This is a genomic window from Pseudomonas sp. F01002, assembly GCF_004402115.1.
Lineage (GTDB): Bacteria > Pseudomonadota > Gammaproteobacteria > Pseudomonadales > Pseudomonadaceae > Aquipseudomonas > Aquipseudomonas frigoris.
In genome coordinates, this window is the sequence record NZ_SOPU01000015.1 from 73,121 (window position 1) to 130,058 (window position 56,938).

Below are 56,938 nucleotides of genomic sequence, written 5' to 3' on the forward strand. Positions count from 1 at the left end.
GTTCATCCAGTATCCGCTGCCCGACAATCCCGGTCTGACCCAGGTTCTTCTCCAGCACAATGCAATTGCACTCCGGGTCCTCCTGCAACGCCGAGATCAACCGCCGCGCATGAGAAACCACCCACACCTGACACTGCTCCGACGCCCGGATAATCAACCGCGCCAACGCCGGCAACAGGTCCGGGTGCAGACTGGTTTCCGGCTCGTTCAACACCATCAGCGTCGGCGGCCGAGGTGTCAGCAGTGCTGCGACCAGCAGCAAATAGCGCAACGTCCCGTCCGACAACTCGGCCGCCGACAAGGGCCGCAACAATCCTTCCTGGTAAAACTCGATCGCAAACCGACCACCCTGAAGCGGCGCGATGTTCAATCGCGCGCCAGGGAAGGCGTCGCTGATGGCGGCCTGCAAGGCCTCGGGGTCGCCGATTTCGCGGATTGTCTGCAACGCGGCCGCCAGATCCCGACCGTCGTGATGCAGCACCGGCGTGCGGGTGCCCAATTCCGGTTGGCGCACCGGCGCGTCGGCGTCGCTGCGAAAGTGATCATAGAACCGCCAGCGGCGGATGAATTCACGCAGCTGCAAGACTTCCGGCGAGGTGCGAAAGCTGCCGACCTGATCGAACAGGCTGTCGAAATTCGGCGTGTGTTGGGCCAGCACGTCCCAAGCGCGACCGACCCGGGTGCGGATCATCGGGCCGTCGCGGTCCACCAGCAGGCTGGCCGGGCGGTAAAACGGACCGGACCAGATGCATTCCTTCTTGATTTCCGGGTCCAGAGAAAACTCGGAAAGGCTCGGCTACGGCAGACCCAGCGCGATCGAGTAGCTGAAATCTTCCCCGGCAAACCCCAGGCGCAGGCGTTTGGCACCGTGCCGAACGGTCGCCTCGATCGGGACTTCGCCATTACGCATCCGCCGGCTGATGTTTTCCGGCCCGGCCCAGAAGGTCGAATCCAGTCCACCTTCGCGGGCCAATGCATTGACCACGCCGCCCTGTGCGGTCTCCGCCAGCAGGCGCAACGCGCGGTAGAGGTTGGATTTGCCGCTGCCATTGGGGCCGGTGATCAGGTTCAACCGACCCAACGGAATCACCAATTTATTGATCGAGCGGTAATTGGCCACCGCGAGGGTTTTGAGCATTAGGACTTTCTCTGTGGCCCCGAAACGGCATCAGGATAACCGCGTGGGCGAATTTACGTTGTAGGAGCTGCCGAAGGCTGCGATCTTTTGACTTTAGCGGTCGCGATGTCGCCGGAAGATCAAAAGATCGCAGCCTTCGGCAGCTCCTACAGGGAAATGGTTATCTGCGCGGGCGAAGGTGGAACCCTGTTCTAAGCTCACAGTCGTATCGCCATTGGCACGTTCGTACAACGCAAAGGAGTCTGCATGGTGGGTCCCGGATTGAAAACAGTGGTTGGCCTGAGCCTCCTTGTCCTGCTGAGCGCCTGTGGCGATAAAAAACCGGTCGAAAAGGACCGTCCGCGGGTATTCGTGCAAGAGGTAAAACCTGCGGATTACGCGGCGACGGTGACCTTGACCGGTGATGTTCAGGCACGGGTCCAGACCGACCTGTCGTTCCGCGTTGCCGGCAAGATCATCCAGCGTACAGTCGATGTCGGTGATCGGGTTTCGGCCAAACAGGTTCTGGCAAAACTCGATCCCAAGGACCTGCAAACCAGCGTCGACTCGGCTCAGGCGCAGGTTGTTGCCGAACAGGCCCGAGTCAAACAGACCGCCGCCGCTTTCGTCCGTCAGCAAAAACTCCTGCCCAAGGGCTACACCAGCCAGAGCGAGTTCGATTCCGCCCAAGCCGCCTTGCGCAGCAGCCAAAGCGCCCTGACGGCGGCCCAGGCGCAACTGGCCAACGCCCGTGAACAACTGAGCTACACCGCGTTGGTCGCTGACGCGCCGGGGGTGATTACCGCGCGCCAGGCCGAGGTCGGCCAGGTGGTGCAGGCCACCGTGCCGATTTTCAGCCTGGCCCGGGACGGTGAGCGCGACGCAGTGTTCAACGTCTACGAATCGCTGCTGAAAGAGCCACCAGAGGATAAAACGGTGGTCGTCAGCCTGCTCGACAACCCCGCGATCAAAACCACTGGCACCGTTCGGGAAATCACCCCGGCCGTCTCCGCGCAGACCGGCACGGTGCAGGTCAAAGTCACTCTCAACGGACTACCGGAAGGCATGCAGCTCGGTTCGGTGGTGAGTGCCACGGCCAAGACGCCAGGCAAGTCGGCGGTCGAACTGCCTTGGTCGGCTCTGACGAAAAATCTCAGCGACCCGGCCGTGTGGCTGGTGGACGATGAGGGCAAGGCACAGCTGCACACCGTCACTGTCGGCCGCTACTTGACGGGCAAAGTGATCATCAGCGCCGGCCTGAAGGGTGGCGAAAAAGTCGTCATCGCCGGCGGCCAGCTGCTGCACCCCGGCGTGAAGGTGGAGATCGCCGAAAACACCTATAAGGATTTAGCCGCGGGAGTCCAGCCATGAAGCGTCTGTTGCTGGTTTTCGCCGGTGTGATCCTGGTGGCCTGCTCGAAAAAAGAACCGCCACCGGAACCGATACGCCCGGTGCTGTCCATCAAGGTCCAGTCCCTGGACGAAGAAAACCTGGGCCGTTTCGCCGGCAGCATCCAGGCCCGTTATGAAAGCAATGTCGGCTTCCGGGTGCCAGGACGCATTGCCAGCCGCAACGTCGATGTCGGTGCCGAAGTCGATAAGGGCGCGCTGCTCGCCACGCTCGACCCCACCGATCAGCAGAACCAGTTGCGTTCCGCTCAGGGCGATCTAGCCAGCGTCCAGGCGCAACTCATCAACGCCCAGGCCAACGCCCGGCGTCAGCAAGAGTTGTTCGATCGTGGCGTGGGTGCCCAGGCGCAACTCGACGTCGCACAGACCGACCTCAAAACCACCCAGGCCTCCCTCGATCAAGCGAAGGCTGCGGTCGATCAGGCCAAGGACCAGCTCAACTACGTCGAACTGCGTGCCGACCACAAAGCCATCGTCACAGCGTGGAACGCCGAAGCCGGGCAAGTCGTCAGCGCCGGCCAGCAAGTGGTGACCCTGGCGCAGCCGGACATCAAGGAGGCGGTGATCGACCTGCCGGACACCCTGGTCGACCAGTTGCCGGCGGACGTGGTGTTCCAGGTTGCCGTCCAGCTGGAGCCGAGCATCACCACCACTGCCATCGTTCGCGAAATCGAACCCCAGGCGCAAAGCGCGACCCGCACCCGTCGCGCCCGCCTGACACTGACCGACACGCCACCGGGGTTTCGCCTGGGTACGGCGATCAGCGTGACCCTCAGCTCCGCGATCAAACCGCGTATCGAACTGCCCCTGACTGCGCTCCAGGAGGTCGATGGCAAACCGCGGATCTGGGTCATCGACCCGCAGACTCAAACCGTTTCCCCACGAGACGTCAGCCTGGTCAGCCGCACTGACTCAACGATGGTCCTGGCCAGCGGCGTGAAGTCCGGCGAGCGGGTGGTCAGTGCCGGCGTGAATAGCCTGAAACCGGGGCAGAAAGTAAAAATCGATGAGGACAGCCCGCAATGAAAGGGAGTTTCAACTTATCCGAATGGGCCCTCAAGCATCAGTCGTTTGTCTGGTATTTGATGTTCGTCGCACTGCTGATGGGCGTGTTCTCGTACCTGAACCTGGGCCGCGAGGAAGACCCGTCGTTCACCATCAAAACCATGGTGATTCAGACTCGCTGGCCGGGCGCGACCCAGGAAGAAACCCTCAAGCAGGTCACTGACCGGATCGAGAAAAAACTCGAAGAGCTCGACTCGCTCGACTACGTGAAAAGCTACACCCGCCCCGGCGAGTCGACGGTTTTCGTTAACTTGCGTGATACCACCAGCGCCAAGGACATTCCGGAAATCTGGTATCAGGTGCGCAAGAAGATCAACGACATTCGTGGCGACTTCCCCAAAGGCCTTCAAGGGCCGGGGTTCAACGACGAATTCGGCGATGTGTTTGGCTCGGTGTACGCCTTTACCGCCGACGGTTTGTCGATGCGCCAATTGCGCGATTACGTCGAGCAGGTCCGCGCCGAGATCCGCGAAGTGCCGGGGCTGGGCAAGGTCGAGATGGTCGGCGAGCAGGATGAAGTCCTCTACCTGAACTTCTCCACCCGCAAACTGGCGGCGCTGGGCATCGATCAGCGCCAGGTGGTGCAGAGCCTGCAATCGCAGAACGCGGTGACGCCGGCCGGTGTGATCGAGGCCGGTCCCGAGCGGATTTCCGTGCGCACGTCCGGGCAGTTTGCCTCCGAGAAAGACCTGGAAAACGTCAACCTGCGACTCAACGATCGTTTCTACCGCCTGGCCGATATCGCCGAGATCAGCCGTGGCTATGTCGATCCGGCGACGCCGGAATTCCGTTTCAACGGCCACCCCGCCATCGGCCTCGCCATTGCGATGAAGAAGGGCGGCAACATTCAGGTGTTCGGCAAGGCGTTGCACCAGCGCATGACCGACCTGACTGCCGACCTGCCGGTGGGCGTCGGCGTGCACAACGTTTCCGACCAGGCCGAAGTGGTGGAAAAAGCCGTCGGCGGCTTTACCAGCGCACTGTTCGAAGCGGTGGTGATCGTGCTGATCGTCAGCTTCATCAGCCTCGGCGTGCGCGCCGGGCTGGTGGTGGCGTGCTCGATTCCGCTGGTGCTGGCGATGGTCTTCGTCTTCATGGAATACAGCGGCATCACCATGCAGCGGATTTCCCTCGGTGCGCTGATCATTGCCCTCGGGCTGCTGGTGGATGACGCGATGATCACCGTCGAAATGATGGTCACGCGCCTGGAAATGGGCGAGACCAAGGAGCAAGCGGCCACGTTCGCCTACACCTCGACCGCGTTCCCGATGCTCACCGGTACGTTGGTGACGGTGGCCGGTTTCGTGCCCATCGGCCTGAACGCCAGCTCGGCCGGCGAGTACACCTTCACGCTGTTCGCGGTGATCGCGGTGGCCATGATCGTGTCGTGGATTGTCGCGGTGCTGTTCGCCCCGGTGATCGGCGTGCACATCCTCAGCGCCAACGTGAAACCTCACGACGCAGAACCGGGACGCATCGGTCGGGCGTTCAATTACGGCATGTTCTGGTCCATGCGCAATCGCTGGTGGGCGATCGGCATCACCATCGCACTGTTTGTGGCGTCGGTGTTTTCCATGCAGTTCGTGCAGAACCAGTTCTTTCCGTCCTCGGACCGTCCGGAAATCCTCGTCGATCTGAACCTGCCGCAAAACGCTTCGATCGCCGAAACCCGCAAGGCTGTGGACAAGCTCGAAGCGACCCTCAAGGGCGACCCGGACATCGTGCGCTGGAGCACCTACATCGGCGAAGGGGCGATCCGTTTCTACCTGCCCCTCGACCAGCAATTGCAGAACCCGTACTACGCGCAACTGGTGATCGTCAGCAAAGGGCTGGAATCGCGTAACGCGCTTAGCCAACGCTTGCGCGAGCGACTGCGTAAGGATTTTGTCGGTATCGGCAGCTACGTCCAGGCGCTGGAAATGGGCCCGCCGGTAGGGCGGCCGATTCAGTACCGGGTCAGCGGCAAGGACATCGATCAGGTGCGCAAACACGCCATCGCCCTGGCCACCGAACTGGATAAGAACTCGCACATCGGCGAGTTCATTTACGACTGGAACGAACCGGGCAAAGTCCTGCGCATCGACATCGCACAGGACAAGGCGCGGCAATTGGGGCTGTCGTCGGAAGACGTGGCCAACCTGATGAACAGCATTGTGGTCGGTGCGCCGGTGACACAGGTCGATGACGATATCTACCTGATCAACGTGGTGGGTCGTGCGGAAGACGCCGAACGCGGCACCCCGGAAACCCTGCAGAACTTGCAGATCGTCACGCCGGGCGGCACGTCGATTCCGCTGCTGGCGTTCGCCTCCGTGCGCTATGAACTTGAGCAACCGCTGGTCTGGCGCCGCGACCGCAAACCGACCATCACCATCAAGGCTGCAGTGCGCGACGAAATTCAACCGACCGACCTGGTGAAACAACTCCAACCCGACATCGATAAATTCGCCGCCAGTTTGCCGGTGGGCTACAAGGTCGCCACAGGCGGCACCGTCGAGGAAAGCGGCAAGGCCCAGGGGCCAATTGCCAAGGTTGTGCCGTTGATGCTGTTTTTGATGGCGACCTTTCTGATGATCCAGTTGCACAGCGTGCAGAAGCTGTTCCTGGTGGCCAGCGTCGCGCCGCTCGGGCTGATTGGCGTGGTGATAGCGCTGATCCCGACGGGCACGCCGATGGGCTTTGTTGCGATTCTGGGGATTCTGGCGCTGATCGGCATCATCATCCGCAACTCGGTGATTCTGGTGACGCAGATCGATGCCCTGGAGAAGGACGGTCATGCACCGTGGGATGCCGTGGTGCAAGCCACGGAGCATCGTCGCCGGCCGATTCTGCTGACGGCAGCGGCGGCGAGCCTGGGGATGATCCCGATCGCCCGAGAGGTGTTCTGGGGGCCGATGGCTTACGCGATGATTGGCGGGATTATTATTGCGACGTTGCTGACGTTGCTGTTTTTGCCGGCGCTTTATGTGGCCTGGTACAAGATTCGCGAACCGAAGAAAGAAGTGCAGTAACGGCGAGCGCTTCGCGCTCTATTCGCGAGCAAGCCCGCTCCCACATTCGGTCGCGTCAGTCTGGACAACTCGGTCAACTGTGGGAGCGGGCTTGCTCGCGAAGGCACCAGTACAGATACCGCAAGTCTTAAGGCTTTACACCTTGCGCCAAACACTCGCCAACCAAGCCTGCTGCTCGCGCGGCAACCCCGCCGGCCGGTAGTAATGCTCCAACTCTACAAACCCCGCCGCCGTCAGCAATTGCTGCCACGTCTCAAGATCGTGATACGCCCCATAACGCGGCCCATTCCACCCTTCCTGATTCTCGCCACGCGGATTGGAACTGAATAACACCCCGCCCGGCTTCAAAGCCCCGCGCAACTCCTTCAACACCCGAGGCAATTCCTGACGCGGAATATGAAACAGCACCGCATTGGCGAAGATCCCGTCAAAGCGCTCAGCCGGCAAATCCAGCTTCAGAAAATCCTGCTGCCAGACCTCACAACCACTGTCTTCGCGCGCCATCTGCGCAAACTTCTCCGAGCCATCAAGCCCGACAGCGGTGTGGCCCATGCGCGTGAAGGTTTGCAAATCACGACCCGGCCCACAGCCAAAGTCGAGAATGTCGAACGGTGCCTCCCCCTGAATATGCCGCAGCAGCGCATCAATGTTCTGGCTGACATCATGATCGCGAGTCCCTTCGCGAAAACTTTCAGCCACCGAGTTGTAATGGCCCAGGGTGGTGGAGGTGATCTGCTCGAGGTCGGTGGGGGTCTGTTTCATGGTCGGCTGCGCAGGCAATGTGAGTTCGCCGAATATACGCCATGAGGCAGAAGGCTGCTGCGCAGCCATTCGCGAGCAAGCCCGCTCCCACATTTGATCGCGTCCACCCGGGCAACGCGGTCGAATGTGGGAGCGGGCTTGCTCGCGAAAGCGGTATCACTGACAACCAATGACTTCAGCCAGGCTCAACGCTTATTGAGACCCCGCGCCAACCGATCCCCGCCCAATTGAATCGCCGCCACCAACACCACCAGCAATACAATCACCGTCAACATGATCTGGCTATCAAATCGCTGATACCCGTACCGATAAGCGATGTCGCCCAACCCGCCGGCACCAATCGCCCCCGCCATGGCGGACGAGTTGATCATCGTCACCAACGTAATCGTGAAACCGCCGACAATCCCCGGCAGCGACTCGGGCAACAACACATGCCAAACGATATGCCAGCGCCGGCAACCCATCGCCTGCGCCGCTTCGATCAACCCGTGATCAACCTCACGCAAACTGACTTCGGCAATGCGCGCAAAGAACGGCGTGGCGGCAATGGTCAGCGGTACCACAGCGGCCCAAACGCCGTACGTGGTGCCGACGATCAACCGCGTAAACGGAATCAGCGCCACCATCAAAATCAGAAACGGAATCGAGCGGAACAGGTTCACGAACGCGCCCAACGCACGGTTCAGCGCCGGCGCTTCATAGATCCCGCCCTTGGAGCTGGTGACCAGAATCACCGCCAGCGGAATGCCCGCCAGCAGCGCGATCAATGACGACACGCCGACCATCAGGAAGGTGTCGATGAAGCCTTGCAGCAAGCGATCAAACCACATAACCCAGCACCTCCACCTGTTGCGCCCAGTTGCCGGCGCGTTGACGCAATTCCTCTGCGCCGAGGGCCGAACCGGTCACCGCCAGCAGCAATTGCCCGAGGGCATGGCCCTGAATCCGTTCCACGCCACCTTGCAGCAAGCGCACACGGCCGCCGAGGGCGGCGAACAGTGCGGCCAGATCCGGTTCATCACTCGCGCTGCCGGTGAACTGCAAGCGCAGCACAACAGCGGCGTCCGAGGACTGTGGGTGTGCCTGCAAGCGGCTTTGCAACTCTTCCGGCAAACCATGTTGCAATGGCGCCAGCAAGGTTTTGCTGACCTCGTGCTGCGGGTTGCCAAAGACTTCCCAGACCGGCCCTTGTTCGACGATTCGCCCGTGTTCCAACACGACGACCCGATCACAGATATCGCGAATCACCGCCATCTCGTGAGTGATCAGCACGATGGTCAGGCCCAGGCGCTGATTGATCTCGCGCAGCAGGCCGAGGATCGATTGCGTGGTCTCCGGGTCCAGCGCCGAAGTGGCTTCGTCGCACAGCAGAATCGCCGGGTCATGCACCAAGGCGCGGGCGATGCCTACGCGCTGTTTCTGCCCGCCGGAAAGCTGCGCGGGGTAGGCCTTGTGTTTCTCTTGCAGGCCTACCAGTTCCAGCAATTCGCGGACTTTCTGCTCGCGTTTTTCCTTCGGCACACCGGCGACTTTCAACGGCAATTCGACGTTCTGCCAAACCGTCTTGGCCGACATCAGGTTGAAGTGCTGGAAGATCATGCCGATGCGCCGGCGCAGCGCCACCAGGCGGTCTTCATCGAACTCGCCGATGTCGACCTGATCGATCAGCACGCGCCCCGTGCTCGGTTGTTCCAGACGGTTGATGGTGCGGATCAGCGACGACTTGCCGGCGCCGCTACGGCCGATGATGCCGAACACCTCGCCGCGCTGGATCGCCAGGTCGATGCCGTGCAGGGCCGCCACTGGACCTTGTTGGCCGTTGTAGGTTTTGCCCAGGCCGATGAAGCGCACGTGAGCACGGTTGAGCGCTGGATGCAGTTCGGTTTTTTCGGCTTTTTGGGGCTCTGGAATTTCCAGTCGCAGTTGGTTGGCTGCCGTCATATTCAGCTTTCCCAGCCAGCTTGATAGAGCTTGCCATGGGCTTTATCCAGCGCTGCACGAACGGCCGGTGAATGCTGGTAGATGTCGACGAATTTGATCAGGCGCGGGTCGGTTTTGCTTTTCGGCTGGATCACGAACTGGATCACGTATTCCTTGTGATCGAGACCGTCGAACAGCAGGGCGGAGCCGGCATCGAAGGTCTTCGACAGGCGAATGTAGGCTGGGTAACCCTGGACCAGATCGGCGTCGTCATAGGCGCGCACCAGTTGCACGGCTTCGACCTGAAGGATTTTGATCTTCTTCGGGTTGGCGATGATGTCTTCTTCGGTGGCTTTGTAGCCGACACCCGGTTTGAGCGTGATCAGCCCGGCCTTGGCCAACAATTGCAAACCACGACCGCTGTTGATCGGGTCATTGGCGATCGCCACGCTGGCGCCTTCTGGGAACTCGTCGAAGCTTTTGTATTTCTTCGAGTAGAGGCCGACGTTGTTGATGATCCCCGGCGCGAACGGCACTAGGTCAAAACCGGCGGCGGCCTTGGCGTTTTCCAGGAACGGGACGTGCTGGAAGTAGTTCACGTCAATGTCACCGGCAGCGAGGCTGACGTTGGGGGCGATCCAGTCGCTGAACTCCACCAGGTCGACTTGCAGGCCCTGTTTCTTGGCTTCTTCGACGGCAGCTTCCAGGGGAATGGCGAAAGCGGCGGTGGTGCCGACCTTCAGTGGCGCGTCGGCGGCGAAGGTGATGGAGCTGAAAAGGCCGAGGGCCAGGGCCAGTGCTTTGACTGGGTGAGAGAGGTAGGTCTTTTTCATGATGGGTTTTCCAGTCAGTGCATAGTTGTGTGGCGCTTGGTCGGGCCTCATCGCGAGCAAGCTCGCTCCCACATTGGATCTCGGGTGTTCACACAATCCCTGTGGGAGCGAGCTTGCTCGCGATGCTTTTAGCGGCGGAACGCGGACCCGGTATGTTGCTCAGGCAAATGCGCCTCCCCGTGAAACAGTTTTTCCCGCAGGCTGCCAGGGTCGTAAGCGGTCTTGTACGACCCTCGGCGTTGCAACTCCGGAATTACCAAATCGATGAAATCCAAATAGCTTTCCGGCGTGACAATCCGAGTCAGGTTGAAGCCATCCAGACCGGTTTCCGTGATCCACGATTCCAGCTCATCAGCCACTTGCTCAGGCGAACCCACCACGGTGATGTAGCGACCACCAAGCGCGTGTTGCTCGAGTAATTTGCGGCGGGTCCAGTCGTTGTTTTGCAGGTTTTTGGTGGCGGACTGGATCGCGTTGCTCTTCACGTACTGGATCGGTTCGTCGATTTCGTACTCGGAAAAATCGATCCCGGTGGAGGCCGAGAAATGCGCCACGCCGGCCTCGGCACTGGCGTAGCTCAAGTACTCGGCGTGCTTGGCCCAGGCCAGCTCTTCGGTGGCGCCGACAATCACATTCAGCCCCATGAACACCTTGATGTCCTCGGGGTTGCGCCCGGCTTCGACGGCACTGGCGCGCACCTTGTCTACTTGAACTTTGGTCGACGGTTTGTTCTGGCCGCTGATGAACACGCACTCGGCATGTCGCCCGGCGAACAGCAAACCGCGATCCGAACTGCCGGCCTGGAACAGCACCGGTGTGCGCTGCGGCGACGGTTCGCAGAGGTGATAACCCTCGACCTGATAGAACTCGCCCTTGTGCTCGACCTTGTGCACTTTCTCGGGCTGCGCGTAGATCCGCTGCTGCGGATCGTTAAGCACCGCGCCGTTTTCCCAGCTGCCTTCCCAGAGTTTGTAGAGCACTTGCAGGTATTCATCGGCCTGGTCGTAACGACGGTCGTGTTCCACCTGTTCACTCAAACCCATGGCCTTGGCGGCGCTGTCGAGGTAGCCGGTGACGATATTCCAGCCGACCCGGCCACGGCTCAGGTGATCGAGCGTGGACATGCGTCGGGCGAACAGATACGGCGGTTCGTAAGTCAGGTTGGCGGTGAGGCCGAAGCCAAGGTTTTTTGTCACTGCGGCCATGGCCGAGACCAGCAGCAGCGGGTCGTTGACCGGAAGTTGGATCGACTCTTTGAGCGGCACGTCCACCGAGTTTTGGTAGACGTCGTACACGCCGACGATGTCGGCGATGAACAAACCGTCGAACAGTCCGCGCTCCAGCAATTGTGCCAGTTCGGTCCAGTATTCGATCGTTTTGTATTGGGTTGAAGTGTCCCGTGGATGCGTCCACAGGCCATGGTTGATGTGCCCGATGCAGTTCATGTTGAACGCGTTGAGCAGGATCTTCTTTTTGGCATCGGCCATCAGATGGTCCCCCGCAGTGGCGGGTTTTCATCGTTGAGGTAGTAATTGCCGACCGCGTGATACTTCCAGCGCACAGGGTCGTGCAGCGTGTGTACCCGAGCGTTGCGCCAGTGGCGATCCAGACCATGTTCGATCAGGGTTGCCTGGCTGCCGGCCAGTTCAAACAGCGTGCTGCCAGCGGCGAGAGAAATCTCGGTGCTGATGGCGCGGGCTTCGGCGACAGCAATCGACGCGGCGGCGACAGTCTCTGCGTTGGTGTCGGCCTGCGCCTTGTCGAGGAATTCGCCCGAGCGTTCCAGCAAGGCTTCGGTGGCGTGCAGACGAATGCTCAAGTGGCCGAAGCTCTTGATGGTCAGTGGGTCTTCGGTGGCTTTGTCGTTGCCGGAATCGATCCACGGCCGGGTCTTGGTGCGCACGAAATGCAGGGCATCTTCATAGGCGGCGCGGGCGATACCGGTGTCGATGGCGGCGTGAAGAATCTGCGCCAGCGGGCCGACGGTGGTCGGGCGCTCGAACGCGCTCTGAAACGGGATCACGTCTTCGGCGGCGACGTAGACATCTTCAAACACCACCGATCCGCTGCCGGTGGTGCGCTGGCCGAAGCCGCTCCAGTCGTCGATCACTGTCAGACCCTTGGCGTTACGAGGGACGAAAGCGAGTTGCTGAACGCCGTTTTCGTCCACGACCGACGTCGGAATGCGTTGGGCATAAATCGCGCCCGTGGCGTAAAACTTGCGGCCGTTGATGCGGTAACCGTCACCGTTGCGGGTCAGGCTGGTGACGCGGTCATGGGCAGTTTTGGTGCCGAGTTCCGCGAGGGCATTGCCGAAGCGTTGGCCGGCCAGCACTTCCGCGTACAGGCGTTTTTTCTGCTCTTCGCTGCCGTTCACACGCAGCACTTCGAGCGCGTAGAAATGGTTCTGCGGGATCTGGCCGAGGGAACCGTCAGCCTGGGCGATCAGCGCGATCACCTTGGCCAGGGTGACGTTGGAAACCCCGGCGCCGCCGTATTCTTTTGGCACGCTGATGCCCCAAAGACCCGAGCGGGAAAACACTTCCAGTTCCGGGTGTGGCAAACGGCGTTCGCGGTCGCGCAGGGCGCTGTCGCGTTTGAAATCTTCGGCCAAGTCACTGGCGACGATCAGGGCTTGCTCATCGCTGGTTATGACCGCGACGTGGTGAGAAAGAGTCATGTGTTTCTCCAGAGATCTGGTCGTTAAATCCAGGAGTGGCGAGCGGGCAGCGTGCCGTTCAGGTGATAAGTCCCGACGGCGTGGTATTTCCAGCGCACCGGATCGTGCAGCGTGTGCACGCGGGCGTTGCGCCAGTGGCGGTCGAGGTTGAATTCGGCGAGGGTGGCGCGGCTGCCGGCCAGTTCGAAAAGCTTTTCGCTGGCCAGCAGCGAGATCTCGGTGGTCAGCACTTTGGCTTCGGCCACGGCAATCGACGCACGGGCGGCGGACTCGGCGGTAAGCGGCGCGGCGTTGACCTGATCGAGCACTTGCCCGGCCTTGCGCAACAGCGCCTCGGCGGCGTGCAGTTCGATCTTCAGCTTGCCGATGTCGGCGATCACATACAGGTCGTCGCTGGCCCGTTCGACTTTGGCGTCGATCCACGGCCGTGCACGGGTTTTCACGAAATCGATGGCGTCGTCGATGGCGCCCCGGGCGATGCCGGCGTCAATGGCTGCTTGAATCAGCTGCGACACGGCACCCTGAATGTTCGGGCTGTCATTGATCTTCCAGTTATCCACCACCAGCTCGGCGTCGACTTGCACGTTGTTGAGCAAAAGGGTGCCGCTGGCGGTGGTGCGTTGGCCGAACCCCGACCAGTCATCAACGATGCGCAGGCCCGGTGTACCGCGGCGGACGAAGGCCAGCACTTGTTTGCCGTCGTCGTTCAGCGCCTTGACGGCGACCCAGTGGGCGAACAGGGCGCCGGTGGAATAGAACTTCTGCCCGTTGAGGACGAAGCCGTCGCCGCTGGCGGTGATTCGCGCCTTGAGTTCAAGGGTGTTTTTGGTGCCGCGCTCAGGGCCCGCGTTACCGATCCGCCAGCCGTCGAGCACGCTTTTGAACAGCTGCTTTTTTTGCGATTCAGTGGCGCTGCCGAGCACCAGGTTGAGAATGCCGAACTGGTTCTGCGGGATCTGTCCCAATGCCGGGTCGGCCGCGGAAATGATCGCGAAGACTTCGGCCAAAGTGACGAACGAAACCTGCGGGCCACCGTACTCACGTGGGATAGCAATGCTGCCCAAACCGCTGCGGGTGAATTGTTCGATTTCCGACCACGGTAGCTTGCGCTGCTGATCGCGTTTGGCTGCTTGCAGGCGGGCGACTTGCGCCAGCTCATGGGCGGCCTTGATGGCTTGTGCGTCGTTGCGCAAGACCTGCGCGGGCAACAACAGGGGGGCGATGTCCAGATCACTCTGAACGATTGCATCTGCCAGACTGGACATCAGTGCCGCTCCTTGGCTGCACGCAATGCCCTGGCGATCTGCACTGGGGTGATTGTGTTCCGGACCATACCTACCTCACATCTCATGGAAACGTCGCGAGGGTTGCGACGAACGAAAACAAGAATGTCCGGTGGTCCGGTGCATATACCCTAAGCGTGTATAAAAAATTAATAAACTAACTTTTAGGAATATGCATAGAAGGCGGTGCCACAGATTCATGTAGCAGCTGGCGAAGCCTGCGTTCGGCTGCGTAGCAGTCGTCAAAACCTGAGTTCGCGGTTTAACTGAATGACCGCAGTGTCTGATTTCACGACTGCTGCGCAGCCGAACGCAGGCTTCGCCAGCTGCTACAAGGGATCTCAGCGTTTGCGGGGTTCGGCGGCCATGAGTATCTCCTTCGGCCGGGCCTTCAAATACGGATTGGCGCAACCGATTTTCAGCCTGCGCGGTGGTGCCCAGCGGGAGTTGTTACCCACCCGGTCGAGGATGCAGTAAGTCACTTCCAGCCGCAGGTCTTCGCCGGCTTCGAGAATGATCGCCGGCGGCACCCAGACCTGGATCGGCTGGCCGACATCGCCGGCCTTGAGTCGTGGCAGATCCATGCGCACATCGCCCCAACGCAGGGTGATTTCGTCGTCGGCGGCCATGTTCAGGTAAGGCTCGATGGTCAGCGGAACGCCGCGCTTGATCTGGTTCGGATTGACCCCCTGACGGCGAATGGTCTCGGGGATATTCACGGGCTCCAGACTCTGGTTTTCATCGCCGCACAGCGCAGACGGTTGGCCGCCGGGGCAGTCGAGTTTGATTTGCACTCGTCTGGTGGCTGAAAGGGTTGGTCCTTGCCCGATCTGCATGATCCGGTAGCGGATGCGTGAGGTGCCATTGGCGATGAAGCTCTCGGGTACACGCAGTTGGACCGGTTGACCGACATCGTCGGCCGTCAGCACTCTGGAGGCCACGTAGCAGTTGTCCCAGAACAATTCGATCAGGTCGCCTTCGTCCATGCCGGAGTAGGGCGCCACATCGATCAGCAAGTGCGCCGCCGAGGTGATGTTGATGCAGGTCTTGTGAGATTGCGCCAGGGTCGGGGCGGCAAGTTCGGGTTTGTTCGAAGTGCTTGTCATGGGGTTTCTCCTTGAAGCCTTGCAGCGAAAGTCCGTTTCTGAAAGTTCGAAAGGCGTGAATTACCGAGCAACAAAACTGTTCACTGTGTGTGAAATTAAACAGTGAATGAGTGCGAGGTTAAACGCCTGTTGGAGACTAGATAAGAGTGCGCTTGAATAGGTGTCAATAGAGCTGGCTAGTTAAGTATTGGATCTAGTGTTATTCAGAAAAATCCTACGCGTTGAAGTTAATAAGCTGCACCGCTCTGTCGAACTTGACGTTATTTTACGGGCTTCTAGTGCGTTGCTGACGGCGAAGACCGGCTCGGTGAGGGCGCTGGGTTTGGCGAATTTTAGGCGAGGTTATTCTGTTGCAGGACATATATATGTACCGCACGCAGCAATAAAAAATTATCTATTGTTCGGATGGATGAATAAGAGAAGAGAATATATCGAGAGGTTTTGTTAGTAGGGGTGGTTGTCACTTCCGTCCATGGAAGTTGACAAGTAGTGAAGCGATGTTTCAGTGGTGAGCGTTATTCAGGAACTTGCTGAGAAACTGCTTCGTCCGCTCTTCTTTCGGATTGGCAAACAGCGCCTTGGCTTCGCCTTGTTCGACGATCACACCTTTGTCGAAAAACACCACGCGGTTCGCCACGTCCCGGGCAAAGCCCATTTCGTGGGTGACGATGACCATGGTGCGTCGCTCTTCGGCGAGGCTGCGGATGGTCGCCAGCACTTCACCCACCAGCTCCGGGTCGAGGGCTGAGGTGGGTTCGTCGAACAGAATCACTTCCGGCTCCATCGCCAGTGCGCGGGCAATCGCCACACGCTGTTGCTGACCACCGGACAGGCGTCGCGGGTAAGCGTCTTCCTTGCCCGCCAGGCCGACCCTGGCCATCAGCTTTTTACCCAGGGCAACGGCTTCGGCGTGCGGGATCTTCTTTACGATGATCGGGCCTTCGATAACGTTTTCCAGGGCGGTGCGATGAGGGAACAGGTTGAAGTTCTGGAACACGAAACCCACGTGCTGTCGCAAACGTCGCACCAGGCCTTGCTGCTGGTTCAGCGGACGGCTGCCATCGATCTCGATGTCACCGACCTTGATCCGGCCGCTGGTGGGTTCTTCCAGGAAATTCAGGCAACGCAGGAACGTGGTTTTACCCGAGCCGCTAGGCCCGATGATTGCCACCACCTCGCCTTCCTTCACTTGCAGATCGATGCCGTTGAGCACCACTTGACCCTTGAACTGCTTTGTCAGTTTTTCCACGACAATCATTGGGTCAGGACTCCAGGTCGTGCCGATTGACCCGTGCTTCCAACTGGTTCTGCAGGTGCGAAAGCACCGTGGCCAGAACCCAGTAGATCAGCGCGGCGGCAAGGTACATGGTGAAAATTTCAAAGGTTCGGGCGGTAATCAGCTGCGCCTGACGGAACAGTTCCGGCACCTGAATAGTGGCTGCCAGCGCGGTGTCCTTCACAAGCGAAATGAAGCTGTTGCCCAGCGGTGGCAGAGCCGTGCGCATCGCTTGCGGCAGGATGGCCCGGCGCAGGGTCTGCGCACGGGTCATGCCGATACTCGCGGCGGCTTCCCACTGACCGCGCTCGATGGAACTGATCGCGGCACGCAGGATTTCGCAGGCATAGGCCGCCATGTTCAGCGAGAAGCCGATCAGGGCCGCCGGCAGCGGATCAAGTTCGATGCCCAATTGCGGCAAGCCGTAATAGATCACGAACAGTTGCACCAACAACGGCGTGCCGCGAAAGAACGACACGTAGATGCGGGCGACCCAGCTCACCAGTTTGAAGCGCGACAGGCGCATCAACGCCAAACCAAACCCCATCACCAGGCCGAAGAACATCCCGCCCAGGCTCAGAATGACCGTGTAGTACGCGCCCTTCAGCAGGAAGGGCGCGGAATCCAGCGCGAGTTGGAAAGCTTCTTCCATTATTTAGTGACGTCAGCGCTGAAGTATTTTTCCGAAAGCTTTTTCAGCGTACCGTCGGCACGCAGCTTGTCGATGGCTTTGTTCACCGCGGCCAGCAGCTCAGGCTCGCCTTTGCGCAGGGCGATGCCGGCTTCCTGGCGGGAGAACGCTTCGCCGGCGGCGGTGGTGTCCTTGGCCTTCTTGGCGTATTCCAGCGCGGCGAGGCGGTCGATCAGAATGGCGTCGATGCGGCCGACGCGCAGATCCTGGAACTTGGTCGGATCATCGTCATAGGTCTTGATGATGGCTTTTGGCTGATTGTCCTTGAGCCACTGCTCGTAATTGGTGCCCAGGCCTACACCGACTTTTTTGCCGGCTAGATCGGCGGCAGACTTGATGTTCAGCTCCGCAGCCTTCTTGGTCAGCACCAGCGCCTGAATCCCGGAAACGGTGTACGGTTCGGAGAAGTCATACTTCTTCTTGCGCTCTTCGGAGATGGTCACCTGGTTGATCACGGCGTCCAGACGTTTGGATTCCAGCGCCGCGAGGATGCCGTCCCATTTGGTCGGTTGCAGTTTGACCTTCACGCCCAGCTCTTTGGCCACGGCTTCGGAAAACTCGACTTCGAAGCCGGCCAGCTTGCCGTCGGCGTCGACGAAACTGAACGGTGGGTAAGTGCCTTCCAGGCCAACGTTGATCACGCCAGCGTCTTTGATTTTTTGCAGCTGCTCACCGGCAACCGCTTGCCCCAGCAGACCGGCGCTCAGCGCCAGGCCCAGCGAACCTACCAGCAGATTTCGTCGTAGTGCGGAAAAATTCATGACAAGCCCCTGTGTTTTCTTATGAAGACGCTTTTAGGAATGTTGGCAAAATCGGGATTTGGACGACTGCGATATCCTGCCCTAAAGCAGCGTATGCGTCTCGCTGCAAATTCGCCTGCGGCGCGACTATATGACGGTGCTTTTAGATTGGAAAATAATAAATATAAAGTTTGTTATTCTTTTTTAGAATATAAGTTGCCTTCGAAAAGATCGCAGCCTGCGGCAGCTCCTACATGGATCATGCCCGGCGCAAATTCCGGATTAACGCCGATCAATGTAGGAGCTGCCGCAGGCTGCGATCTTTTAATCTTCGATCCTTACAAAAAACTTGTATAGGCAAACAACGCCGGCGCCCCGCCGGTGTGCAGGAAGATGATCGGGCCGTCATTGAAGCGCTGGCGGCCGATGCCATCGAGCAAACCCGCCATGGCCTTGCCGGTATAAACCGGGTCCAGCAACAGCCCTTCCTGACTCGCCACCAGCTTCACGGCTGCCAACGTCCCGGCATTCGGTTCGCCGTAGCGCGGGCCGAAATACTCGTCCCACAACTCGACCTTGAAATTCTTTGGCAGGCTCACACCCAACAGCTCGGCAGTGCGCTCGGCGAGCCCCTGGACTTTCGGTCGCTGATCTTCATCGCTGCGAGAAACCGTGACACCAATCACTGGCAAATCCGGCAGTGCTTCACTCAACGCCAACGCCAGACCGCTATGGGTCCCGGCGCTGCCCGAAGCCAGAACCAAGGCCGCGAATGTCAGCCCGGTGTCCTTGATCTGCTCGGCCAATTCCAGCCCGGCGCGCACATAACCCAAAGCGCCCAATGCGTTGGAGCCACCAATCGGCACCAGATACGGCTTCTTGCCGTTGTTGCGTAGACGGTCGGCCAGAGCCTGCAATTGCTCGTCGGCGTTGTCGAGGTTTTCCACCAGCTCGACCTTGGCATCGAACAGGTCCAGCAACAGTCGATTGCCGTTACCGACATAGTTGGCGTCGTCGGTACCCAGGGGATTTTCCAGCAGGGCTACGCAGCCCAGGCCAAGCTTGGCCGCAATGGCGGCAGTCTGGCGCACGTGGTTGGACTGAAGCGCACCAGCGGTAATCAAGGTGTCGGCGCCTTGTGCCAGTGCATCGGCCGCCAGGTATTCGAGCTTGCGCAGCTTGTTGCCGCCCATCGCCAGCGGCGTCAGGTCATCACGCTTGACGTATACATCGCGGCCCAACCAGGCCGACAGGCGTTCGAGTTTTTCCAGGGCGGTAGGATGACCGAGCAGGTCGAGGCGGTTAAAGCGGGCAAGCTGTTGTTTGATCATGGGGTCCGTACTGGCGGAGGGAGATGACAGGACTATAGGCACGCCTATTTTGCGGGGCAACTGCCAATCGCCTTATGCCAAAAAGTGCTGAGCACAGCACAATCGGTTCTTAATTCGGCTTCCAGACCATGCCGTAAAGTAATCGCGGTTAACGCGGCCAGACAGTCCGGCCGCCCGTGAGGAGTTTTTACCGTGAGCGAGCGTTCCAGTCATTGGCAACTGCAGACCATCGTCAGCCAACTGCGCACGGCGCGTGATCAGTGGCGGGTACAAAATGGCCGCGCCAGCACCGAACAGGGCGGTCGCGAGTTGCCTTCCCGAGCGGCCATGGCAGAGATTCTCGAAGCCCTCTGTGGCGCGTTGTTCCCGATGCGCCTGGGGCCGGTGGATTTGCGCGAGGAGAGTGAAGACTTCTACGTCGGCCACACGCTGGACGTTGCGTTGAACGCGTTGCTGGCTCAGGCGCGACTCGAATTGCGCTACGCCGCTCGCCACAGTGCTCAGGCCGACACTGAAGTCGAGGCCAAGACCATTCAGATCATTCAGGACTTCGCCCTCGCATTGCCGGGGCTGCGCAGTCTGCTCGACACCGACGTGCTGGCGGCCTATCACGGCGATCCGGCGGCTCGCAGCGTCGATGAGGTGTTGTTGTGCTATCCGGGGATTCTGGCGGTGATTCACCATCGCCTGGCCCATCACTTATACCGCGCCGGATTGCCGCTGCTGGCACGGATCAGTGCGGAAATCGCACACTCGGCGACCGGCATCGACATCCACCCTGGCGCGCAGATTGGTCGCAGCTTCTTCATCGATCACGGGACGGGTGTGGTGATCGGCGAGACCGCCATCATCGGCGAGCGTGTGCGGATTTATCAGGCCGTGACGTTGGGCGCCAAGCGCTTCCCGGCGGATGAAGACGGTCAGTTGCAGAAGGGGCAACCGCGACATCCGATTGTCGAGGATGACGTGGTGATCTATGCCGGTGCGACGATTCTGGGGCGGATCACCATCGGCAAGGGCTCGACCATTGGCGGCAATGTCTGGCTGACCCGCAGCGTACCGGCGGGGAGCAACCTGACTCAGGCGAATCTGCAGCATGATGACGGGACGCAGAAGTAAGCCCCCGGCTTTTTGGTGACTGATAAACAGTCTTCGTTGGCTGTAGGAGCTGTGTAGGAGCTGTCGAGTGAAACGAGGCTGCGATCTTTTGACTTTGCTTTTTTAAGATCAAGATCAAAAGATCGCAGCCTCGTTTCACTCGACAGCTCCTACAAAATCCCCCGAATCCCACGTCATACCCTTCCTTGAGCTAGCGTACGAACAGTACCGCCGAGCCTTGCGATTAGTCCTTAGCACCCTATTCATGTTTAACTTGAACGCTCATTCAAGTTAAACCGCCGGTTTGCTGCCCGCTCACAACAGGAGGCTTGCCTATGCCGAGTCCGTTACTGATTGCCCTGTTTCACCCCCTTGAGGTGCATCTTTCATGAGTGCATCGCCCACCCCCGCTAGCGGTCAGGTCCGCATGAATCCGCCGGTGTTTTACTTTTCGGCGACGTTCATTTTGCTGTTCGGCATCATCGTCATCGCCATGCCTGAACAAGCCGGCGCCTGGCTTCTGGAAGCGCAGAACTGGGCGGCCAACACGGTCGGCTGGTACTACATGCTCGCGATGACCCTGTATCTGGTCTTCGTGGTGGTCACCGCCTTGTCCGGCTACGGCAAGATCAAGCTCGGTGCCGACCACGACGAGCCCGAATTCAGTTACCTGTCCTGGGCCGGCATGCTGTTCGCCGCCGGGATCAGCATCACGCTGTTCTTTTTTTGCGTGTCCGAACCGCTGACACACCTGGCGCAACCCCCGCAAGGCGAAGCGGGCACGGCGGATGCGGCGCGTCAGGCGATGCAGATTCTGTTTTTGCACTGGGGCCTGCACGGCTGGGGCGTGTTCGCCTTCGTCGGCATGGCGCTGGCTTATTTTGCCTACCGTCACAACCTGCCGCTGGCCCTGCGTTCGGCGCTCTATCCGCTGATCGGCAAGCGCATCAACGGCCCGATCGGTTACGCGGTGGACGGCTTCGGCATCATCGCCACGGTGTTCGGCCTCGGTGCCGACATGGGCTTTGGCGTATTGCACCTCAACTCGGGTCTGGACTACCTGTTCGGCATCGCTCACACCCAGTGGATTCAGGTCGGCCTGATCACGCTGATGATGGGCGCGGCGATCATCGTCGCGGTGTCCGGTGTCGATAAAGGCGTGCGCGTGATGTCTGACATCAACATGCTGCTGGCCTGCGCGCTGTTGCTGTTCGTATTGTTCGCCGGCCCGACCCAGCACCTGCTCAACACTCTGATCCAGAACATCGGCGACTACCTCGGCGCCTTGCCGATGAAGAGTTTCGACCTGTACGCCTACGACAAACCGAGCGACTGGCTGGGCGGTTGGACGGTGTTCTACTGGGCTTGGTGGATCGCATGGTCGCCGTTCGTGGGCCTGTTCATCGCACGGATTTCCCGTGGCCGGACCATCCGCGAATTCGTCTTCGGCGTGCTGTTGATTCCGCTCGGCTTCACCCTCGCGTGGATGTCGATCTTCGGCAACAGCGCCATCGATCAAGTCCTCAATCACGGCATGAGCGCCCTCGGCATGTCGGCCATCGATAACCCGTCGATGACCCTCTACTTGCTGCTGGAAACCTACCCGTGGAGCAAAACCGTCATCGCGGTCACGGTGTTCATCAGTTTCGTGTTCTTCGTGACGTCTGCCGACTCCGGCACCGTGGTGCTGTCGACGCTGTCTGCCAAGGGCGGCAATCCCGATGAAGACGGGCCGAAATGGCTGCGAGTGTTCTGGGGCGCAATGACCGCGTTGGTGACCAGCGCGCTGCTGTTTTCCGGCAGCATCGATGCGCTGAAGTCAGCGGTGGTGCTGACCTCGTTGCCGTTCTCGATGATCTTGCTGCTGATGATGTGGGGGCTGCACAAGGCGTTCTACCTGGAGTCGCAGAAGCAGATCGCGCAACTGCATTCGCTGGCACCGGTCTCCGGTTCACGCCGTGGTGGCTGGCGTCAGCGCTTGAGTCAGGCGGTGCATTTCCCGTCGCGGGATGAGGTCTATCGCTTCCTCGATACGACGGTGCGTCCGGCGATTGAAGAAGTCTCGGCGGTGTTCGTCGAGAAGGGCTTGAACGTGGTCACCCAGCCGGACCCGGCCAACGACAACGTCAGCCTGGAAATCGGTCATGGCGAGGAGCATCCGTTTATCTATCAAGTGCAGATGCGTGGCTATTTCACGCCGTCGTTTGCCCGTGGCGGCATGGGTTCCAAGGAACTCAATAACCGTCGTTATTACCGGGCTGAAGTGCATTTGAGCGAGGGCAGTCAGGATTACGATCTGGTGGGTTACACCAAGGAGCAGATCATCAACGACATCCTTGATCAGTACGAACGGCACCTGCAGTTTTTGCATTTGGTGCGTTGATCGAGAACCGGTGGCGCCGGGCCTTTTTCAGGTCTCGGCGCTCAACACCATGAACAGCACCAGCGCCGCCACCGGCACACTGAACACCACCGTGCCGATCATCAGTTCCGAACTCAGTGACTGGCCGGCCGTGACCATGCCAACGGCGCCGTTGATCATCGTCAGCGCCAGCCACAAGACCACGAAGCTGTAGGTCAGTGTCTGTTGGCTGAAGCCGATTTTCTCGCCAATGAACAGCATCAGCGCCAGGAGGATCAGGCCGAAGGTGATGATGATCGTGGTGTGCATGCTGTGTTCCGCCCTTCAAATGTGTGTTGCCCTTGAGTCGGCACTGCGGTGTCAGTGTGAGCTTAGTTAAACCAGCCCGCCATTAACCCGCAAAATCTGCCCGTTGGCCCAACCCGAATCCGGGCCGACCAGGAAAGACACAACACGGGAGATATCTTCCGGCTGAGCCAAACGTTCCAGCGGAGGCATCTTGGCGAAGGTCTGGATCTGCTCTTCGCTCTTGCCGTGCAGGAACAGGTCGGTAGCCACCGGACCGGGGGCCACGGCATTGACGGTGATACTGCGACCGCGCATTTCCTTGGCGAACACCTGGGTCAGGGATTCCACCGCCGCTTTGCTGGCGATGTACACCGCGTAGCCCGGCAGGTTCATGCCGACGGTGCTGCTGGAGAAGTTGATGATCCGCCCGCCAGCGTTCAGGCGAGTGGCGGCTTCACGCAGGGCCGCGGGCGACGCTGACCCACACGCTGAATCAATTCGAAGCCTGGCTCGGTACGCGTTTACTGGAGCGAAGCACTCGTAAGGTGCGTCCTACGCTGGATGGCGAGGCGTATTACCTGCGTTGTGTGCAATTGCTGGCAGAGTTGGAAGAAGCTGAACTGGCGTTTCGCGGGGTGGCGCCGAAAGGGCGGTTACGCGTCGATCTGCACGGCACGCTGGCCAAGCACTTCGTCATCCCGGCATTGCCACAGTTCATGGCGCGCTACCCGGACATCGAACTGTCCATCAGCGAGGCCGACCGCTTTGTCGACCTGATCGCTGAAGGCGTCGACTGCGTGCTGCGCGCCGGCACCTTGGGCGACTCCGCGCTGATCGGCCGCCGCGTCGCCAACCTGCGTCAAATCACCTGCGCCAGTCCCGCGTACCTGCGCAAATACGGCGAACCGAAAAGCCTCGACGACCTGAAACATCATCGTGCCGTTAACTACGTTTCGCGCACGACTGCCAAGTTATTTCCTTTCGAATTCATGGTTGATGGCGAGCTGAAGGAAGTCGCCATCGATGGGGCGCTTTCAGTATTCGGCGCGGAAATTTATGCGGCGTCGGCGATTGCCGGGTTGGGGCTGATCCAGTGCCCGCATTACCGAATGGAAACGCAGATTTCCCAGGGCTTGGTGCAGGAAGTCCTGATCGAAACGCCGCCACCGCCGATGCCGGTTTCGGTGTTGTATCCGCACAACCGACACATGTCGCCACGGGTTCGGGTGTTTGTGGATTGGTTGGGGGACGTGTTTGCGGATGCGCAGTAGCCGCTGGTCCACGGGCAAGCTGGGTCTTCTCACCTTGGACTAATATTTATCAGAGTGTGTATGGTGTGTATTGACATGAAGCTTCGTCGCGTAGTGTGCGCAGCAGATGCTGCCCACAAGGACGAAGGTGATGCGAAGTCGGGAAATGATCAGGATGATCGAGGAGGATGGTTGGTATCTGGTGGCCGTGAAAGGCAGCCATCATCAGTACAAGCATCCGTGCAAGCCAGGCAGGGTGACGATAAAGCACCCGGACTCGGATCTTCCGAAAGGAACGATCAACAGCATATTGAAACAGGCGGGTCTGAAATGAGACCCGACACCGAATACGAAAGCCCCGAGGGGGCCACATCACAGGAAGGACTTACCGAAATGAAATTCCCGGTCGTTCTGCACAAGGATGCCGACTCAGAATACGGAGTAATTATCCCGGACGTGCCGGGTTGCTTCTCCGCAGGCGTTACTGTGGCGCAGGCATTTGAAAACGTGAAAGAAGCGTTGTCGTTGCACTACGAAGGCTTGGTGGCCGATGGCGATCCACTGCCGCAGGTGCATGAGATCGACGCTCATCTTGATAACCCTGATTTCGCGGGCGGCGTATGGGGGGTGGTCGAATTTGATATCACGCCTTACTTCGGAAAGTCGGTGCGCTTCAATGCCACACTGCCTGAGCAGTTGCTTGAGCGTATTGATCAAACGGTCAGGCGGGATCAGCGGTACAGCTCAAGGTCTGGCTTTTTGGCTGCCGCCGCCTTGCGTGAGTTGTCGGCGTAAATGTTGATCGTTCCCACGCAGAGCGTGAGAACGATCAACTGACGGCAAAGATGAAATATGTGAAACGTTTCAGCATTTTATCGAGTCCGAGGTTTATCGGCGTTTGTCTGGGCGTATGCTGGGCAACTTGCGAAGCAGTCGATACCAACTTCAAGACAGACAAGAGAGGATTCGATGACCTACACCGCTGCCGAAAACCGCTACGACTCCATCCCTTATCGCCGCGTGGGGCGCAGTGGGCTGGTGCTGCCAGCACTGTCTCTGGGCCTGTGGCACAACTTTGGCGACAGCACGCCGATCGACACTCAGCGTTCGTTGCTGCGTACCGCATTTGATCTTGGCATCAATCATTTCGACCTGGCCAACAACTACGGCCCGCCGTATGGCAGCGCCGAGATCAATTTCGGTCGTTTGCTGCGTGAAGACTTCAAGCAGTATCGCGACGAGCTGATCATCTCCAGCAAGGCCGGTTGGGACATGTGGGCCGGTCCTTATGGTCAGGGCGGCGGTTCGCGCAAATACGTGTTGGCCAGCCTCGACCAGAGCCTGCAGCGCCTGGGCCTGGACTACGTGGACATCTTCTATTCCCACCGCTTCGACCCGGACACGCCGCTAGAAGAAACTGCCAGCGCACTGGCCACCGCAGTACAACAGGGCAAGGCGTTGTACATCGGTATCTCCTCGTACTCGGGGGTTAAAACCCGTGAAATGGCCGCGCTGCTGAAAGAGTGGAAAGTCCCTTTGCTGATTCACCAACCGGCTTACAACCTGCTCAATCGTTGGGTGGAAAAAGACCTGCTGGATACGACGGACGAACTCGGTACGGGCGTAATTGCGTTCACGCCACTGGCTCAGGGTTTGTTGACCGACAAGTACCTCAATGGTGTGCCGGCGGACGCGCGGGTCAATCGTCCGGGAGGTGGTTCGTTGCAGGCGGCGCACCTGTCCGAAGCCAACATCGCTCATGTACGTGCGCTGAATGAGATTGCCAAGCGTCGCGGTCAGAGTCTGGCGCAGTTGGCTTTGGCGTGGACGTTACGCGATTCGCGCGTGACGTCGGCGCTGATCGGTGCGAGCCGGCCGGAGCAGATTATCGAGAACGTCGGGGCGTTGAAAAATCTGAGCTTTAGCGCTGAAGAGCTGGCGGAGATCGACCGGTTTGCCCAGGAGGGCGGGGTTAATCTTTGGGAGAAGCCTTCGACGGCGGAGTAAGTGTTCGGCGCTGGATCCTTTGGCGCCTGACAGACCGCTTTCGCGAGCAAGCCCGCTCCCACATTAGACCGAGTTGTTCAGTAAGAACGCGGTCTAATGTGGGAGCGGGCTTGCTCGCGAAGGGGCCATCAAAGTTAGTAAAAAAACTCCCTGGATTACCGAAAAAACGGCACATCCCCCAACACCGTCGCCCGCTGCATCACCCGCCGAGCCGGCCGGTAATCATCCACGGCGTAATGCTGTGTCACGCGGTTATCCCAAAACGCCACGTCGTCCTTCTGCCAACGCCAGCGAATGGTAAATTCCGGCCGTGTCGCGTGGGCAAACAGAAACTTCAGAATCACCTCGCTTTCGGTTTCCGACAGTTCATTGATCTTCGACGTGAAGCCTTCATTGACGAACAACGACCGGCGTCCGCTCACCGGATGAGTGCGAATCACCGGGTGTGACAGCGGCGGATTTTTTCTGCGCGCTTCCTCCCACTGGGCCAAGGCTTGCGGCGTGTTGCCATAGCGCTCCAGCGGGAACGAGCGGGTGAAATCGTGGGTAGCCGTCAGCCCTTCGAGCAAGGTTTTCATCGGCGCGGACAACGCTTCATACGCCGCAATACCGCTGGCCCACAACGTGTCGCCACCAAACTCCGGCAACAACTTGGCGCTGAGCACCGCGCCCAGGGCCGGGGTCGGCAGGAAGGTCACGTCGGTGTGCCAGATCGCGTTGTCACGCACGTCGGTGACGGCGGTGTCGAGGATCAGCACTTCGGGCTGTTCCGGCACATTTGGGTAAATCGGGTGAATGTGCAGGTCGCCGAAATTGGCGGCGAAACGCGCCTGTTGCTGCGGTGTGATCGGCTGATCGCGGAAGAACAACACTTGATGTTTGAGCAGCGCCTGCTCGATGGCGTCGCGCTGTTCCAGGTTCAGCGGCTGGCTGATGTCGACGCCGCTGATGTGTGCGCCGAGGGCGTAGCTTAAGGGGACGATGGTCAGGTTGCTCATGGTGTTCTCTTCAATTCTGGAGGCCGTACATGAATTTTGTGAACGACACCGCACCTGTAGGAGTTGCCGAATGCTGCGATCTTTTGATGTTGTTTTTAGAGAGCAAGATCAAAAGATCGCAACCTCGTTTCACTCGACAGCTCCTACAGGGTTGATCCAAAAAAAGGGGGTATCAAGGCAGTTGCTCCTACATTCAAATGCTTCAGTGTGCCTGTCCATGCCACGGCACCAGTTTGCGTTGCAGGGCGCGCAAGCCCATCTCCATGGCGAAGGCGATCAGAGCGATCACCAGAATCCCCAGCACCACCACATCGGTGACCAGGAACTGTGCGGCCGACTGCACCATGAAGCCCAAACCACTGGTAGCAGCGATCAGTTCGGCGGCAACCAGCGTCGACCAACCCACACCCAATCCAATCCGCACACCGGTCAAAATGTCCGGCAGCGCACTAGGCAGAATCACATGGCGAATCAACTGCGCCCGGGTCGCGCCTAACGACTGCGCCGCGCGCAATTTGGCCGGGTCGACGGTACGCACGCCGGTCGCGGTAGCGATGGCGATCGGGGCGAAGATCGCGAGGTAGATCAGCAAGACTTTCGACAGCTCACCGATGCCGCACCAGATCACGATCAGCGGTAGATAAGCCAGCGGTGGGATAGGGCGGTAGAACTCGATCAGCGGATCGAGAATGCCGCGGGCAATGCGGTTGTGGCCGATGGCGATTCCAACGGGCACGGCGGTCAGCACCGCGAAGCCCAGGCCCAGACCGATTCGGCTGAGGCTCGCGCCAAGGTGCTGCCACAACGTTGAATCCATGTAGCCGGTGGTCACCAGCAGCCAGCCTTTTTGCAGTACGGCGGAGGGTGGCGGCAGGAACAGCGGTTCGATCATTCCAGTGGCGGTGACGGCCCACCAAATGACCACGAGCGCGACGAGTGTCAGCAGACTGATCCAGCGAGTACTGAGGCTGCGTCGAACAGGAATCACCGTAGAGTGCGGTTTGACCGTGACGGCCGGAATCTCATAGCTGCTCATACGGTCTCCTGCCGCTGGGCGGCGCTGCGTTGGGAGAACACTTTGGCAAGCACGTGTTCGCGGGTTTCGATAAAGCGCGGATCTGACTTGATCGATCGAGCCGACTCCCCAGCGGCATAACGCTGACCGAAATCCAGGCTCAGGCGCTCAACGATTTGCCCAGGATTCGGCGCCAGCAGAATCAGGTCCGTGGCGAGAAACACCGCTTCTTCGATGTCGTGGGTAATCAGAAATACGGGTTTTGCGGTGCGCTGCCAGACTTGTAGCAGCAACTCCTGCATCTGTTCGCGGGTGAAGGCATCGAGGGCGCCGAAGGGTTCGTCCATCAGCAACACCCGAGGGTCGGCGGCGAGGGCACGGGCCAAGCCGACACGCTGCTTCTGGCCGCCCGAGAGTTGCCAGATCCGGCGGTTTTCGAAACCGTAAAGGTCGACCAGCGCGAGCATTTCCCGGGCGCGGATTTCGCGTTTGTCCCGGGGAATACCAGCCAGTTCCAGACCGAAACCGACGTTGGCCAGCACGTCCTGCCAAGGCAGCAGGGCATTATCCTGGAACACTACGCCGCGTTCGGCGCTCGGTCCTTTGACCGGCACGCCATCGAGGGTGATGCGCCCGGCGCTAGGTTCGACGAAACCGGCAATCAGGTTCAACAGCGAGGTCTTGCCACTGCCGGACGGGCCGAGGGCGACCAGCAACTGCTGGGGCCCAAGACTCAGGGAAATATCCGCCAGTACCGGTTCGGCGGCGCCGGGGTACTGTGCGCTGATGCGCTCCAGCTGAAGCAAAGCCATCGCGGTTAACTCCGATCAGTTGGTGATGTATTTGGCGCTGACGTAGGGGGCGTAGTCCGGTAGCACGGCTTCAACCTTGCCTTGTTCTTTCAGGAACGCGGCGGTGTCGGTGATGGCCTTGGTGGTCGGCGCGCCGAGGGTGATCACCTGATCAGCCGCCAGCGGGAAGACGTTGCCTTGCAGCAGCAACGGAATGTCGCTGGCCTTGGCGCCGGAGAGTTTCACCAGCTTGTCGACATTGGATTGGTTGGCGAGCCAGGCTTTCGGGTCTTTGCGGTAGTCGGCGTAGGCATCGAGGGTCACTTTGGCGAACGCGGTGACGATTTCCGGGTGCTTCTCGGCGAAGTCTTTACGCACGATCCAGGCATCAAAGGTCGGTGCGCCGAACTTGGCCAGTTCACCGGAGGTGATCAGCACTTTGCCATTTTCCTTGGCCACGCCGAGGGCTGGGTCCCAAACGTAAGTGGCGTCGATGTCACCGCGTTTCCACGCAGCAATGATGGCTGGCGGGGCAAGGTTGAGGACGGTGACTTTCGATGGATCGATGTTCCAGTGCTTCAGCGCGGCCAACAGGCTGTAGTGGCCGGTGGAAACGAACGGCACGGCGATTTTCTTGCCGATCAGGTCTTGTGGGGTCTTGATTCCGGAACCGTCGCGGGCAACCAGGGCTTCAGCGGCGCCGATCTGCGTGGCGATGAGGAAGGTTTCTACCGGGACTTTACGGGTGATCGCCGCCGTCAGGGGGCTGGAACCGAGGTAGCCGATCTGCACGTCGCCGGAAGCGATGGCGGCGATGATGTCGGCGCCGTTGTCGAATTTGCGCCAGTCGATCTTGGCGTTGGTGGCTTTTTCGTACGCGCCGTCAGCCTGGGCGACTTTCGCCGGGTCTACGGTGGTCTGGTAGGCGACGGTGACGTCAGCCGCCTGGGCAAAGAAACTCGCCGCAGCCAGAGACGCGGCCGCCAGCAGGCGAAGGGGGAAAGTCAGTTTCATTGAGAAGCTCCTTGTCAGGCGACCGAGAGTCGGCGTGAAAAGGAGACTAAATGATATAAGAATCGGAAAATAAATAACTTTTTCGAATGAGCTTATGAGCGGAAAATTCTAAAGGATCAAAAGATCGCAGCCTGCGGCAGCTCCTACAAAGGTAGCGTGCGAATTCAAAATTGCGTGGTGCGGGCAAAAAAAAATCGCAACCCTGGCACCGTCCCGTAGGAGCTGCCGAAGGCTGCGATCTTTTGACAGGCGCCGCTTAATTGCTGATGGCCAAAATGCTCGCCTGATACGACCCGACAAACACATCGAAATCGCCCACCTCGTTCTGCTCCAGCTCGACCTGTTCAGCCAGCGACGAACCTGCCCGGTCTTCAAATTTCGCCTGGTCTTCGCTTGAAAGCGGCTCGCTGCGGAAAAACTCCGCATGCGCGCGGCTCTGACGCAGGGAGAACTGAGCAAAGCTTTCCTTATGCTCAGCCATCGCCGCCAATACTTGGGCCGACGGTGTGCGGGACGGATCCTTGATCTTCTCCAATTGCACGTCCAGCGCCTTGCTATGCGCATCGCCGCCATGACTCTGATCCAGCATCGCCGCCAGTGGTGCAATCTTCTCCAGCAACTCGCCGGCCCACTCTTTCAGGTCCACCGGATGACCGTCGCGTTGCAGTTGCAGGCCCGGGCGGCGACCTTCCTTGACCACGCTGAGGAAGTTCGAGGTCGCGTTGCCGCACGAGGTGTTGGTCAGCAGCGGGCTGTCGTTCAGCGCGCAATACAGCAGGAACGCATCGAGGAACCGCGACTCCGGCAGGTCGATGCCCATCGGCAGGAACGGGTTGATGTCCAGGCAACGCACTTCAACGTACTGAATGCCGCGAGCCACCAGCGCCTGGATCGGCCGTTCGCCAGTGTAGGTCACGCGTTTCGGGCGGATGTTGGAGTAGTACTCGTTTTCGATCTGCAGGATGTTGGTGTTGAGCTGAACCCACTCTCCGTCCTGATGCGTGCCGATTTCGACGTACGGCGAATACGGTGTGGCGACCGCTTTGCGCAGGCTGTCGGTGTAGCTCGCCAAGTCGTTGTAGCACGGCGTCAAACCGGCCTGGGCGTTGCTCTGGTAACCCAGGTCACTCATGCGCAGGCTGGTGGCGTACGGCAAGTACAAGGTGTCCGGGTCCAGTTGTTCCAACTGATGCGAGCGGCCACGCAGGAAACCGGCGTCCAGCGCAGGCGAAGCACCGAACAGGTACATCAGCAGCCAGCTGTAGCGGCGGAAGTTACGGATCAGCGCGATGTAGGCCGACGACTGATAGTCACGGTTGGTGCCGACAAAGCCTTCAGCCTCTTTAAGCAGCGGCCAGAGCTTTTCCGGTAGGGAAAAGTTGTAGTGAATCCCGGCGATGCACTGCATGGTCTTGCCGTACCGCAGGGCCAGGCCCTTGCGGTAGACGTACTTGAGCTGACCGATGTTGGAGGTGCCGTAATAGGCAATCGGGATGTCTTCCTCGGCCGGCAACGGGCACGGCATCGATGGACTCCACAGGTACTCGTTGCCGAGCTTGCTGTAGGCAAAACGGTGGATCTTGTCCAAGCTCGCCAGAGTGTCCGCCGGGTCAGGCAGGGCGGGCGTGATGAACTCCAGCAGCGACTCGGAATAGTCGGTGGTGATTTGTTCGTTGGTCAGCGCGGAACCCAATTCTTCCGGGTGCGGCGTTTGCGCCAGGCGACCTTCGCCGGTCACGCGCAGGCATTCACGTTCGATGCCGTGAAGGCACTGTTCGAGCAGAGAGAGGTTAGCGCGCTCGCCGAGCAGAGCCAGGCGGCGGTTGAGAAGTTCGCTCAAGTTGGATTCCTTCACGCGTCAGTCGCCCCAATATGGGGGTGGGCAAGACGGTCTACAAGGGTGAAGTTGAAACTGGCGTTTTCGCCTGGTTTTGGATCGCACACGGCGGCTGGCAGCCAGCCAATGATTGATCGCCGCAATCCCCTGTGGGAGCGGGCTTGCTCGCTCCCACAGGGAACTCCGGCGCTGCAGTTACAGCGCCGAAATTAACTCAAATTGATGACTGGTAGCTACAGGACAGCGAACGTGCCTTGTGCTTTTGCGACGAGTTTGTCGCCTTGCATCACGTCGGCTTCGACCACCAGCGTGCGGCGGCCCGGGTGGATCACCCGCGCCGTGCACATCACTTCACCGTCTGCGACGGCGCGAATGTAATTGATCTTGCACTCGATGGTCGCGCTCTGCTGGTCAAAACCATGGGTGCTGGAACAGGCCAGCCCCATGGCAATGTCCACCAGACTGAACAAGGCCCCGCCGTGCAGCTTGCCACCGCGATTGCGCAGTTCTGGTTCCAGCGCCAGGGCGACTTGCGCCACCCCGGTCTCCAGACTGTGCAAGCGACACCCCAGCAACTTGAAAAAAGCGCTTTCGGTCAGCCCGGCCGGGATGTCCATCAGCGTTTCTTCAACTGCTTGGCGTTGGCGAACAGCGACGCCATGGCGTTGTTGGCCGGAGCCGTCGCCGTGGTTTCCTTGCGTGGTGCAGTGTTCTGGGACTGGCGAGGAGCGGACCCCGGACGCGCACCACGGGCACCGTCGATTTTCTCGCCCGGGGTGTCGCTCATGCGCATCGACAGGCCAACGCGTTTGCGTGGGATGTCGATTTCCATGACCTTCACTTTCACCACGTCGCCAGCCTTCACCGCTTCACGCGGATCCTTGATGAACTTCTCCGAAAGCGCAGAGATGTGCACCAAACCGTCCTGATGCACGCCGATGTCGACGAAAGCACCGAAGTTGGTCACGTTGGTCACCACGCCTTCGAGGATCATGCCCAGCTGCAGGTCCTTGAGGTCTTCGACGCCTTCCTGGAACTCGGCGGTCTTGAATTCGGGACGTGGATCGCGGCCAGGTTTTTCCAGTTCTTGCAGGATGTCGGTGACTGTTGGCAGACCGAAGGTTTCGTCGGTGTACTTTTTCGGATCAAGACGCTTGAGGAAGCTGGCGTCGCCGATCAGTGAGCGAATGTCGCGGTCGGTCTCAGCGGCGATGCGCTGGACCAGCGGATAGGCTTCCGGGTGAACCGCAGACGAATCCAGCGGGTTGTCGCCATTCATGACGCGCAGGAAGCCAGCGGCCTGTTCGAAGGTTTTCTCGCCCAGACGAGCGACTTTCTTCAACGCCGCACGGGTTTTGAACGCACCGTGTTCGTCGCGGTGGCTGACGATATTTTGCGCCAGGGTCGCGTTGAGGCCGGAGATGCGGGCCAGCAGCGCCACGGAGGCGGTGTTCACGTCGACGCCCACGGCGTTCACGCAGTCTTCGACCACAGCGTCCAGGCCGCGCGCCAGTTTCAGCTGCGACACGTCGTGCTGGTACTGGCCGACGCCGATGGATTTCGGGTCGATCTTCACCAGCTCAGCCAGTGGATCCTGCAGGCGACGGGCAATCGACACCGCGCCACGGATCGACACGTCGAGGTCCGGGAATTCCTTGGAAGCCAGTTCCGACGCCGAGTAAACCGATGCGCCGGCCTCGGAGACCATGACTTTGGTCATCTTCATGGCTGGGTATTTTTTGATCAGCTCAGCGGCCAGCTTGTCGGTTTCACGGCTGGCGGTGCCGTTGCCGATGGCGATCAGGTCCACTGCATGCTTGGCGCACAGGGCAGCCAGAATCGCGATGGTCTGGTCCCACTTGTTGTGCGGCACGTGCGGGTAAACCGTGGCGTGATCCAGCAGTTTGCCGGTGGAATCGACCACGGCCACCTTGCAACCGGTGCGTAGGCCCGGGTCGAGGCCTAGCGTGGCACGCGGGCCAGCCGGCGCCGACAGCAGCAAATCGTGCAGGTTGTGAGCGAACACGTTGATCGCTTCGGTTTCCGCGCCATCGCGCAGTTCGCCCAGCAAGTCGGTTTCCAGGTGGGTGTAGAGCTTGACCTTCCAGGTCCAGCGCACCACTTCGCCCAGCCATTTGTCGGCGGCGCGGTTCTGGTTCTGAATGCCGAATTGCTGACCGATCATGCCTTCGCACGGGTGCATGGTGCCCGGCAGTTCGTCGCCGACTTTCAGCGCCGAACTCAGAATGCCTTCGTTGCGGCCACGGAAAATGGCGAGCGCGCGGTGCGACGGCATGCTTTTCAGCGGTTCATCGTGTTCGAAGTAGTCGCGGAACTTGGCGCCTTCCTCTTCTTTGCCGGCGATGACGCGGGCGCTGAGGGTGGCTTCCTGCTTGAGGTAGCTGCGCAGCTTGTCCAGCAGGCCGGCGTCTTCGGCGAAACGTTCCATCAGGATGTATTTGGCGCCTTCGAGGGCCGCCTTCACATCGGCGACGCCTTTTTCGGCATCGATGAAGCGTGCGGCTTCAGCGTCTGGCGTCAGGGTTGGGTCGTTGAACAGGCCGTCGGCCAGCTCGCCGAGGCCGGCTTCCAGGGCGATCTGGCCCTTGGTGCGGCGCTTCTGCTTGTACGGCAGGTACAAGTCTTCGAGGCGGGTTTTGGTGTCGGCGAGTTTAATATCGCGTTCAAGTTGCGGGGTCAGCTTGCCTTGTTCCTGGATGCTGGCAAGGATGCTGATACGCCGTTCGTCGAGTTCTCGCAGGTAGCGCAGACGCTCTTCCAGATGACGCAACTGGATGTCATCGAGGCTGCCGGTCACTTCTTTCCGGTAGCGGGCGATGAAGGGCACCGTGGAGCCTTCATCGAGTAGCGCGACGGCCGCTTCGACCTGTTGTGGGCGTACACCGAGTTCCTGGGCGATGCGGCTGTTGATGCTGTCCATAAAACCACCTGACAAATTGTGAAAGCAGGCTCGCAGGCGCAGAGATAAAGGCTCGGCGAGTCTGGTTGAGCGGCCTGGCCTGCGCCGCTACCTGGATCAACAGGTATCCCGTTGACCCGTGAAATCGAACAATTACTGCCCGTGCCATGAAAATAAAAAACGGCCACCTACAGTAATGATCAGACGTTGCCTGACACAAAAGGCCGCGCATTATAACCAGCGTTCTGTCATTCGGGGGCATCGCAGGCTGTAGGCATAAAGACCGGATTTCTGGCGATGAAGGAAAAATCTGCTAACAATGCACACGGTGCGTATAACGGCAGCTACGCCATAATGCGCGCCGAGATCAAAGGAGCATCTAATGAGCAGCACTGCAAACATTGCTGAAGGCGAAAAAATTCTTATTGTTGACGACGATCCAGGGCTGAGCAGCCTGCTGGAACGTTTTTTCGTCAGCAAGGGCTACCGCGCCCGCGCCGTACCGAACACTGAACAAATGGATCGCCTGCTGGCGCGTGAAGTGTTCAACCTGGTGGTCCTCGACCTGATGCTGCCCGGTGAAGACGGCTTGACCGCTTGCCGTCGCCTGCGCACCTCGAACAACCAGATCCCCATCATCATGCTGACCGCCAAGGGCGATGAGCTGAGCCGCATCAAGGGCCTGGAGCTGGGCGCCGACGATTACCTGGCCAAGCCATTCAACCCGGACGAGCTCATGGCTCGTGTCAAAGCGGTCCTGCGTCGTCAATCGACTCCTGTGCCGGGCGCACCGGGCAGCGAAGACGAAAGCGTGACCTTCGGTGACTACGAACTGTCCCTGGCCACCCGCGAGCTCAAACGCGGCGACGAAGTGCACATGCTCACCACCGGTGAGTTTGCGGTACTCAAGGCGTTGGTCATGAACGCCCGTCAGCCATTGACCCGAGACAAGCTGATGAACCTGGCCCGTGGTCGCGAGTGGGACGCGCTGGAGCGTTCCATCGACGTGCAGATCTCGCGTCTGCGCCGGATGATCGAACCCGATCCATCCAAACCGCGTTACATCCAGACTGTCTGGGGCGTGGGTTACGTGTTCGTTCCGGATGGCGCCGCCACCAAGTGATCGGTGATTTGTAGGAGCGGGTCTTGCGGGCAACGGGTCAGATGACCTTGCTCGCAGACTCGCGATCCGCAATATGCGAGCATCGCTCGCTCCTGCAAGTGTGTAGCGGTTATCCATGAAAACCCCCGTTTGGTTCCCCCAGAGTTTCTTCTCCCGCACCCTTTGGCTGGTGCTGATCGTCGTGCTGTTTTCCAAGGCGCTGACCCTGGTTTATCTGTTGATGAACGAAGACGTGCTGGTGGACCGCCAATACAGCCACGGCGTCGCCCTGACGCTACGCGCCTATTGGGCGGCCGATGAAGAAAACCGCACGAAGATTGCCGATGCCGCGACCCTGATCCGGGTAGTGGGCGCTGGCGTGCCGGAAGGTGAGCAACACTGGCCTTACAGCGAGATCTATCAGCGGCAGATGCAGGCGGAGCTGGGTGCCGACACCGAAGTCCGATTGCGAATGCATTCGCCGCCAGCCCTGTGGGTTCGGGCTCCAAGCCTGGGTGACGGCTGGCTGAAAGTGCCGCTTTACCCGCATCCGTTGCGCGGCCAGAAAATCTGGAACGTGCTCGGCTGGTTCCTCGCCATCGGTCTGCTGTCCACCGCCTCGGCGTGGATCTTCGTCAGCCAGCTCAATCAGCCATTGAAACGTCTGGTCTATGCCGCGAGGCAACTCGGCCAGGGCCGCAGTGTGCGCCTGCCGATCAGCGACACGCCGAGTGAAATGACCGAGGTCTATCGCGCCTTCAACCAGATGGCGGAAGACGTCGAACAGGCGGGGCGTGAGCGCGAACTGATGCTCGCCGGGGTGTCCCACGACCTGCGCACACCGTTGACCCGGTTACGGCTATCTCTGGAGTTGATGGGCGACCACAGCGACCTGACGGATGACATGGTGCGCGACATCGAAGACATGGACGCGATTCTCGACCAGTTCCTGGCGTTCATTCGCGATGGTCGCGACGAGTCGGTAGAAGAGGTGGACCTGAGCGATCTGGTGCGCGAAGTCGCAGCGCCCTACAACCAGAACGAAGAGAAAGTGCGCCTGCGCCTGGAGCCGATTCAGCCGTTTCCGTTGCGACGGGTGTCGATGAAGCGGTTGCTCAACAATTTGATCGGCAACGCGTTGCATCACGCCGGCAGTGGCGTCGAAGTCGCGGCGTATGTGTCCGGGGACACTGCTGCGCCGTACGTGGTGCTGAGTGTGATGGATCGTGGGGCGGGGATTGATCCGTCGGAGCTGGAGGCGATCTTTAACCCGTTCACCCGTGGCGACCGTGCCCGAGGTGGTAAAGGCACCGGGTTGGGGTTGGCGATCGTGAAGCGGATTGCTTCGATGCATGGCGGGAATGTAGAGCTGCGCAATCGGTCTGGTGGCGGGCTGGAAGCGCGGGTGCGATTGCCGCTTGGGTTGATGCTGCCGCGGGATGCGGTTTAAGAGATCAGCATTGTCGTTGGGGCTCAAGGCCTCTTCGCGAGCAAGCCCGCTCCCACAGTAGATCGTGTCAGACACTGATATTGTGTTCGCCACAGATCAGATGTGGGAGCGGGCTTGCTCGCGAAGGCGGCCTGCCCGTCACCACAAAAGCCGGCTTTTGTACCCTTAACCCTTGCCTTTGGTGCGCGTCATATTCGGCCCACCATTTTTCTCAAGATGCTCAATGATGATCCCCGCCACGTTCTTGCTGGTGGTGGTTTCAATCCCTTCCAACCCCGGCGATGAATTCACTTCCATCACCAGCGGCCCGTGATTGGAACGAAGGATATCCACACCCGCCACCGCCAACCCCATGACCTTCGCCGCACGCAATGCCGTCATGCGTTCTTCCGGCGTTATCTTGATCAGGCTGGCAGTGCCACCCCGATGCAGGTTGGAGCGAAACTCCCCAGGCTTGGCCTGGCGCTTCATCGCCGCGATCACCTTGTCGCCCACCACGAAGCAGCGAATGTCCGCCCCGCCGGCTTCCTTGATGTATTCCTGAACCATGATGTTTTGCTTCAGGCCCATGAACGCCTCGATCACCGACTCCGCCGCCGTCGCCGTTTCACACATCACCACGCCGATGCCCTGAGTACCTTCCAGCACCTTGATCACCAGCGGCGCGCCGTTGACCATCTCGATCAAGTCGGGAATGTCGTCCGGGGAGTGCGCAAAACCAGTGACCGGCAAACCGATCCCTCTGCGTGACAGCAATTGCAGGGACCGCAGTTTGTCCCGCGAGCGGGCGATGGCCACCGATTCATTGAGCGGGAACACGCCCATCATTTCGAACTGGCGCAACACCGCGCAGCCATAAAACGTCACCGACGCGCCAATCCGCGGGATCACCGCATCGAAACCCTCCAACGGCTTGCCGCGGTAGTGGATCTGCGGCTTGTGGCTGGCGATGTTCATGTAGGCGCGCAGGGTGTCGATCACCACCATTTCATGGCCACGTTCGGTACCGGCTTCGACCAGACGACGAGTGGAATACAGACGCGGGTTCCGCGACAGCACAGCGATCTTCATGCAACACCTGTGGAGGAGGTAGATACCGGGAACACCGGCTTGTCTTGTACGTACTTAATGCCTGGATTGACCACCAACTGGCCGTCGATCAAGGCTTTTGAACCGAGTAACAGGCGATAACGCATGGACTTGCGGCAGGCGAGAGTGAACTCGACCCGCCAGACCCGATCACCGAGGGCCAGGGTGGTGCTGACCACGTAACGCATCTGCGCGTGGCCGTTGGAGCTTTTGATGGTCTTCATCGTCACCAGGGGGGCTTCGCAGCGCCGGTGACGCAGTTGCACCACCGTGCCCAAGTGAGCAGTAAAGCGCACCCACTGTTCCCCGTCGCGCTCGAACGGTTCGATATCGGTGGCATGCAGGCTGGAGGTGCTGGCGCCGGTGTCGATTTTTGCGCGCAGGCCCGCGACTCCCAAATCCGGGAGCGCCACCCACTCGCGCAGACCGACAACGGTCAAATGGTCAAATGTCTTCAATAGGAAAAACCGGCGATTAACGCGTCCAGGTCCCAGGTGTTACCTGGGCCAACGCTTTGAATGCGGGCTTGGCGAACCAGTAACCCTGCATCAGAAAAATTCCACAGTCCGCCAGGAAATCCCGTTCTCCGGCGCTTTCGATCCCTTCGGCAATGACTGTAACGTTCAGCTCCGCACAGATTGTGACAATCCCTCGAACGATAGCCTGACGAGCACGATCACGGTCGACATCGCGGATCAGTGCCATGTCGAGTTTGATCAGGTCCGGTTGGAAATCAGCGAGCAGATTGAGCCCCGAGTAGCCCGCGCCGAAATCGTCGATGGCGGTCTTGAAGCCGAATTCGCGGTATTCACGCAGAATATTGGTCAAATGGCGATAGTTATCTACGTGCTGGCTTTCCAGGGTTTCGAAAATCAACCGGTCGATGGGGAAGTTGTGTTTTTTCGCGGCTTCCAGCGTGCTGCGAATACACAGTTCCGGGCGGTACACGGCGTTGGGCATGAAGTTGATCGACAGGAGTGTCTGCATCCCTAGATTCGCCGCCCCTTCAATGGCTCGCGTCCGGCAGAGCTGGTCGAAACGGTATCGGTTGTCCTCGGTGATCTGATTGAGCACCGACAGCGCACCTTCACCGGCCAGGCCCCGTACCAATGCTTCGTGGGCAAAAATCGACTGGTCTCGCAAATCGACGATCGGTTGGTAGGCGAAGGCAAAATCGAAGCCCAGTGGCTCGCTTTGCTGACAACCCTGGCACCCGCCCTGAGGCGAGGTCAATGAAGACGGAAATGTAGTCACTCGATCACTCCATGCCGGTGATCCGGCCAAGATCGCATTCTAGCTGGAGGGTCGAGTTATTGCGCCCGACAGAAACGGTAGTACAGTTCTGACTATTGGCTGAGAGAGGAATTCAAGTGGCACAAAAACAGGAAGAGGACGACAAAGTCCGTCTCGATAAATGGTTGTGGGCCGCGCGTTTTTATAAAACACGTGCCTTGGCCAAGGCGGCGATTGAAAGCGGCAAGGTGCATTGCCGGGGCGAGCGCTGCAAACCGGGTAAGGAACCGAGGATCGGCGATGAGTTTCAGATTCGCGCAGGGTTCGAGGAACGCACGGTGGTGGTTCAGGCGCTGTCGATCGTACGCCGTGGTGCGCCAGAGGCTCAGGCGCTCTACGCTGAAACCGACGCCAGCATCGCCAAGCGCGAGGCGGCTGCGGCCATGCGTAAGGCCGGTTCGCTGGGCGTGAGCACCGATGGCAAGCCGAGCAAGAAACAGCGACGGGATTTGTTCAAGTTTCGTGGAAGCAGTAACGACGAGTAAGACAATTGTTTCTGTGTTGCCTGTGAGGCAGCCTTCGTCGGATCGCCGCCCGGAGCAAGCCCGCTCCCACAGGTATTGCGCAGTCCTTGTGGGAGCGAGCTTGCTCGCCAGGCGTGCCTGACTATCAGGCGCTACGCACCACCCACCACCGCATCGACGGGACGCAGACTTGCAATTGCTTAAACGTGTAGCCATATCGGGTTAATCGCCAGCAGCGCGTTGGATGGGTGAAAGCGCCACTCGTCGAAAACCACACGCAGCCTCTGACCCGTAGGCCATAACCAGAAGGCCAGCAGCGCCAGAGGTAAGGAATTGCATAAAGCCATCCGGCGAAGGTTCCACCTTGCTTGGAACAAACCCGGATTGTTCATAAAATGCCTCCCATGGCTGAACATTGCGCACCAAAATGGTGCCGAAGAGGCGCAATTTCTCGCTGTTTGAAATCATTTTGTCATTACTTCAGATACCCAGACCTATGACCGATTTACCGGATACCGACTACACCCAACGCTTCATCTTCGATGACAGCGACACCCGCGGCGAGCTGGTTGCGTTGGAGCGTAGCTACGCCGAAGTCCTCGCTAAACACCCGTACCCGGAGCCGGTTGCACAACTGCTCGGCGAGCTGATGGCGGCGGCGTCGTTGTTGGTCGGCACCTTGAAGTTCGATGGCTTGCTGATTCTCCAGGCCCGTTCCGAAGGTCCGATCCCGCTGCTGATGATCGAGTGCTCCAGCGAGCGCGAAATCCGTGGCCTGGCCCGATACGAGGCCGACCAGATCGCGCCGGATGCGACCCTCGCCGACCTGATGCCCAACGGCGTATTGGCGCTGACCGTCGACCCGACCCACGGCCAGCGTTACCAGGGCATCGTCGACCTCGATGGCGAAACCCTGTCGGAGTGCTTCACTAACTACTTCGTGATGTCCCAACAAGTCGGTACGCGTTTCTGGTTGTACGCCGATGGTCGTCGCGCCCGTGGCCTGTTGTTGCAGCAGCTGCCTGCTGATCGATTGAAAGATGAAGAAGAACGCGCCGCCAGCTGGCAGCACATCACCGCGCTGGGCAGCACCCTGACCGCCGATGAATTGCTGAGCCTGGATAACGAAACCATTCTCCATCGCCTCTACCACGAAGAGCAGGTTCGACTGTTCGATGTGCAGAAACTGCGCTTCCGTTGCAGCTGCTCGCGCGAACGTTCTGCCAATGCGCTGGTCAGTTTGGGTCTGGAAGATGCCCAGTCGCTCGTGATCGAACATGGCGGCAACATTGAGATTGATTGCCAGTTTTGCAATGAGCGCTACCTGTTCGACGCCGCCGATATCGCTCAATTATTCGCAGGTGCGGGTGTTGATACGCCGTCAGATACCCGGCACTAAAACGGTTCAGCGCAGGTAAATTCACTGCTTAACGCCGGAATAACGCCGTTACGACGGGAGGGCCCTACTATTTTTGGGCTTTTCTGGCATAATCCGGCCCACTTTTTGTCGCGGTAGTAGTGCACGACTTTCTACTACAAAACGTTTGGAGCACACTCGGCCACTGGCCGACGGGGAATCTCATGACGCAAGCCAATAACGCCGTGTACACCGATCTGAGTGTTGATGATCTGGTAAAAGAAGCTCTGAGTCGCGGTGAGGGCGAGCTTGCCGATACCGGCGCGCTGACTGTTCGCACCGGTCACCGCACCGGCCGCTCACCAGTCGATCGTTTCATCGTTGACGAGCCGTCCACTTCGGCTTCCATCGCCTGGGGCCCGATCAACCGCAAGTTCCCGGCCGACAAGTTCGATGCCCTGTGGGACCGCGTTGAAGCGTTCAACAACGCACAAGAGCATTTCGTTTCCCACGTGCATGTAGGTGCGTCTGAAGACCACTACCTGGCCGTGAAGATGACCACCCAGACTGCCTGGCAGAACCTGTTCGGCCGTTGCCTGTTCATCAACCCGGAAAAATACAACCCGGCTGGCCGTGATGAGTGGCAAGTGCTCAACGTTGCCAACTTCGAGTGCGTGCCAGAGCGTGACGGCACCAACTCCGACGGTTGCGTGATCCTCAACTTCGCTCAGAAGAAAGTGCTGATCGCCGGCATGCGTTACGCCGGTGAAATGAAGAAAGCCATGTTCTCGGTGCAGAACTTCCTGCTGCCGGCTGCCGACGTGCTGCCAATGCACTGCGCCGCCAACATCGGCGAAGCGGGCGACGTGACCCTGTTCTTCGGTCTGTCCGGCACCGGCAAAACCACCCTGTCCGCCGATGAAAGCCGTTACCTGATCGGTGACGACGAGCACGGTTGGGGTGAAGGCGTTGTCTTCAACATCGAAGGCGGCTGCTACGCCAAGTGCATCGACCTGTCCGAGAAGAACGAGCCGGTCATCTGGAAAGCCATCAAGCACGGCGCAGTCCTGGAAAACGTCGTTATCGACGACGCCAAGCACGCCGACTACACCGATGTCAGCCTGACCCAGAACAGCCGCGCCGCCTACCCGCTGGAGCACGTCGCCAAGCGTTCTGAGAAAAACCTCGGTGGCGAGCCAAACGCTGTGATCTTCCTGACCTGCGACCTGACCGGCGTACTGCCGCCAGTGTCGATCCTCAGCGAAGAACAAGCGGCCTACCACTTCCTGTCCGGCTACACCGCACTGGTGGGCTCGACCGAAATGGGTTCCGGCAGCGGCATCAAGTCGACTTTCTCCACCTGCTTCGGCGCACCGTTCTTCCCGCGTCCGGCTGGCGAATACGCAGAACTGCTGATCAAGCGCATCCGCGGCTTCGGCTCCAAGGTCTACCTGGTCAACACCGGCTGGACCGGCGGCGGCTACGGCGTCGGCAAACGCTTCAACATCCCGACCACTCGCGGCGTGATCGCAGCGATCCAGAGCGGCGCGTTGATCGGTGCTGAAACCGAACACCTCGACACCATCAACCTCGACGTGCCGTTGGCTGTGCCGGGCGTTGAGACTGGACTGTTGAACCCACGTAATACCTGGGCTGACAAGGCTGCTTACGATGAAGCCGCTAAAGCACTGGCTGGGTTGTTTGTTGAGAACTTCAAGAAGTTTGAAGTGAGCGACGCGATCAAGGCTGCTGGACCTAAGCTGTAAGGCTTGGATTTAGCGAATAAAAAAGCCGCCCTTTGAGGGCGGCTTTTTTGTGCGTGCAATTCAGGCCGTCAGGGACACCTTAAGTGCCATTATTCCAGCCGAAAAGGCGCTAAACGACCAGAATAATGGCACTTACGCGTTCAGCTAGATTCCTTCCAATTCCTGTGTGTCCCACCGTTGCAACTTGATCGCTTGGTAAATCATTCCGATAGTCAGAGGGATCTTGTCGCCACGCCCCTTGGCCCGGCGCTTGAGGAATACGTCAAAGCCTTCGGGCTGGAAGTAGCGATAGGCGTCGTAATCGATGAAGTCGATGGCGAACTGTTCTTCCAGCGTCTCCATCAGGTGGCGCGCATCGGTGCCGTTGCAGCCAAAGTCGAAGTTAATCGAGGTGGTGAGGCTGATGGTTTTGCGTTCTGGCAGACCGAGCTCTTCGTGCAGCAGCTGCATGAGCAGATGCATGGTTTGGTCGTCGGGGAAGTCGGGGGCGAAGTTCATTGCGGAGTGTCCGATTGGGCTTGGGTGGAGCTTATTGATCGTCGGGCCCTGGGGGAAGGACCGACTAACTTGAGGCATTCCCACGCAGAGCGTGGGAACGATCTTCGCTCGGCGTCAGGTTGGTGCTTTCCAGCCCATCATGCGTTGTTGCGCGACTTTCAGCAGGTCGCAGCCGTCCTGAGTCAACAGGTAGAGGGCGTGGGTGATATGCGGGATGTCTTCCACATCGCCGTTTTTGAAGCATTGGCAATGTAGGGTTTTGAGTAGGTCGCCGGAAGCTCTGATTCGCTGGAGGGCAGCTTCGAGGATGTCCTGGGGGTTGGCCTCTGTGTCGATGATCAGGGGCGGGGAATCGGTGAGGTTTGTTTGGAGGGGGCGGTAGCGATCGGGGAACGGGTTCAATTTATTCATTTTATGTATTCTCAAATGCATCAGATGAAACCACCACCATCGTGACCAAGCGATGGAGGCGGACTGTGTTCGGGTTGGTCAGCCGGAGGAATACATAAGACCGGCACGCCATAAGGCGTCCCAAACACAGCCACCATATAGCGTGCAGACACTTGAGGTGCCGGCAGCATACAACGGACGCGTTTATGTATTCCATCGAGTGACCAAGCCCGAGACGCTGATTTGGCAGCGACAGCCCGACTATAGGTGTGAGCAGCCGGGCAGCGATAGACGACAAAGAGTCCCCGCATGTAGGAACGGGATGAACCTTGGCTAGGCCGTTTCTATAGGAGTTTTCGCGAGGAATTTCTCGTGCTTTTCTGCCATCCCGCGCCCTACCACCTCAACGAATATGCTGATACGAAGCAACATCCAGCAGGCCAGTAGTCAGCCCGGTCGCCGGCGCGTAGATCGTACCTTTCACTGCCGAGAACCTGACCCCATTACTACCCAACGAAACGTAACGCTCGCCCTGGTCCAGCTGGGTGAAATAGGTGTACGAACACTTTTCCATCGCTTTGTATTTCGCGGCGGTGCTGACCATGGTGTTGTGGTGGTTCTGCAGGTCGGCCGGGGTCAAGTTGAGGGTTTTGTTCAGCTGCACGCCCCAGCGCTTCAGGCACACTTCGGCAAAGTGGCGGACGATCAGGCCAGGTTCGGCCAGCACTTTAGGGCCGCCGACACCGTCTGCTGCGGCGTTGCCAACCAGCGTGCCATGGCGGCCGGGCATGGGATAAATGTGGGTTCGGGTACCGGTGACCGTTTGCGGGATGACACAGCTAAAGCCTTTGGAGCGCTCGTCTCGGGCGTAGAAGCCGACGTATTCTTTTACGTTGGCATTCAGTTTTACTTTGTCTTCCTGAAAGTTGCCGATGCCCGGTACTGGATCAATCGCAAAGATATTTACCGGGATGTTCTTCAGTGTGCTGTCCTTGAACATGGCATTGGCCAGCATATGACAACTAATACCGCCGCGGCTCCAGCCTACCAAGTTTACCTTGGTTGGAATAATGCCGTCCTTGCGAAACGTTTTAATGATTTGTTCTTGTAACTTCTGCTGGGTCACACTGCGGTCGCCGTAGTTATATTTACGCCACAGCCAGGAGCCTTCGACGATCACGTCTTCGATTGGAATGCCTGCAGCCTTCAGGCGGTTGTATTCGGTCTCGGTCAGTTTTTCACGCTGCCAGTCACACTGACCTTTGATGATGTTGATGGCGTGCTTTACGTTCTCCTCCCAGCCCTTGCCGAACAGCGTGCCGCTCAGGCCGTAGTCCTTGGATTTAGTGAACAGCTCATCAGCTTGCAGGTTGCTGGTGCCTGGGCCGTCAATGACGATCCATTCGGCAAACTCTCGGCCAGCATGATGGGAGGCCAGTGCCGAAACCAGTTCGCCATTCCAGTAAGTTGGGTTTTGGTTGTCGAATTTAGTCGAGCCGGTACCGCAAAAGAAAATAGTTAATGTAGTCATTGTTGTGCTCTTGTTTGGTTTAAGAGCGTGCAGACTAGTTTGAGTTATTTAAATAATGAAGTGGTTAGTTGTTACCGGGGTTGTAGTGTGTGTTTGAAGTTTTAGTGTTCTATTCTTTGTTTGGCAACTTCTAGTAGCTCGCAACCATCCTGCGTTAGTAAATAAAGCGCATTCACTATATGAGGGATGTCTTTAACGTCGGCCTGTTTGAAGCACAGACAATAAAGCGTTTCGAGCAAATCGCTGGCTGCGCGCAGGCGTTGGTGCGCTGCGTCGAGGACGGCACCGGTGCTGGCCGTGGTGTCGATGACGAGGACGGGTGTTTCGCTGTAGCTGGTTTTGAGTGGACGGTAGCGGTCTTGCATTTAGGTCAGTCCTGTAGGAAGTCGGGCAGTCTCGCCGGCAGGTCGACACCCTGTTTTCAGCCGCGCCGCAAACTATGAAGGTGGCGACGCAGCGCGGCAATACGGCCGCAATGGACAGGGTTTGTAGGGGTTTTTCCTGCCTTTTCGGACCGAACCTACGCGTTTCCCGAGGTTTTTTACGCCTAAACCCTTAGATGGCAAATTTCCTACGGGTTTGTCAGGCGCAACACATCAAGCCTCTGTATGGTGCGCGCCAGAATCAGTAGGACGTTTCGAAACGTCCGTCCAACGCTTAAAGGGAATTAGGTATGCAATGGCTACGTATGGCCTCGATTTTGTTGCTGTGGGCCGGGTTTTGTCGCGCGGCGAGTGCTGCTGATGCAGGTAGCTCGATGGTCCTGGCCAATATGGACCGCACTGGTTGGCCGGATGTGCTGACCAGTCAGGCGAGCATGGACACCGCTTTGCGCGCTGATTTGCGTCAGTTGGCGGCGGCGTTCACCGGCGAAATCAGTCCGGCCCATGCCATTTGGGCGAGCAAGAGCCAGGTGTTTCACGAGCAGGCATTGAATGAACAGCTGCGCGTGGCGGTGTTGGCGCCTTAGCCTCCTCTCCTGACTGATCTTCCCACGCACCCGCGTGGGAATGCCTCAAGGGACGCTCCGCGTCCAGTAACGCGAAGCGTCACGGGCTGCATTCCTTTGCGGCGCATGGGAACGATCGCCGACAACACGCTGTATCATCCCGTATCGTTTTGGTCCCCGACCTTTTCTCGACTCGCTGCGTTTGCCGGCTAGGCTTTGGGCTTCGCAGCGGTCAACGGAGTGACAGCTTATGCACAACACCCTGGAACAGGTTTTCGGTTATCCACAGTTTCGGCCCGGCCAGGAAGCGGCGGTCAGCGCGGTGTTGGCCGGGCGCTCGGCGGCGGCGATTTTCCCCACCGGCTCGGGTAAGTCCCTTTGTTATCAATTGCCGGCCTTGCTACTGCCGCACCTGACGCTGGTGGTCTCGCCACTGCTGGCGTTGATGCAGGATCAGTTGGCGTTCCTGCAGCGCCATGGCATTGCGGCGGGCAGTATCGATTCGGCCCAGAGCCGCGATGACGCCAGCGACGTGATGGCTCGGGCCAAGTCTGGCGAGCTGAAAATTTTGATGATCTCCGTGGAGCGCCTGAAGAACGAGCGTTTCCGCAATTTCTTGCAGCAGGTGCCGATCTCGTTGCTGGTGGTGGACGAGGCGCACTGCATCTCGGAATGGGGCCACAACTTTCGCCCCGACTACCTCAAGCTCCCCGACTATCAGCGCCAGTTCAACATCCCTCAGGCCTTGCTGCTGACCGCCACTGCGACCCCCAAAGTGATCGCGGACATGGAGGCAAAATTCGCCATCGCCCCTGAGGACGTGGTGACCACCGGTTTCTACCGGCCGAACCTCAATCTGTTGGTGGAGCCGGTGCGCGGTCAGGACAAGCGACGACGCCTTGTCGAATGGATGAGCCAGCGTCCCGACCAGCCGAGCATCGTCTACGTCACCCTGCAGAAAACCGCCGAGCATATCGCCGAACATCTGGCCCGCAACGGCATTCAGGCGGAGGCCTATCACGCCGGTCTGCCCCACGAACAACGCGAAGCAATCCAGCGCCGGTTCATGGGCGGGCAGTCCAATTGCATCGTTGCCACCATCGCGTTCGGCATGGGCATCGACAAGAGCGACATCCGCAACGTGGTGCATTTCGACCTGCCCAAATCCATCGAAAACTACAGCCAGGAAATCGGCCGTGCCGGGCGTGACGGGCAGCCGTCCGACTGCCTGGTATTGGCCAACCGCGACAGCCTCAACGTGCTGGAAAACTTCGTCTACGGCGATACGCCTGAGCTGGATGGCATCCGCTATGTGCTCGACGAGTTGCAAGCCGCCGCGCCCGAGGGGCAGTGGGAGTTTCTGTTGGGGCCGCTGGCCGATCAGAGCAACATCCGTCAGCTGCCGCTCAAGACTTTGCTGGTGCAGTTGGAACTGCGTGGAATCATTGCGCCGCGTTACGCCTATTACGCCGAATACCGTTTCAAGTATTTGCAGGAGCCGGAAGCTTTACTCGCCCGTTTCGAGGGTGAGCGCAAGGACTTCGTCGCGGCGATCATCCAGACCTCCAGTCGCGCACGGACCTGGGCCACGGTGAATTTCGATGCGCTGTATGAACAGCATCAGGCCGAACGCAATCGAGTGGTCAAGGCGCTGGATTATTTCCAGGAAAAGGGCTGGGTCGAGCTCGAAAGCAAACAGATGACCGAGGTCTACAGCCTGTTGCAAACGGATTTCAACAGCCAGGCCCTGAGCGCCGAGTTACACGCCTATTTCACCCGGCACGAGCGCACCGAGGTCGCGCGGATTCACGCCATGCTGGAACTGTTCGCCACCGACCATTGCCTGGGTTATCGCCTGGCCGAGTACTTCGGCGATGAAAACGCACCGCAGCAGTGCGGGCATTGTTCGGTGTGTCACGGGGATGTGGCGCGATTGCCCGCTCCACCGGAGTTGCCAGCGCTTGTGGATAAAAACTTCGAAGCGTTGTGCGGTGATTTTATCCACAGGCATGAGCAGCACACCGGCAACGCACCGTCGGCGGAGCGCGTGACACGGTTTTTGTGCGGGATCAGCGTGCCGCTGTTTACCAAGCTCAAGGCACGGTCGATTCCGGGGTTTGCAGCGCTGGAGGAATATCCGTATGCCGAAGTCCGGACGTGGGCCGAGGCACATTTGCCGGCGTAGATCCATCCGCTGAATGTTGCTCATCACAGGAATAAATTTCAAAAATGCGCGGCGCCTGACTATGGTGAAGGCTGTCTTTGGATCGCCAACAAGAGAACAACTATGAGCCAGACACCGTTCACTATTCAGCGCGCCGCCGTCATTGGCGCGGGCACCATGGGCCGTGGCATTGTCATGTGTCTGGCCAACGCCGGCGTCCCGGTGCAGTGGGTCGATAACAATCCACAGATGCTTGAACAGGCGCTGGCTACCGTGGCGGACACCTACGCCCACAACGTGCGTCAGGGACGGATCGATCAGGCCGAAGCGGACGCTCGCATAGCACGGGTAACGGCGGCTGCTGACTACGCGGCGATCTGCGATGTCGATCTGGTCATCGAAGCAGTGTACGAAAACCTCGAACTCAAGCAGAAAATCTTCCGTGAGCTGGACGATCTGCTCAAACCTGAAGCGATTCTGGCCAGCAATACCTCGGCGCTGGATATTGACGCCATCGCCGCGGCCACCCGCCGTCCGCAACAGGTCCTGGGCCTGCACTTCTTCAGCCCGGCGCACATCATGAAGTTGCTGGAAGTCGTTCGCGGTGCGCAGACTTTACCGGTGGTGCTTGAGGCTGCTCTGGCACTGGGCAAGCGCATGGACTAAGTCAGCGTGGTGTCGGGCAACTGCCATGGTTTCATCGGTAACCGCATGCTGCATCCGTATGTGCTAGAAGCGCGCAAGATGCTGCTCGAAGGCGCTTATCCACATCAGGTCGATGCGGTGCTGCAAGGTTTTGGTTTTGCCATGGGGCCGTTCCGCATGTACGACGTGGTCGGCATTGATCTGGAGTGGCGCACTCGGCAGTTGGCCGGCAAAGGGCAGGATGCGCCTGAGGTTCAGGTGGACAATCGTCTGTGCGAATTGGGTCGTTTCGGCCAGAAAAGTGGCATTGGCTATTACCACTATGAGTCGGGCAGTCGCCAGGCTGAGCACGATGTTGAAGTCGATGCGCTGGTGTTGAAGGTCAGCGAAGAGCTGGGGTTCCAGCGTCGCGAGATAAGCCCCGAGGAGATTCTTGAGCGCTGCTTGCTGGCACTGGTCAACGAGGGTGCGAAGATCCTTCAGGAAGGGATTGCCGGATCGGCGCACGACATCGATCTGGTGTACCTCAATGGCTACGGCTTCCCGGCGGACAAGGGTGGGCCGATGGCTTGGGCGGATCAGCAAGGGCTGGCGGATATTCACCAACGGTTGCTGGCGCTGGAGACGAAGCAGGGTGATCAGTGGAATCCGGCACGGTTGATTGGGGAGTTGGCGGCGGTGGGCAAGGGGTTTTCTGAGCGCTGATTGAAGTAGTGCCTCTGATGGCCTCATCGCGAGCAAGCTCGCTCCCACATTAGTTTGATCTTCAGTGAGCACAGATTTTGTGTACGACTGAGATTCACTGTGGGAGCGAGCTTGCTCGCGATGAGTACGACGCGGTTTTCGCCTTAGACTGGCAATCCAACTCCAGGAATCGACGCTGATGTCCAACCCGATGCCCCAACGCACCGACTACCCCCACTTCCAGCCTATCACCACCCGCTGGCACGACAACGACGCCTATGGTCACGTCAACAACGTCACCTACTACAGCTTCTTCGACACGGCAGTGAACACCTACCTGATCGAAGTCGGAGGTCTGGATATCCATGACGGCGAGGTGGTGGGCTTTGTGGTGAGTTCGGCCTGCGATTACTTTGCTTCCATTGCCTTCCCCGATCGGATCGAGATTGGTTTGCGGGTGGGCAAGTTGGGCAACAGTTCGGTGCAATACGAGCTGGCAGTGTTCAAGGCCGGGGAAGACGAAGCCTGCGCGGCAGGGCGCTTTGTGCATGTGTTTGTGGATCGGGCTTCTAATCAGCCGGTGGCGATTCCTGCCGGGTTGCGCGGGGCGCTGGAGCGGTTGGTGGTTTGACGGACAAAAAAAATCGCAGCCCTTGGGCTGCGATTTTTTGATGCATCGGCAAGCGAGGCGATTCAAGCCTCAGTCGCGATCGCGATGGTGATGCTTGCGGTGGCCATAGGCATGACCGCGCCCCGGGTGGCCGTCACGGTAGTAGCGACGATCATCATCATCATAACCACGACGATAGGAGCGACGATCGTCGTCATCGCTCTTGTTGCCCATGTAGTTACCCAGCGCGCCACCGGCGCCGCCGCCTGCTGCGGAGCCGATCAGACTGCCGGAGGTGCCGCCCATGCTGCGACCGACCACGTTACCGCCTGCTGCGCCCAACGCACCGCCAATGGCGGCTTCGCCACGGCTGCGTCTGTCTGCGCCGACGGCGCTACCACCCGCGCCACCCAGGGCCGCGCCGATGGTGGAACCTGTATTGCCGCCTAGTGACTGACCGACGACTGAGCCCAGAACCCCGCCCAATGCGCCGCCCACACCTGCTTCAGCGGTGCCGCCAGCAGAAGCGATGCCACTAGCCAGGCTAAGGGACAACAAGAGAATCGAGGAGAACTTCATAGAGGAACCTCAAGGGGATGACGGCGCGATCCTGAGGCTGTGTCATGGTCGTGACAATCGAAATCCGACGAGTAGCACGACTTGAGCACATTTCTATAAGTTACTGTTTTTTAGCCGGAACTTAAGTATTTTTCGCCTGTCTTTAGCTACTTCGGATAGGCCGTTTTCATGCAAAACGGCCTTTTTTGTGGGCGAAAGGAAAAGCAGTCAATTCGGAAATTCGTTGAATGTTCCACCGCTATCGCGAGCAAGCTCGCTCCCACATTAGATCTTCAGTGGGCATAGTATTTGTGTTCAACCAGGATCCACTGTGGGAGCGAGCTTGCTCGCGAAGGGGCCAGACCTGCTGCCGCGTTACGCCGACTTCGCCATAATCAATCCAGTCGCACTCGGCGCTTCCAACCGGATCGCCACAAACTTCGATGTCGGCGTATGGCTGCCATCCCCGATGCTTTCCAGCGGCACCAGCGGATTGACTTCCGGGTAGTAAGCCGCCGCTTGCCCGGCAGGGATATCAAACGCCAGCAGCGTAAAGCCCTTCACCCGACGCTCACGTCCATCATCCCAGATCGAAACGATGTCAGCCTTTTGCCCTGGCTTGAACCCCAGGCGAATGATGTCGGCTTCGTTGACGAACAACACATCACGCTGGCCTTTCACGCCGCGATAGCGGTCATCAAGCCCATAAATCGTGGTGTTGTACTGATCGTGAGAGCGCATCGACTGCATGATCAGGTCTGGCAATACGCCGGTGGCGCGAGTGCGCTCGTGCACCAGATCTTTAGGCAGGATGTTCGGACGGAAATTGGCGCGCCCCGACGCGGTATTCCAGCGGCGAGCACCGGCGCTGTTGCCGAGGTAGAACCCGCCCGGGTTCTGGATCTTCTCGTTGAAGTCCTTGAAACCAACAATGGTGTCGGCGATCAGGTCGCGGATGCGCCGGTAATCGGCCACCAGCCAGTTCCAGTCCACCGGTTTGCTGCCCAGGGTCGCGGCGGCGATGCCGGCAATGATCGACGGCTCGGAGCGCATCTGGTTCGACAGCGGCTGCAACTGGCCGTTGGAGGCGTGAACCATGCTGAACGAGTCTTCGACGGTCACCGCTTGCGGGCCTTCGGTCTGGATGTCGATGTCGGTGCGACCCAGGCACGGCAGGATCAACGCGTCTTTACCGTGCGCCAAATGGCTGCGGTTGAGCTTGGTGCTGATTTGCACGGTCAGGTCGCAGTTGCTCAGGGCCTGGAAGGTCCGTGAGCTGTCCGGGGTGGCTTGGGCGAAGTTACCGCCCAGCCCGATAAAGACTTTCGCGCGGCCGTCAGCCATGGCATGGATCGCCTCGACCACGTTGTGACCGTTTTCACGCGGCACCTTGAACTTGAAGCGACGCTCCAGGGAGTCGAGGAACGCCCCCGGCGGACGCTCGTTGATGCCCATGGTCCGGTCGCCCTGCACGTTACTGTGGCCGCGCACCGGGCACAGACCGGCGCCGGGGCGGCCGATGTTGCCACGCAGCAACATCAGGTTGGCGATTTCCTGGATGGTCGCCACCGAATGGCGATGCTGTGTGATGCCCATCGCCCAGCACATGATCACGTTCTTGCCTTTGGCGTACATCCGCGCCGCTTGCTCGATTTCAACCAGCGTCAGTCCGGATTGTTCGACGATCTGCTCCCACGAGGTGTCGTCGACGATGCCCAGGTATTCCAGCACGTTGACACTGTGTTCATTGAGGAAGTCGTGGTCGAATACGGCAGGCTCACCCGCCTTCTGTGCGTCACGCTCCCACTGCAGCAGGAACTTGGCCATGCCGCGCATGATCGCCATGTCGCCGCCCAATGCCGGACGGAAGTACGCGGTGTTGGTCGGCTTGTCGCCGTTGGTGAGCATTTCGATCGGGTGTTGCGGGTGCTGGAAGCGTTCCAGGCCGCGCTCCTTCAAAGGGTTGATGCATACCACCTGAGCGCCGCGTTTCACCGCTTCGCGCAACGGTTCGAGCATCCGTGGGTGGTTGGTGCCAGGGTTCTGACCCCAGACAAAAATCGCGTCGGCGTGTTCGAAGTCGTCGAAGGTGACGGTGCCTTTGCCGACGCCGACACTTTGCGACATGGCCACACCACTGGCCTCGTGGCACATGTTCGAGCAATCGGGGAAGTTATTGGTGCCGTAGGCACGCACGAACAATTGATACAGGTACGCCGCTTCGTTGCTGGCGCGGCCCGAGGTGTAGAACTCGGCCTGATCCGGGCTCGACAGCCCTTGCAGGTGTTTGCCGATCAGCGCGAAGGCCGCTTCCCAGCTGATGGGTTTGTAGCGATCGGTCTCGGCGTCGTAGCGCAGTGGCTCGGTCAGACGCCCCTGATATTCCAGCCAATAGTCACTTTGTTCCAGCAACGAACTGACGCTGTGTTTGGCAAAGAACGCACCGTCGACACGGCGTTTGGTCGCTTCCCAGTTCACTGCTTTGGCGCCGTTCTCGCAGAACGCCACCATGCCGGCTTCGTTGGAGTCGCCCCAGGCGCAACCGGGGCAGTCGAACCCGCCGTTCTTGTTGGTCTTGAGCATCATGCGCAGGTTTTTCAGCGCGTTGTCGCTGGTCAACCAGGCCCGGGCAACGCTGGCCAGCGCGCCCCAGCCACCGGCTGGGCCTTTGTAGGGCTTGTAGCGAGGGACGGGTTTCTGGTCGGCTTGACGATGTTGACTCACGCTTGGTTCTCCGTCGCAGGGCTGTAGACCCGCGGCGCACTTTTCTGCGGCAGGTGGATGAGATTAAGGTTGTGGCGACGGGCCCATTGCACGGCAAGGCCCGTAGGCGACGACAGGCTGACCAGGGTCTGGATACCTGCGCGCAATACTTTCTGGATCAATTCGAGGCTGCAACGGCTGGTGACAATCACCAGCCCGCCGGTGGTCGGGATTTTCTGACGGATCAGTCCGCCTATCAGCTTATCGAGGGCGTTGTGTCGGCCGATGTCTTCGCGGCCCAGCAGCAATTGGCCCTGACTGTTCATAAACACGGCGGCGTGCACCGCGCCGGAGTACTGGCCAAGAGGCTGAAACGCACTGATGCGTTGACGTAAACCATCGAGCCATTCGGCGGGCGGCAAGGGTGCGCCGGGCAGGATCTTGAGGTCTGGCAATGCCTGCTCCACCGCTTCCACACCGCAGAGTCCGCAACCGCTGGTGCCAGCCATTTGCCGACGCTGTTGCTTGAGGTTCCAGAAGGCGCGGTTGGCGATGGTCACTTGCGCGTATTGCGCTGAACCCGAGCCGCTGAGTTGCAGGTCATAGATATCGCAGGCGTCTTCGATGATGCCGCTGCCGAGACTGAAGCCGACGATGAAGTCTTCAAGGTCCGTCGGCGTCACCAACATGACCGCCTGACTGATGCCGTTATAAGCGATCGCCAACGCGACTTCTTCGGCCAGCGCGGTGCTGGCTGATTCGGTGTCTTGAAGGTCGCAGTAACTGTACGTCTGGCTTGCGGCGGGCGCTGGCGTTTCGAGGGCTGGCGCCGCGCAGACAGGGTGCTTGGCGTTCATTAGGCATCACCGACGGTTTAGGCTGCTTTAAGCCTAGGCGCGTCAACTTGTCGCGTCTAATCGCTAATACTGATCTACCGATAGATGGCGTCGATCAAGAGCTTGGCAGCGATTGCTGAAGAATTGCGAAACAGGCTTCCGCGAGCGCCGAACGCGGGGCGCTGCGACGCAGGATCAGCCCCAGCCGGGCGAGGGTTTGAGCATTTTCGATGGGTTGCAGGCGCAAATGATCGGTGAGTTTTTCCAGGCCTCCGTCCAGCGGCATCACGGCGCAGCAGAATCCGCCGTGCACCGCTTGTAACAATTGGTGGACGGCATCGGTTTGCAGCAACGGCTGCGGGGTGAGGCCGCGACTGTGGAAGTTGTGGTCGATGGACTGCCGAAAATGCATGCCGCTGGTGAGCATGCCCAGCGGGAGTTCGATCAGCGATTCCCAACTCAGCGGCGCCTCGCCGAAACTGAAGAAGCGCTGATCGTAGAGCAGGCCCATGCGGGTTTCGCTGAACGCCAGGGAATTGAAGCGTTCGCCGTCCAGTCGCTCCAGGTACGAAACGCCCAGATCCAGGCGATTGTTCGCCAGTTGTTCGAGGATTTGTTCAGAACTCAGGGCTGAGAGTTCGAAGCGCAGGTTCGGGTGTTCGGCGTGCAGGCGTTGCATCAGCGGCAGCGGATCGAAACTCGACAGCGGCACCACGCCCAGACGCAACGTACCGACCAGATTGCCGCGACAGGCCGCCGCCTCGGCCTGCAAGCCGTCGTAGGCCGCCAGCACGGTGCGCGCCCAGGCCAGCACCCGTTCACCCGGTGCGGTGAAACCTTCGAAGCGCTGACCGCGATTGACCAGCGGCAACTCGAGTTCTTCTTCGAGGCTGCGCAGGCGCATGGACAGGGTCGGCTGGGTAATATGACAACGCGCGGCGGCCTGGCCGAAATGCCGGGTTTCGTCGAGGGCGATGAGGAATTTCAGTTGCTTGATGTCCATCTTCGCTCCAGGGCGCGGGAAAGTTCGGATTCTAGCGCTTGGGGGGAAGCGGCGTCATTGGTCGGGTTGGAACCGCAAGTGACAGCCTTGGTCTAGGCTTTTGCGTCTGGAACCCAAAACCCAAGGAGAGTGCACCATGAGTATTTTTAGCTTTGTTAAAGAAGCAGGCGAAAAACTTATCGATCTGCTGACGCCAGGCAACGCCAATGCCAGCGAGCAGTTGAAGGAACACATCAGCAAGGTCGGCCTGGGTAACCCGAATGTGCAGGCAACGGTGGATGGCGACAAAGTCACCGTGACCGGCGAAGTCGGCAGTCAGGAAGAGAAGGAAAAAATCCTGCTGGCGGTGGGCAATATTGCCGGTGTTGGTAGTGTGGATGACCAGATCACCGTGACCGGGCCGGTGGCTGTCGCCGCGAAGTTTGTAACGGTCGTGAAAGGCGACACCCTCAGCGCGATTTCCTTGCGCGTGTATGGCGATGCCAACAAATATCAAAAAATCTTCGATGCTAACAAACCGATGCTCAAGGACGTAAACAAGATCTATCCGGGGCAGTCGTTGCGGATTCCTGAGTAAGCCTCAGGACCGTGTGATGGCCTTCGCGGGCTTGCTCGCGAAGCAGGCGACTCGGTCTAAAGCCCTTCGATCAACTCCCGATAATCCCCCACCGCCGCAAACTCGGCCGTGTCCTTCGGCCCTTTGCGGCTGTCCGGCTCACTCACCGCCAACAGGTGCGCCACACCAAAATTCCGCGCGCTACGCAGAATTGGCAAGGTGTCGTCGATAAACAGACTGCGCGCCGGGTCGAAACGGATGTCCGCCTGCAGGGCATCCCAGAATTGCGGGTTTTCCTTGGCGAACCCGTAATCGTGGGAACTGATCAACCGCTCGAAGTACGGCGCCAGTTCGATTCTTTCCAGTTTCAATGACAGCGAATCGCGGTGTGCATTGGTGATTAGCACCACGCGCTTGCCGGCCTGTTTGATGGCGGCCAGAAAGGTGTCCGCGTCCGGTCGCAAGGCGATCAGGTGCGCGGTTTCC

General features: G+C 59.4%; 50 protein-coding genes and 5 pseudogenes (1 of these 55 only partly in view). 20 read left to right on the forward strand and 35 right to left on the reverse strand.

Annotated elements, in window-relative coordinates; genetic code table 11:
* A pseudogene (locus E3W21_RS09920) lies at nt 1-1,138 on the reverse strand (AAA family ATPase); the annotation flags it as partial.
* A gap of 246 nt (nt 1,139-1,384) precedes the next feature.
* Between E3W21_RS09920 and E3W21_RS09925 the strand changes: the two are divergent.
* Genes E3W21_RS09925 through E3W21_RS09935 form a run of 3 tightly spaced genes read left to right on the forward strand, consistent with a single transcriptional unit; the run spans nt 1,385 to nt 6,602 of the window.
* Complete coding sequence (locus E3W21_RS09925) at nt 1,385-2,488, forward strand: efflux RND transporter periplasmic adaptor subunit (protein ID WP_134419353.1); 1,104 nt, start codon at nt 1,385-1,387, stop codon at nt 2,486-2,488.
* Nucleotides 2,485-3,552 (forward strand): efflux RND transporter periplasmic adaptor subunit, encoded by a 1,068-nt coding sequence (locus E3W21_RS09930; protein ID WP_134419361.1) that lies wholly within the window; start codon nt 2,485-2,487, stop codon nt 3,550-3,552. Before E3W21_RS09925 ends, E3W21_RS09930 begins: the two co-directional genes overlap by 4 nt.
* A complete protein-coding gene (locus E3W21_RS09935; RefSeq protein WP_134419368.1) occupies nt 3,549-6,602 on the forward strand; it encodes an efflux RND transporter permease subunit in 3,054 nt (1,017 codons plus the stop codon). Before E3W21_RS09930 ends, E3W21_RS09935 begins: the two co-directional genes overlap by 4 nt.
* 135 nt (nt 6,603-6,737) lie before the next feature.
* Here the strand turns inward: E3W21_RS09935 and E3W21_RS09940 are convergent, their stop codons facing one another.
* From E3W21_RS09940 to tcyJ, 11 genes are all read right to left on the reverse strand, one after another.
* Nucleotides 6,738-7,364, reverse strand: coding sequence for a bifunctional 2-polyprenyl-6-hydroxyphenol methylase/3-demethylubiquinol 3-O-methyltransferase UbiG (locus tag E3W21_RS09940; RefSeq protein ID WP_129439458.1), 627 nt, complete (start codon nt 7,362-7,364; stop codon nt 6,738-6,740).
* A 185-nt stretch (nt 7,365-7,549) separates the two neighbouring features.
* Nucleotides 7,550-8,194 (reverse strand): methionine ABC transporter permease, encoded by a 645-nt coding sequence (locus E3W21_RS09945; RefSeq protein ID WP_129439456.1) that lies wholly within the window; start codon nt 8,192-8,194, stop codon nt 7,550-7,552.
* Nucleotides 8,184-9,305, reverse strand: a complete 1,122-nt coding sequence (locus E3W21_RS09950) for a methionine ABC transporter ATP-binding protein (RefSeq protein ID WP_134419375.1) — start codon at nt 9,303-9,305, stop codon at nt 8,184-8,186. Before E3W21_RS09950 ends, E3W21_RS09945 begins: the two co-directional genes overlap by 11 nt.
* Nucleotides 9,306-9,307: 2 nt before the next feature.
* Complete coding sequence (locus E3W21_RS09955) at nt 9,308-10,117, reverse strand: MetQ/NlpA family ABC transporter substrate-binding protein (protein ID WP_129439453.1); 810 nt, start codon at nt 10,115-10,117, stop codon at nt 9,308-9,310.
* Nucleotides 10,118-10,245: 128 nt separating this feature from the next.
* Nucleotides 10,246-11,604 carry an LLM class flavin-dependent oxidoreductase gene (locus tag E3W21_RS09960; protein WP_134419381.1) on the reverse strand — a complete coding sequence of 453 codons (1,359 nt, stop codon included), beginning with the start codon at nt 11,602-11,604 and terminating at the stop codon, nt 10,246-10,248.
* Nucleotides 11,604-12,797, reverse strand: coding sequence for an SfnB family sulfur acquisition oxidoreductase (locus E3W21_RS09965; RefSeq protein WP_134419388.1), 1,194 nt, complete (start codon nt 12,795-12,797; stop codon nt 11,604-11,606). The genes E3W21_RS09960 and E3W21_RS09965 overlap by 1 nt, the downstream gene beginning before the upstream one ends.
* Before the next feature lie 23 nt (nt 12,798-12,820).
* Nucleotides 12,821-14,062: an SfnB family sulfur acquisition oxidoreductase gene (locus E3W21_RS09970; RefSeq protein WP_129439447.1), complete on the reverse strand. Its 1,242-nt coding sequence runs from the start codon at nt 14,060-14,062 to the stop codon at nt 12,821-12,823.
* Nucleotides 14,063-14,421: 359 nt separating this feature from the next.
* Nucleotides 14,422-15,186 (reverse strand): hypothetical protein, encoded by a 765-nt coding sequence (locus tag E3W21_RS09975; RefSeq protein WP_134419394.1) that lies wholly within the window; start codon nt 15,184-15,186, stop codon nt 14,422-14,424.
* A 502-nt stretch (nt 15,187-15,688) separates the two neighbouring features.
* Nucleotides 15,689-16,444, reverse strand: coding sequence for an L-cystine ABC transporter ATP-binding protein TcyN (gene tcyN / locus E3W21_RS09980; protein ID WP_095127632.1), 756 nt, complete (start codon nt 16,442-16,444; stop codon nt 15,689-15,691).
* 4 nt (nt 16,445-16,448) lie between these two features.
* Nucleotides 16,449-17,114 carry a cystine ABC transporter permease gene (tcyL, locus tag E3W21_RS09985; RefSeq protein ID WP_166793817.1) on the reverse strand — a complete coding sequence of 222 codons (666 nt, stop codon included), beginning with the start codon at nt 17,112-17,114 and terminating at the stop codon, nt 16,449-16,451.
* On the reverse strand, nt 17,114-17,914 hold the full coding sequence (gene tcyJ, locus E3W21_RS09990) for a cystine ABC transporter substrate-binding protein (RefSeq protein ID WP_134419408.1): 801 nt from the start codon (nt 17,912-17,914) through the stop codon (nt 17,114-17,116). The genes tcyL and tcyJ overlap by 1 nt, the downstream gene beginning before the upstream one ends.
* 21 nt (nt 17,915-17,935) lie before the next feature.
* Between tcyJ and E3W21_RS09995 the strand changes: the two genes are divergently transcribed.
* Entirely contained in the window at nt 17,936-18,250 is a 315-nt protein-coding gene (locus tag E3W21_RS09995) for a hypothetical protein (RefSeq protein WP_134419414.1), read from the forward strand.
* Here E3W21_RS09995 and E3W21_RS10000 read toward each other — a convergent pair.
* Nucleotides 18,232-19,224: a D-cysteine desulfhydrase gene (locus E3W21_RS10000; RefSeq protein ID WP_134419421.1), complete on the reverse strand. Its 993-nt coding sequence runs from the start codon at nt 19,222-19,224 to the stop codon at nt 18,232-18,234. The two genes, E3W21_RS09995 and E3W21_RS10000, sit on opposite strands and share 19 nt — an antisense overlap.
* Nucleotides 19,225-19,416: 192 nt before the next feature.
* On the opposite strand from E3W21_RS10000, the gene epsC reads away from it, so the two are divergent.
* Together epsC and betT are read left to right on the forward strand one after the other, a co-directional pair.
* Complete coding sequence (epsC, locus tag E3W21_RS10005) at nt 19,417-20,343, forward strand: serine O-acetyltransferase EpsC (RefSeq protein ID WP_046045486.1); 927 nt, start codon at nt 19,417-19,419, stop codon at nt 20,341-20,343.
* A 406-nt stretch (nt 20,344-20,749) separates the two neighbouring features.
* On the forward strand, nt 20,750-22,705 hold the full coding sequence (betT, locus tag E3W21_RS10010) for a choline transporter BetT (protein ID WP_166793821.1): 1,956 nt from the start codon (nt 20,750-20,752) through the stop codon (nt 22,703-22,705).
* A 27-nt stretch (nt 22,706-22,732) separates the two neighbouring features.
* Here betT and E3W21_RS10015 read toward each other — a convergent pair whose 3' ends face one another.
* Nucleotides 22,733-22,993 (reverse strand): hypothetical protein, encoded by a 261-nt coding sequence (locus tag E3W21_RS10015; RefSeq protein WP_134419435.1) that lies wholly within the window; start codon nt 22,991-22,993, stop codon nt 22,733-22,735.
* Between the two features lie 66 nt (nt 22,994-23,059).
* Nucleotides 23,060-23,434: pseudogene (locus E3W21_RS10020) on the reverse strand (SDR family oxidoreductase); the annotation flags it as partial.
* Between the two features lie 2 nt (nt 23,435-23,436).
* On the opposite strand from E3W21_RS10020, the pseudogene E3W21_RS10025 reads away from it, so the two are divergent.
* From E3W21_RS10025 to mgrA, 4 genes and pseudogenes are all read left to right on the forward strand, one after another.
* Nucleotides 23,437-24,243 (forward strand): annotated as a pseudogene (locus E3W21_RS10025) (LysR substrate-binding domain-containing protein); the annotation flags it as partial.
* A 130-nt stretch (nt 24,244-24,373) separates the two neighbouring features.
* Nucleotides 24,374-24,556: a type II toxin-antitoxin system HicA family toxin gene (locus E3W21_RS10030; RefSeq protein WP_046045491.1), complete on the forward strand. Its 183-nt coding sequence runs from the start codon at nt 24,374-24,376 to the stop codon at nt 24,554-24,556.
* Nucleotides 24,553-25,017 (forward strand): type II toxin-antitoxin system HicB family antitoxin, encoded by a 465-nt coding sequence (locus E3W21_RS10035; protein ID WP_178084130.1) that lies wholly within the window; start codon nt 24,553-24,555, stop codon nt 25,015-25,017. Before E3W21_RS10030 ends, E3W21_RS10035 begins: the two co-directional genes overlap by 4 nt.
* 174 nt (nt 25,018-25,191) lie before the next feature.
* Nucleotides 25,192-26,229 (forward strand): L-glyceraldehyde 3-phosphate reductase, encoded by a 1,038-nt coding sequence (gene mgrA, locus E3W21_RS10040; protein ID WP_134419448.1) that lies wholly within the window; start codon nt 25,192-25,194, stop codon nt 26,227-26,229.
* 155 nt (nt 26,230-26,384) lie between these two features.
* Here mgrA and tauD read toward each other — a convergent pair whose 3' ends face one another.
* The 7 genes from tauD to E3W21_RS10075 form a co-directional block, all read right to left on the reverse strand.
* Complete coding sequence (tauD, locus tag E3W21_RS10045) at nt 26,385-27,227, reverse strand: taurine dioxygenase (RefSeq protein ID WP_129439432.1); 843 nt, start codon at nt 27,225-27,227, stop codon at nt 26,385-26,387.
* A 202-nt stretch (nt 27,228-27,429) separates the two neighbouring features.
* The gene (gene tauC / locus E3W21_RS10050) at nt 27,430-28,263 is read right to left on the reverse strand and encodes a taurine ABC transporter permease TauC (protein ID WP_033058455.1); all 834 of its coding nucleotides are present in this window, start codon (nt 28,261-28,263) and stop codon (nt 27,430-27,432) included.
* A complete protein-coding gene (gene tauB, locus E3W21_RS10055; RefSeq protein WP_134419461.1) occupies nt 28,260-29,054 on the reverse strand; it encodes a taurine ABC transporter ATP-binding subunit in 795 nt (264 codons plus the stop codon). Before tauB ends, tauC begins: the two co-directional genes overlap by 4 nt.
* 15 nt (nt 29,055-29,069) lie before the next feature.
* Nucleotides 29,070-30,047 (reverse strand): taurine ABC transporter substrate-binding protein, encoded by a 978-nt coding sequence (gene tauA, locus E3W21_RS10060; RefSeq protein ID WP_134419468.1) that lies wholly within the window; start codon nt 30,045-30,047, stop codon nt 29,070-29,072.
* 256 nt (nt 30,048-30,303) lie between these two features.
* Nucleotides 30,304-31,887, reverse strand: a complete 1,584-nt coding sequence (gene gshA / locus E3W21_RS10065; protein WP_134419475.1) for a glutamate--cysteine ligase — start codon at nt 31,885-31,887, stop codon at nt 30,304-30,306.
* A 230-nt stretch (nt 31,888-32,117) separates the two neighbouring features.
* The gene (locus E3W21_RS10070) at nt 32,118-32,501 is read right to left on the reverse strand and encodes a PaaI family thioesterase (RefSeq protein ID WP_095127618.1); all 384 of its coding nucleotides are present in this window, start codon (nt 32,499-32,501) and stop codon (nt 32,118-32,120) included.
* Nucleotides 32,501-34,825: a Tex family protein gene (locus tag E3W21_RS10075; protein ID WP_134419482.1), complete on the reverse strand. Its 2,325-nt coding sequence runs from the start codon at nt 34,823-34,825 to the stop codon at nt 32,501-32,503. Before E3W21_RS10075 ends, E3W21_RS10070 begins: the two co-directional genes overlap by 1 nt.
* Nucleotides 34,826-35,186: 361 nt before the next feature.
* Between E3W21_RS10075 and ompR the strand changes: the two genes are divergently transcribed.
* Nucleotides 35,187-35,927, forward strand: a complete 741-nt coding sequence (gene ompR / locus E3W21_RS10080; protein WP_129439422.1) for a two-component system response regulator OmpR — start codon at nt 35,187-35,189, stop codon at nt 35,925-35,927.
* Nucleotides 35,928-36,042: 115 nt separating this feature from the next.
* The gene (locus E3W21_RS10085) at nt 36,043-37,356 is read left to right on the forward strand and encodes an ATP-binding protein (protein ID WP_134419489.1); all 1,314 of its coding nucleotides are present in this window, start codon (nt 36,043-36,045) and stop codon (nt 37,354-37,356) included.
* Nucleotides 37,357-37,521: 165 nt separating this feature from the next.
* On the opposite strand, the gene rimK is transcribed toward E3W21_RS10085, so the two are convergent.
* Genes rimK through E3W21_RS10100 form a run of 3 tightly spaced genes read right to left on the reverse strand, consistent with a single transcriptional unit; the run spans nt 37,522 to nt 39,699 of the window.
* Entirely contained in the window at nt 37,522-38,427 is a 906-nt protein-coding gene (gene rimK / locus E3W21_RS10090) for a 30S ribosomal protein S6--L-glutamate ligase (RefSeq protein WP_134419496.1), read from the reverse strand.
* On the reverse strand, nt 38,424-38,885 hold the full coding sequence (locus tag E3W21_RS10095) for an ATP-dependent zinc protease (RefSeq protein ID WP_176471525.1): 462 nt from the start codon (nt 38,883-38,885) through the stop codon (nt 38,424-38,426). Before E3W21_RS10095 ends, rimK begins: the two co-directional genes overlap by 4 nt.
* A gap of 34 nt (nt 38,886-38,919) precedes the next feature.
* Complete coding sequence (locus tag E3W21_RS10100) at nt 38,920-39,699, reverse strand: EAL domain-containing protein (protein ID WP_134419503.1); 780 nt, start codon at nt 39,697-39,699, stop codon at nt 38,920-38,922.
* A gap of 116 nt (nt 39,700-39,815) precedes the next feature.
* On the opposite strand from E3W21_RS10100, the gene E3W21_RS10105 reads away from it, so the two are divergent.
* Nucleotides 39,816-40,223 (forward strand): RNA-binding S4 domain-containing protein, encoded by a 408-nt coding sequence (locus E3W21_RS10105; protein ID WP_129439414.1) that lies wholly within the window; start codon nt 39,816-39,818, stop codon nt 40,221-40,223.
* A gap of 182 nt (nt 40,224-40,405) precedes the next feature.
* On the opposite strand, the pseudogene E3W21_RS31735 reads toward E3W21_RS10105, so the two are convergent.
* Nucleotides 40,406-40,594, reverse strand: a pseudogene (locus E3W21_RS31735) (phosphoesterase); the annotation flags it as partial.
* A 104-nt stretch (nt 40,595-40,698) separates the two neighbouring features.
* Between E3W21_RS31735 and hslO the strand changes: the two are divergent.
* The gene (hslO, locus tag E3W21_RS10115) at nt 40,699-41,601 is read left to right on the forward strand and encodes an Hsp33 family molecular chaperone HslO (RefSeq protein WP_056745604.1); all 903 of its coding nucleotides are present in this window, start codon (nt 40,699-40,701) and stop codon (nt 41,599-41,601) included.
* A gap of 182 nt (nt 41,602-41,783) precedes the next feature.
* Complete coding sequence (locus tag E3W21_RS10120) at nt 41,784-43,325, forward strand: phosphoenolpyruvate carboxykinase (protein WP_134419518.1); 1,542 nt, start codon at nt 41,784-41,786, stop codon at nt 43,323-43,325.
* Nucleotides 43,326-43,469: 144 nt separating this feature from the next.
* Here the strand turns inward: E3W21_RS10120 and E3W21_RS10125 are convergent, their stop codons facing one another.
* The 4 genes from E3W21_RS10125 to E3W21_RS10140 form a co-directional block, all read right to left on the reverse strand.
* A complete protein-coding gene (locus E3W21_RS10125; protein ID WP_129439408.1) occupies nt 43,470-43,823 on the reverse strand; it encodes a DUF1493 family protein in 354 nt (117 codons plus the stop codon).
* A gap of 114 nt (nt 43,824-43,937) precedes the next feature.
* Nucleotides 43,938-44,234 (reverse strand): hypothetical protein, encoded by a 297-nt coding sequence (locus E3W21_RS10130; RefSeq protein ID WP_123367054.1) that lies wholly within the window; start codon nt 44,232-44,234, stop codon nt 43,938-43,940.
* A 382-nt stretch (nt 44,235-44,616) separates the two neighbouring features.
* Complete coding sequence (locus E3W21_RS10135; protein WP_134419525.1) at nt 44,617-45,744, reverse strand: hypothetical protein; 1,128 nt, start codon at nt 45,742-45,744, stop codon at nt 44,617-44,619.
* Nucleotides 45,745-45,845: 101 nt separating this feature from the next.
* Nucleotides 45,846-46,109, reverse strand: coding sequence for a hypothetical protein (locus E3W21_RS10140; RefSeq protein WP_129439404.1), 264 nt, complete (start codon nt 46,107-46,109; stop codon nt 45,846-45,848).
* Between the two features lie 308 nt (nt 46,110-46,417).
* Between E3W21_RS10140 and E3W21_RS10145 the strand changes: the two genes are divergently transcribed.
* From E3W21_RS10145 to E3W21_RS10160, 4 genes and pseudogenes are all read left to right on the forward strand, one after another.
* Nucleotides 46,418-46,714 carry a hypothetical protein gene (locus E3W21_RS10145; protein ID WP_134419532.1) on the forward strand — a complete coding sequence of 99 codons (297 nt, stop codon included), beginning with the start codon at nt 46,418-46,420 and terminating at the stop codon, nt 46,712-46,714.
* Between the two features lie 229 nt (nt 46,715-46,943).
* Nucleotides 46,944-48,878 carry an ATP-dependent DNA helicase RecQ gene (locus E3W21_RS10150; protein ID WP_134419536.1) on the forward strand — a complete coding sequence of 645 codons (1,935 nt, stop codon included), beginning with the start codon at nt 46,944-46,946 and terminating at the stop codon, nt 48,876-48,878.
* Nucleotides 48,879-48,980: 102 nt separating this feature from the next.
* A pseudogene (locus E3W21_RS10155) lies at nt 48,981-50,207 on the forward strand (3-hydroxyacyl-CoA dehydrogenase NAD-binding domain-containing protein).
* Between the two features lie 178 nt (nt 50,208-50,385).
* Nucleotides 50,386-50,817: a thioesterase family protein gene (locus tag E3W21_RS10160; RefSeq protein ID WP_129439396.1), complete on the forward strand. Its 432-nt coding sequence runs from the start codon at nt 50,386-50,388 to the stop codon at nt 50,815-50,817.
* 69 nt (nt 50,818-50,886) lie between these two features.
* Here E3W21_RS10160 and E3W21_RS10165 read toward each other — a convergent pair whose 3' ends face one another.
* The 4 genes from E3W21_RS10165 to E3W21_RS10180 form a co-directional block, all read right to left on the reverse strand.
* Nucleotides 50,887-51,375 (reverse strand): glycine zipper domain-containing protein, encoded by a 489-nt coding sequence (locus E3W21_RS10165; RefSeq protein ID WP_134419538.1) that lies wholly within the window; start codon nt 51,373-51,375, stop codon nt 50,887-50,889.
* Nucleotides 51,376-51,729: 354 nt separating this feature from the next.
* Nucleotides 51,730-54,078, reverse strand: coding sequence for an FdhF/YdeP family oxidoreductase (locus tag E3W21_RS10170; RefSeq protein ID WP_134419540.1), 2,349 nt, complete (start codon nt 54,076-54,078; stop codon nt 51,730-51,732).
* Nucleotides 54,075-54,914, reverse strand: coding sequence for a formate dehydrogenase accessory sulfurtransferase FdhD (gene fdhD, locus E3W21_RS10175; RefSeq protein WP_134419542.1), 840 nt, complete (start codon nt 54,912-54,914; stop codon nt 54,075-54,077). The genes E3W21_RS10170 and fdhD overlap by 4 nt, the downstream gene beginning before the upstream one ends.
* Before the next feature lie 94 nt (nt 54,915-55,008).
* Nucleotides 55,009-55,896 carry a LysR family transcriptional regulator gene (locus E3W21_RS10180; RefSeq protein WP_134419544.1) on the reverse strand — a complete coding sequence of 296 codons (888 nt, stop codon included), beginning with the start codon at nt 55,894-55,896 and terminating at the stop codon, nt 55,009-55,011.
* Nucleotides 55,897-56,032: 136 nt separating this feature from the next.
* Between E3W21_RS10180 and lysM the strand changes: the two genes are divergently transcribed.
* Nucleotides 56,033-56,473, forward strand: a complete 441-nt coding sequence (gene lysM, locus E3W21_RS10185) for a peptidoglycan-binding protein LysM (protein ID WP_134419546.1) — start codon at nt 56,033-56,035, stop codon at nt 56,471-56,473.
* 56 nt (nt 56,474-56,529) lie between these two features.
* Here lysM and yrfG read toward each other — a convergent pair whose 3' ends face one another.
* A protein-coding gene (yrfG, locus tag E3W21_RS10190) for a GMP/IMP nucleotidase (RefSeq protein ID WP_134419548.1) crosses the window boundary here: on the reverse strand, nt 56,530-56,938 show its 3' portion. The gene runs 254 nt beyond the window's last position; 409 of the gene's 663 nt are visible here — the last part of the coding sequence; the start codon falls outside the window, past its right edge; its stop codon occupies nt 56,530-56,532.

Bases quoted from the DNA above. Each gene is read 5' to 3' on its own strand.
- E3W21_RS09925 (WP_134419353.1), top strand. From the start codon at position 1,385: ATGGTGGGTCCCGGATTGAAAACAGTGGTTGGCCTGAGCCTCCTTGTC.
- E3W21_RS09930 (WP_134419361.1), top strand. From the start codon at position 2,485: ATGAAGCGTCTGTTGCTGGTTTTCGCCGGTGTGATCCTGGTGGCCTGC.
- E3W21_RS09935 (WP_134419368.1), top strand. From the start codon at position 3,549: ATGAAAGGGAGTTTCAACTTATCCGAATGGGCCCTCAAGCATCAGTCG.
- E3W21_RS09940 (WP_129439458.1), bottom strand. From the start codon at position 7,364: ATGAAACAGACCCCCACCGACCTCGAGCAGATCACCTCCACCACCCTG.
- E3W21_RS09945 (WP_129439456.1), bottom strand. From the start codon at position 8,194: ATGTGGTTTGATCGCTTGCTGCAAGGCTTCATCGACACCTTCCTGATG.
- E3W21_RS09950 (WP_134419375.1), bottom strand. From the start codon at position 9,305: ATGACGGCAGCCAACCAACTGCGACTGGAAATTCCAGAGCCCCAAAAA.
- E3W21_RS09955 (WP_129439453.1), bottom strand. From the start codon at position 10,117: ATGAAAAAGACCTACCTCTCTCACCCAGTCAAAGCACTGGCCCTGGCC.
- E3W21_RS09960 (WP_134419381.1), bottom strand. From the start codon at position 11,604: ATGGCCGATGCCAAAAAGAAGATCCTGCTCAACGCGTTCAACATGAAC.
- E3W21_RS09965 (WP_134419388.1), bottom strand. From the start codon at position 12,797: ATGACTCTTTCTCACCACGTCGCGGTCATAACCAGCGATGAGCAAGCC.
- E3W21_RS09970 (WP_129439447.1), bottom strand. From the start codon at position 14,062: ATGTCCAGTCTGGCAGATGCAATCGTTCAGAGTGATCTGGACATCGCC.
- E3W21_RS09975 (WP_134419394.1), bottom strand. From the start codon at position 15,186: ATGACAAGCACTTCGAACAAACCCGAACTTGCCGCCCCGACCCTGGCG.
- tcyN (WP_095127632.1), bottom strand. From the start codon at position 16,444: ATGATTGTCGTGGAAAAACTGACAAAGCAGTTCAAGGGTCAAGTGGTG.
- tcyL (WP_166793817.1), bottom strand. From the start codon at position 17,114: ATGGAAGAAGCTTTCCAACTCGCGCTGGATTCCGCGCCCTTCCTGCTG.
- tcyJ (WP_134419408.1), bottom strand. From the start codon at position 17,914: ATGAATTTTTCCGCACTACGACGAAATCTGCTGGTAGGTTCGCTGGGC.
- E3W21_RS09995 (WP_134419414.1), top strand. From the start codon at position 17,936: ATGAAGACGCTTTTAGGAATGTTGGCAAAATCGGGATTTGGACGACTG.
- E3W21_RS10000 (WP_134419421.1), bottom strand. From the start codon at position 19,224: ATGATCAAACAACAGCTTGCCCGCTTTAACCGCCTCGACCTGCTCGGT.
- betT (WP_166793821.1), top strand. From the start codon at position 20,750: ATGAATCCGCCGGTGTTTTACTTTTCGGCGACGTTCATTTTGCTGTTC.
- E3W21_RS10015 (WP_134419435.1), bottom strand. From the start codon at position 22,993: ATGCACACCACGATCATCATCACCTTCGGCCTGATCCTCCTGGCGCTG.
- E3W21_RS10030 (WP_046045491.1), top strand. From the start codon at position 24,374: ATGCGAAGTCGGGAAATGATCAGGATGATCGAGGAGGATGGTTGGTAT.
- E3W21_RS10035 (WP_178084130.1), top strand. From the start codon at position 24,553: ATGAGACCCGACACCGAATACGAAAGCCCCGAGGGGGCCACATCACAG.
- mgrA (WP_134419448.1), top strand. From the start codon at position 25,192: ATGACCTACACCGCTGCCGAAAACCGCTACGACTCCATCCCTTATCGC.
- tauD (WP_129439432.1), bottom strand. From the start codon at position 27,227: ATGAGCAACCTGACCATCGTCCCCTTAAGCTACGCCCTCGGCGCACAC.
- tauC (WP_033058455.1), bottom strand. From the start codon at position 28,263: ATGAGCAGCTATGAGATTCCGGCCGTCACGGTCAAACCGCACTCTACG.
- tauB (WP_134419461.1), bottom strand. From the start codon at position 29,054: ATGGCTTTGCTTCAGCTGGAGCGCATCAGCGCACAGTACCCCGGCGCC.
- tauA (WP_134419468.1), bottom strand. From the start codon at position 30,047: ATGAAACTGACTTTCCCCCTTCGCCTGCTGGCGGCCGCGTCTCTGGCT.
- E3W21_RS10070 (WP_095127618.1), bottom strand. From the start codon at position 32,501: ATGGACATCCCGGCCGGGCTGACCGAAAGCGCTTTTTTCAAGTTGCTG.
- E3W21_RS10075 (WP_134419482.1), bottom strand. From the start codon at position 34,825: ATGGACAGCATCAACAGCCGCATCGCCCAGGAACTCGGTGTACGCCCA.
- ompR (WP_129439422.1), top strand. From the start codon at position 35,187: ATGAGCAGCACTGCAAACATTGCTGAAGGCGAAAAAATTCTTATTGTT.
- E3W21_RS10085 (WP_134419489.1), top strand. From the start codon at position 36,043: ATGAAAACCCCCGTTTGGTTCCCCCAGAGTTTCTTCTCCCGCACCCTT.
- rimK (WP_134419496.1), bottom strand. From the start codon at position 38,427: ATGAAGATCGCTGTGCTGTCGCGGAACCCGCGTCTGTATTCCACTCGT.
- hslO (WP_056745604.1), top strand. From the start codon at position 40,699: ATGACCGATTTACCGGATACCGACTACACCCAACGCTTCATCTTCGAT.
- E3W21_RS10120 (WP_134419518.1), top strand. From the start codon at position 41,784: ATGACGCAAGCCAATAACGCCGTGTACACCGATCTGAGTGTTGATGAT.
- E3W21_RS10125 (WP_129439408.1), bottom strand. From the start codon at position 43,823: ATGAACTTCGCCCCCGACTTCCCCGACGACCAAACCATGCATCTGCTC.
- E3W21_RS10130 (WP_123367054.1), bottom strand. From the start codon at position 44,234: ATGAATAAATTGAACCCGTTCCCCGATCGCTACCGCCCCCTCCAAACA.
- E3W21_RS10135 (WP_134419525.1), bottom strand. From the start codon at position 45,744: ATGACTACATTAACTATTTTCTTTTGCGGTACCGGCTCGACTAAATTC.
- E3W21_RS10140 (WP_129439404.1), bottom strand. From the start codon at position 46,109: ATGCAAGACCGCTACCGTCCACTCAAAACCAGCTACAGCGAAACACCC.
- E3W21_RS10145 (WP_134419532.1), top strand. From the start codon at position 46,418: ATGCAATGGCTACGTATGGCCTCGATTTTGTTGCTGTGGGCCGGGTTT.
- E3W21_RS10150 (WP_134419536.1), top strand. From the start codon at position 46,944: ATGCACAACACCCTGGAACAGGTTTTCGGTTATCCACAGTTTCGGCCC.
- E3W21_RS10160 (WP_129439396.1), top strand. From the start codon at position 50,386: ATGTCCAACCCGATGCCCCAACGCACCGACTACCCCCACTTCCAGCCT.
- E3W21_RS10165 (WP_134419538.1), bottom strand. From the start codon at position 51,375: ATGAAGTTCTCCTCGATTCTCTTGTTGTCCCTTAGCCTGGCTAGTGGC.
- fdhD (WP_134419542.1), bottom strand. From the start codon at position 54,914: ATGAACGCCAAGCACCCTGTCTGCGCGGCGCCAGCCCTCGAAACGCCA.
- E3W21_RS10180 (WP_134419544.1), bottom strand. From the start codon at position 55,896: ATGGACATCAAGCAACTGAAATTCCTCATCGCCCTCGACGAAACCCGG.
- lysM (WP_134419546.1), top strand. From the start codon at position 56,033: ATGAGTATTTTTAGCTTTGTTAAAGAAGCAGGCGAAAAACTTATCGAT.